51 protein-coding genes and 1 pseudogene (1 of these 52 cut by a window edge) are annotated in these 56,868 nt (G+C 62.6%); 17 read left to right on the top strand and 35 right to left on the bottom strand.

What is annotated here, in order from left to right; translation table 11 throughout:
- Together KIP88_RS24210 and KIP88_RS24205 are read left to right on the top strand one after the other, a co-directional pair.
- Nucleotides 1-1,225 carry the 3' portion of a homospermidine synthase gene (locus KIP88_RS24210; RefSeq protein ID WP_214490504.1) on the top strand. It extends 218 nt beyond the left edge of the window, so the window shows 1,225 of its 1,443 coding nt (coding positions 219-1,443); its start codon lies off the left edge, out of view; the stop codon is at nt 1,223-1,225.
- 205 nt (nt 1,226-1,430) lie between these two features.
- Nucleotides 1,431-1,652 carry a hypothetical protein gene (locus tag KIP88_RS24205; RefSeq protein ID WP_214490503.1) on the top strand — a complete coding sequence of 74 codons (222 nt, stop codon included), beginning with the start codon at nt 1,431-1,433 and terminating at the stop codon, nt 1,650-1,652.
- A gap of 41 nt (nt 1,653-1,693) precedes the next feature.
- Here the strand turns inward: KIP88_RS24205 and KIP88_RS24200 are convergent, their stop codons facing one another.
- The 17 genes from KIP88_RS24200 to KIP88_RS24120 form a co-directional block, all read right to left on the bottom strand.
- A complete protein-coding gene (locus tag KIP88_RS24200; RefSeq protein WP_249790983.1) occupies nt 1,694-2,278 on the bottom strand; it encodes a hypothetical protein in 585 nt (194 codons plus the stop codon).
- Nucleotides 2,279-2,344: 66 nt separating this feature from the next.
- Nucleotides 2,345-3,085 (bottom strand): acetoacetate decarboxylase, encoded by a 741-nt coding sequence (locus KIP88_RS24195; RefSeq protein WP_214490501.1) that lies wholly within the window; start codon nt 3,083-3,085, stop codon nt 2,345-2,347.
- A gap of 370 nt (nt 3,086-3,455) precedes the next feature.
- Entirely contained in the window at nt 3,456-3,674 is a 219-nt protein-coding gene (locus tag KIP88_RS24190) for a hypothetical protein (RefSeq protein WP_214490499.1), read from the bottom strand.
- Nucleotides 3,675-3,882: 208 nt separating this feature from the next.
- Nucleotides 3,883-5,379, bottom strand: coding sequence for an adenylate/guanylate cyclase domain-containing protein (locus KIP88_RS24185; protein WP_214490497.1), 1,497 nt, complete (start codon nt 5,377-5,379; stop codon nt 3,883-3,885).
- 299 nt (nt 5,380-5,678) lie between these two features.
- Nucleotides 5,679-6,416: an ABC transporter ATP-binding protein gene (locus tag KIP88_RS24180; protein WP_214490496.1), complete on the bottom strand. Its 738-nt coding sequence runs from the start codon at nt 6,414-6,416 to the stop codon at nt 5,679-5,681.
- Entirely contained in the window at nt 6,406-7,143 is a 738-nt protein-coding gene (locus KIP88_RS24175) for an ABC transporter ATP-binding protein (RefSeq protein ID WP_214490494.1), read from the bottom strand. Before KIP88_RS24175 ends, KIP88_RS24180 begins: the two co-directional genes overlap by 11 nt.
- Nucleotides 7,140-8,105, bottom strand: a complete 966-nt coding sequence (locus tag KIP88_RS24170) for a branched-chain amino acid ABC transporter permease (protein WP_249790982.1) — start codon at nt 8,103-8,105, stop codon at nt 7,140-7,142. The genes KIP88_RS24175 and KIP88_RS24170 overlap by 4 nt, the downstream gene beginning before the upstream one ends.
- Nucleotides 8,102-8,968 carry a branched-chain amino acid ABC transporter permease gene (locus tag KIP88_RS24165; protein ID WP_249790990.1) on the bottom strand — a complete coding sequence of 289 codons (867 nt, stop codon included), beginning with the start codon at nt 8,966-8,968 and terminating at the stop codon, nt 8,102-8,104. The genes KIP88_RS24170 and KIP88_RS24165 overlap by 4 nt, the downstream gene beginning before the upstream one ends.
- A gap of 51 nt (nt 8,969-9,019) precedes the next feature.
- Nucleotides 9,020-10,264: an amino acid ABC transporter substrate-binding protein gene (locus KIP88_RS24160; RefSeq protein ID WP_214490491.1), complete on the bottom strand. Its 1,245-nt coding sequence runs from the start codon at nt 10,262-10,264 to the stop codon at nt 9,020-9,022.
- An 89-nt stretch (nt 10,265-10,353) separates the two neighbouring features.
- Nucleotides 10,354-11,295, bottom strand: coding sequence for a dioxygenase (locus tag KIP88_RS24155; RefSeq protein WP_214490489.1), 942 nt, complete (start codon nt 11,293-11,295; stop codon nt 10,354-10,356).
- A 224-nt stretch (nt 11,296-11,519) separates the two neighbouring features.
- Nucleotides 11,520-11,855, bottom strand: coding sequence for a hypothetical protein (locus KIP88_RS24150; protein WP_214490487.1), 336 nt, complete (start codon nt 11,853-11,855; stop codon nt 11,520-11,522).
- Nucleotides 11,856-11,938: 83 nt separating this feature from the next.
- Nucleotides 11,939-12,955: a WD40 repeat domain-containing protein gene (locus KIP88_RS24145; RefSeq protein ID WP_214490486.1), complete on the bottom strand. Its 1,017-nt coding sequence runs from the start codon at nt 12,953-12,955 to the stop codon at nt 11,939-11,941.
- Nucleotides 12,955-14,007, bottom strand: coding sequence for a GTP-binding protein (locus KIP88_RS24140; protein ID WP_214490485.1), 1,053 nt, complete (start codon nt 14,005-14,007; stop codon nt 12,955-12,957). The genes KIP88_RS24145 and KIP88_RS24140 overlap by 1 nt, the downstream gene beginning before the upstream one ends.
- A gap of 50 nt (nt 14,008-14,057) precedes the next feature.
- A complete protein-coding gene (locus tag KIP88_RS24135) occupies nt 14,058-14,927 on the bottom strand; it encodes a metal ABC transporter solute-binding protein, Zn/Mn family (protein WP_214490484.1) in 870 nt (289 codons plus the stop codon).
- Between the two features lie 2 nt (nt 14,928-14,929).
- Nucleotides 14,930-15,799 (bottom strand): metal ABC transporter permease, encoded by an 870-nt coding sequence (locus KIP88_RS24130; protein ID WP_214490575.1) that lies wholly within the window; start codon nt 15,797-15,799, stop codon nt 14,930-14,932.
- Entirely contained in the window at nt 15,799-16,554 is a 756-nt protein-coding gene (locus tag KIP88_RS24125) for a metal ABC transporter ATP-binding protein (RefSeq protein WP_214490483.1), read from the bottom strand. The genes KIP88_RS24130 and KIP88_RS24125 overlap by 1 nt, the downstream gene beginning before the upstream one ends.
- Nucleotides 16,555-16,556: 2 nt before the next feature.
- Complete coding sequence (locus tag KIP88_RS24120; protein WP_214490482.1) at nt 16,557-16,754, bottom strand: hypothetical protein; 198 nt, start codon at nt 16,752-16,754, stop codon at nt 16,557-16,559.
- 780 nt (nt 16,755-17,534) lie between these two features.
- Between KIP88_RS24120 and KIP88_RS24115 the strand changes: the two genes are divergently transcribed.
- On the top strand, nt 17,535-18,059 hold the full coding sequence (locus KIP88_RS24115; RefSeq protein WP_214490481.1) for a hypothetical protein: 525 nt from the start codon (nt 17,535-17,537) through the stop codon (nt 18,057-18,059).
- An 846-nt stretch (nt 18,060-18,905) separates the two neighbouring features.
- Here the strand turns inward: KIP88_RS24115 and KIP88_RS24110 are convergent.
- From KIP88_RS24110 to KIP88_RS24095, 4 genes are all read right to left on the bottom strand, one after another.
- Nucleotides 18,906-19,346, bottom strand: coding sequence for a permease (locus tag KIP88_RS24110; RefSeq protein WP_214490574.1), 441 nt, complete (start codon nt 19,344-19,346; stop codon nt 18,906-18,908).
- Between the two features lie 59 nt (nt 19,347-19,405).
- Nucleotides 19,406-19,999, bottom strand: a complete 594-nt coding sequence (locus KIP88_RS24105) for a permease (protein WP_214490480.1) — start codon at nt 19,997-19,999, stop codon at nt 19,406-19,408.
- Between the two features lie 149 nt (nt 20,000-20,148).
- Nucleotides 20,149-20,523 (bottom strand): fluoride efflux transporter CrcB, encoded by a 375-nt coding sequence (crcB, locus tag KIP88_RS24100; protein ID WP_214490479.1) that lies wholly within the window; start codon nt 20,521-20,523, stop codon nt 20,149-20,151.
- A gap of 154 nt (nt 20,524-20,677) precedes the next feature.
- The gene (locus tag KIP88_RS24095; RefSeq protein WP_214490478.1) at nt 20,678-21,274 is read right to left on the bottom strand and encodes a superoxide dismutase; all 597 of its coding nucleotides are present in this window, start codon (nt 21,272-21,274) and stop codon (nt 20,678-20,680) included.
- Nucleotides 21,275-21,437: 163 nt separating this feature from the next.
- Here KIP88_RS24095 and KIP88_RS24090 point away from each other — a divergent pair, with 163 nt between their 5' ends.
- From KIP88_RS24090 to KIP88_RS24075, 4 genes are all read left to right on the top strand, one after another.
- Complete coding sequence (locus KIP88_RS24090; protein ID WP_214490477.1) at nt 21,438-21,977, top strand: GNAT family N-acetyltransferase; 540 nt, start codon at nt 21,438-21,440, stop codon at nt 21,975-21,977.
- A gap of 85 nt (nt 21,978-22,062) precedes the next feature.
- On the top strand, nt 22,063-23,445 hold the full coding sequence (locus KIP88_RS24085) for an MATE family efflux transporter (RefSeq protein WP_214490476.1): 1,383 nt from the start codon (nt 22,063-22,065) through the stop codon (nt 23,443-23,445).
- A gap of 87 nt (nt 23,446-23,532) precedes the next feature.
- A complete protein-coding gene (locus KIP88_RS24080) occupies nt 23,533-23,976 on the top strand; it encodes a DUF2147 domain-containing protein (protein WP_214490475.1) in 444 nt (147 codons plus the stop codon).
- A gap of 217 nt (nt 23,977-24,193) precedes the next feature.
- Complete coding sequence (locus KIP88_RS24075) at nt 24,194-25,870, top strand: hypothetical protein (protein ID WP_214490474.1); 1,677 nt, start codon at nt 24,194-24,196, stop codon at nt 25,868-25,870.
- A 93-nt stretch (nt 25,871-25,963) separates the two neighbouring features.
- On the opposite strand, the gene KIP88_RS24070 is transcribed toward KIP88_RS24075, so the two are convergent.
- The 4 genes from KIP88_RS24070 to KIP88_RS24055 all read right to left on the bottom strand — a co-directional run bounded on the left by KIP88_RS24070 (nt 25,964) and on the right by KIP88_RS24055 (nt 32,884).
- Nucleotides 25,964-27,118 (bottom strand): DUF3095 domain-containing protein, encoded by a 1,155-nt coding sequence (locus KIP88_RS24070; protein ID WP_214490473.1) that lies wholly within the window; start codon nt 27,116-27,118, stop codon nt 25,964-25,966.
- A gap of 85 nt (nt 27,119-27,203) precedes the next feature.
- The gene (gene htpG / locus KIP88_RS24065) at nt 27,204-29,087 is read right to left on the bottom strand and encodes a molecular chaperone HtpG (RefSeq protein ID WP_214490572.1); all 1,884 of its coding nucleotides are present in this window, start codon (nt 29,085-29,087) and stop codon (nt 27,204-27,206) included.
- A gap of 96 nt (nt 29,088-29,183) precedes the next feature.
- On the bottom strand, nt 29,184-31,172 hold the full coding sequence (locus KIP88_RS24060) for an HlyD family type I secretion periplasmic adaptor subunit (RefSeq protein WP_214490472.1): 1,989 nt from the start codon (nt 31,170-31,172) through the stop codon (nt 29,184-29,186).
- On the bottom strand, nt 31,169-32,884 hold the full coding sequence (locus KIP88_RS24055) for a type I secretion system permease/ATPase (protein WP_214490570.1): 1,716 nt from the start codon (nt 32,882-32,884) through the stop codon (nt 31,169-31,171). Before KIP88_RS24055 ends, KIP88_RS24060 begins: the two co-directional genes overlap by 4 nt.
- 595 nt (nt 32,885-33,479) lie before the next feature.
- On the opposite strand from KIP88_RS24055, the gene KIP88_RS24050 reads away from it, so the two are divergent.
- The 3 genes from KIP88_RS24050 to KIP88_RS24040 all read left to right on the top strand — a co-directional run bounded on the left by KIP88_RS24050 (nt 33,480) and on the right by KIP88_RS24040 (nt 37,769).
- Nucleotides 33,480-34,547 carry a hypothetical protein gene (locus KIP88_RS24050; RefSeq protein ID WP_214490471.1) on the top strand — a complete coding sequence of 356 codons (1,068 nt, stop codon included), beginning with the start codon at nt 33,480-33,482 and terminating at the stop codon, nt 34,545-34,547.
- Between the two features lie 261 nt (nt 34,548-34,808).
- Complete coding sequence (locus KIP88_RS24045) at nt 34,809-36,692, top strand: ethylbenzene dehydrogenase-related protein (protein WP_214490470.1); 1,884 nt, start codon at nt 34,809-34,811, stop codon at nt 36,690-36,692.
- Nucleotides 36,693-37,769, top strand: a complete 1,077-nt coding sequence (locus KIP88_RS24040) for a 2Fe-2S iron-sulfur cluster-binding protein (protein WP_214490469.1) — start codon at nt 36,693-36,695, stop codon at nt 37,767-37,769. It abuts the gene before it with no gap.
- 21 nt (nt 37,770-37,790) lie between these two features.
- Here KIP88_RS24040 and KIP88_RS24035 read toward each other — a convergent pair whose 3' ends face one another.
- Together KIP88_RS24035 and KIP88_RS24030 are read right to left on the bottom strand one after the other, a co-directional pair.
- Complete coding sequence (locus KIP88_RS24035) at nt 37,791-38,825, bottom strand: glutathione S-transferase family protein (RefSeq protein ID WP_249790981.1); 1,035 nt, start codon at nt 38,823-38,825, stop codon at nt 37,791-37,793.
- 177 nt (nt 38,826-39,002) lie between these two features.
- Nucleotides 39,003-39,812, bottom strand: a complete 810-nt coding sequence (locus KIP88_RS24030) for an MBL fold metallo-hydrolase (protein WP_214490468.1) — start codon at nt 39,810-39,812, stop codon at nt 39,003-39,005.
- Between the two features lie 204 nt (nt 39,813-40,016).
- On the opposite strand from KIP88_RS24030, the pseudogene KIP88_RS24025 reads away from it, so the two are divergent.
- Nucleotides 40,017-40,518: pseudogene (locus KIP88_RS24025) on the top strand (adenylate/guanylate cyclase domain-containing protein); the annotation flags it as partial.
- A 513-nt stretch (nt 40,519-41,031) separates the two neighbouring features.
- Here KIP88_RS24025 and ggt read toward each other — a convergent pair.
- Nucleotides 41,032-42,654: a gamma-glutamyltransferase gene (gene ggt / locus KIP88_RS24020; protein ID WP_214490467.1), complete on the bottom strand. Its 1,623-nt coding sequence runs from the start codon at nt 42,652-42,654 to the stop codon at nt 41,032-41,034.
- 167 nt (nt 42,655-42,821) lie between these two features.
- Nucleotides 42,822-44,798 carry a primary-amine oxidase gene (locus KIP88_RS24015; protein ID WP_214490466.1) on the bottom strand — a complete coding sequence of 659 codons (1,977 nt, stop codon included), beginning with the start codon at nt 44,796-44,798 and terminating at the stop codon, nt 42,822-42,824.
- Between the two features lie 145 nt (nt 44,799-44,943).
- On the opposite strand from KIP88_RS24015, the gene KIP88_RS24010 reads away from it, so the two are divergent.
- Nucleotides 44,944-45,888 (top strand): helix-turn-helix domain-containing protein, encoded by a 945-nt coding sequence (locus KIP88_RS24010; protein WP_214490465.1) that lies wholly within the window; start codon nt 44,944-44,946, stop codon nt 45,886-45,888.
- A 13-nt stretch (nt 45,889-45,901) separates the two neighbouring features.
- On the opposite strand, the gene KIP88_RS24005 is transcribed toward KIP88_RS24010, so the two are convergent.
- Nucleotides 45,902-46,783, bottom strand: coding sequence for a dihydrodipicolinate synthase family protein (locus KIP88_RS24005; protein ID WP_214490464.1), 882 nt, complete (start codon nt 46,781-46,783; stop codon nt 45,902-45,904).
- Between the two features lie 148 nt (nt 46,784-46,931).
- Between KIP88_RS24005 and KIP88_RS24000 the strand changes: the two genes are divergently transcribed.
- A complete protein-coding gene (locus KIP88_RS24000) occupies nt 46,932-48,341 on the top strand; it encodes an FAD-binding oxidoreductase (RefSeq protein ID WP_214490463.1) in 1,410 nt (469 codons plus the stop codon).
- A gap of 51 nt (nt 48,342-48,392) precedes the next feature.
- Entirely contained in the window at nt 48,393-49,058 is a 666-nt protein-coding gene (locus tag KIP88_RS23995; protein WP_214490462.1) for a GntR family transcriptional regulator, read from the top strand.
- On the opposite strand, the gene KIP88_RS23990 is transcribed toward KIP88_RS23995, so the two are convergent.
- From KIP88_RS23990 to KIP88_RS23970, 5 genes are all read right to left on the bottom strand, one after another.
- The gene (locus KIP88_RS23990) at nt 49,031-50,095 is read right to left on the bottom strand and encodes an NAD-dependent epimerase (RefSeq protein ID WP_214490461.1); all 1,065 of its coding nucleotides are present in this window, start codon (nt 50,093-50,095) and stop codon (nt 49,031-49,033) included. The genes KIP88_RS23995 and KIP88_RS23990 overlap by 28 nt on opposite strands.
- A gap of 19 nt (nt 50,096-50,114) precedes the next feature.
- Nucleotides 50,115-51,434 (bottom strand): UDP-glucose/GDP-mannose dehydrogenase family protein, encoded by a 1,320-nt coding sequence (locus tag KIP88_RS23985; protein ID WP_214490460.1) that lies wholly within the window; start codon nt 51,432-51,434, stop codon nt 50,115-50,117.
- A 70-nt stretch (nt 51,435-51,504) separates the two neighbouring features.
- Nucleotides 51,505-52,293, bottom strand: a complete 789-nt coding sequence (locus tag KIP88_RS23980) for an FkbM family methyltransferase (RefSeq protein ID WP_214490459.1) — start codon at nt 52,291-52,293, stop codon at nt 51,505-51,507.
- An 84-nt stretch (nt 52,294-52,377) separates the two neighbouring features.
- Nucleotides 52,378-53,811, bottom strand: coding sequence for a mannose-1-phosphate guanylyltransferase/mannose-6-phosphate isomerase (locus tag KIP88_RS23975; protein ID WP_214490566.1), 1,434 nt, complete (start codon nt 53,809-53,811; stop codon nt 52,378-52,380).
- A gap of 38 nt (nt 53,812-53,849) precedes the next feature.
- Complete coding sequence (locus KIP88_RS23970) at nt 53,850-54,614, bottom strand: sugar transferase (protein WP_214490458.1); 765 nt, start codon at nt 54,612-54,614, stop codon at nt 53,850-53,852.
- A gap of 552 nt (nt 54,615-55,166) precedes the next feature.
- Between KIP88_RS23970 and KIP88_RS23965 the strand changes: the two genes are divergently transcribed.
- From KIP88_RS23965 to KIP88_RS23955, 3 genes are all read left to right on the top strand, one after another.
- On the top strand, nt 55,167-55,307 hold the full coding sequence (locus KIP88_RS23965) for a hypothetical protein (RefSeq protein ID WP_214490457.1): 141 nt from the start codon (nt 55,167-55,169) through the stop codon (nt 55,305-55,307).
- Nucleotides 55,308-55,375: 68 nt separating this feature from the next.
- Complete coding sequence (locus tag KIP88_RS23960) at nt 55,376-56,110, top strand: metallophosphoesterase family protein (RefSeq protein WP_214490456.1); 735 nt, start codon at nt 55,376-55,378, stop codon at nt 56,108-56,110.
- Nucleotides 56,107-56,832: a polysaccharide biosynthesis/export family protein gene (locus KIP88_RS23955; protein ID WP_249790979.1), complete on the top strand. Its 726-nt coding sequence runs from the start codon at nt 56,107-56,109 to the stop codon at nt 56,830-56,832. Before KIP88_RS23960 ends, KIP88_RS23955 begins: the two co-directional genes overlap by 4 nt.
- Nucleotides 56,833-56,868: the final 36 nt, after the last annotated feature.

Raw genomic sequence — 56,868 nt, 5'->3', positions numbered from 1 at the left:
TCGCGACTTGCTTAGCCCGCTGCTCACTGAAGGCGGCGGCCAGGGTTTTTGCGTCAATCTCTCGGTCGATACCGGCTCTACCGACATCATGGAGCTCTGCAACGAACTTGGCGCTCTTTATATCGACACTGTCAACGAGCCCTGGCTCGGCTTCTATTTCGATTCTTCGAAGGGCCCGGAAGCGCGCTCCAACTACGCCCTTCGCGAAGTGACGCTGGCCGCCAAGAAGGCACGGCCCGCGGGCTCGACGACGGCCGTCTCCTGCTGTGGCGCCAATCCCGGCATGGTCTCCTTTTTCGTCAAGCAGGCGCTGCTCAATGTCGCCGCTGATCTGAAGCTCAATGCCCCGAAGCCGAAGACCAAGGCAGAATGGGCGGACTTGATGCGGCAGGCTGGTGTCAAGGGCATCCACATCGCCGAACGCGACACCCAGCGCTCCAAGTCGCCGAAAGAGCCTGATGTCTTCGTCAACACCTGGTCGGTGGAAGGTTTCCTGTCGGAAGGCGTGCAGCCGTCCGAACTCGGTTGGGGCACCCATGAAAAATGGATGCCCGAGAATGCGCGTACCCACGAAGCTGGCTGCGGCGCCGCCATCTATCTGATGCAGCCCGGCGCCAACACGCGCGTGCGCACCTGGTGCCCCACCCGCGGCGCGCAGTATGGCTTCCTCGTCACCCACAACGAGTCGATCTCGATCGCCGATTACTTCACGGTGCATGACGCATCGGGCACGGCGATCTATCGGCCGACCTGCCACTATGCCTATCATCCGGCTGACGATGCCGTGCTGTCGCTGCATGAAATGTTCGGCCGTGCAGCGAAGATGCAGGAAAAGCACCACATCCTCGATGAGAATGAAATCGTCGATGGCATCGACGAACTCGGCGTGCTGCTGTTCGGCCATGACAACAATGCCTACTGGTACGGCTCGCAGCTCTCCATCGAAGAGACCCGCAAACTCGCGCCCTATCAGAACGCCACCGGCCTGCAAGTGACTTCCGCCGTGCTCGGCGGCATGGTGTGGGCGCTGGAAAACCCGAACGAAGGCATCGTCGAAGCCGACGAGATGGATTTCGATCGTCTGCTGGAAATCCAGATGCCGTATCTCGGCCCGGTGAAAGGCTATTACACCGACTGGACGCCGCTCACCGACCGGCCGGGCCTGTTCCCGGAAGACATCGACACGTCGGACCCCTGGCAGTTCAGGAACGTGCTGGTGCGCTGACACCGCGACCCCGTGCGCTGCAGTTCCCGCTGCAGCGCACGTCCACCTGCCCGGCCTCGCCCGGCGTAGAACTACCCACAGGAACTCCAATTCCCCGTAACACTCGATTAATTCAATCGCGCAATCCTGAAGGGTAAATTCCTGCGAGGGCCGATGGCCGTCGCCGCTTTTATCCGAGCGAGGGCTCCCGGTTGGAGCGACCAACATGCGCGTCATTCTTGCCATCGTCCTGTCGGCCGCGGCACTGGCTGCGTGCACGCCTGAGAGCAACAACGACGTCACGGGCTCGGTCGGAGACTGTGCCCGCAAGCTTTACAGCCAGTACAATCCCAAGGACAAAAAACAGTGCGTCGCGGTGTGCATCGCCTGCGAGCGCGGCGTGACCACGACCTGCTCGACCGCCTGTACGCTCAAGGGCGCGATTTGATCGCGGGCAAAAAGCTCGCGTGTCACTTCGACATGTACCCGTTAATGAACCGCACGGAATTGAAATTGACGGAGGATTCCGCGCGGATCTTCGACTGAGAGCGTAGCGGTCGTCCCATCTTCAACGATGGTGATTTGCGGCACGGGCTCCTTGTACCAGTTGATCCAGTTTGTGACGCTCTCCCACTCTCCCGGCCAGATCGTCCCAACCATGTTGCGCTTAAGCAAAAGGTCACCCGTTTTACTGAAGACAACAAGTTGATACGGGTTTCGAAGCTTAACGTTAGAAATGCCGACGATATATTTTGAATTGGGAGAAATCCAGATGTGCGTTAGTGCCGGCACGGGACGGCAAAGCAATTCAGCACCTGTCCGATTGTCGCGCAGCCGCAGATAGGAATAATCATTGTCCGCACTAAAGGGATCTTTTGTCGAGAAAATCATCCACCATCGCGCGTCGCGGGTTGAATTCCTCCAATCGTGGTGATGTTCAGCGCGTAAGGTGCCAGCCTCGGCCCAGAGGTCAACTACCTTGTTATAGCCGACGAAATCAGCATGCGCCGAGGTGCTCATGGCAACAAGCAGCCATAGCGCAATGCGCGTGCTCGTTGCGTACAAAGTGCTCAAGCCGGATTCCTCAAGCGTTCAGTTAGTATAGGTGTCCAAGCCGCGTCTGACGGGTTGGGACGAAGCTCACTTCGCCATGTAGTCGAACGCCACCGTCCCGAGGCCCAGCGTCAGATCGGACTTGAAATGCAGCGCGGAGACCACTTCGCGCACCGGCAGCCGCGCCACGTCGGCGAGCGCGTGCGGGAACAGGCCGAGCGCCGCGGGGCCGGTCCATGCTTCCTTCAGCGTGATGTCTTCCAGATAATAGCGCACCAGTTCGCAAATCCGCGGGGTGCCGTCGACATGCGGGATGATCTTGAGCATGAAGTTCGGCGCCTTCATCGACTTCAGCACCGCGTCGTGATCGACCGGGCGATGCTTGTAGCCCATGGTGGCAGAGGCGCACAGCACCGAACCGTAGTGCAACGATCCGACCAGCACGTCGCTCTCGACGGCGATTTTCGGTGAAGCCAGTTTTTTGGGAAAGCCCCAGAGCTCGCGGCCGCCGGCGATAGGCCCCTCGTCGTCCAGATACATCGAATGAACGTAGACGCCCTCCTCGCCCTTGAAACGGACCGGGATCACCTGGCCTGTCTCGGTGTAATCGCCAAACCCGGTTGAATCGGGCATGCGGATGAATTCGTATTTGACGACGGCCTCCGCGACTTCGAGCGGCTCCGGCACCACGGCGGCAAGCGCATCGGGGTCGGTGCGATAGGTGATGATGAAATATTCACGGTTGAAGAAGCGATAGGGTCCCGGCGGGAACGACGGGTTGGTCAGCGGCATCGAATAGGCGGTTCGCCTGACGTCATCGATCTTCATGACTGCCCTCATGTGTCGTTGGCGCGCATTGCGCGGGTGCGATTATGAAGCAGCCGATAGCAACATGCGAGACTGCAAAATCGGCAGACGGTCACAACATTGCCAAGTCACCGGGGCTGAACTCATGGGCGGGTAGCAACGTCGCTCAATTCGTAGCGCAAGATTTGAGGCGCCAACTGGGACCTTGAGTTTCACCCCCGCGGCTTCCCACAACTTGGACGAATGAGCTGGAGATCAGGCAGGTTCGAGAGGGTATCGGCGCTACCGGGATGTCGCGATTGCGAGCAAACCGGACATAGCTGAACCGGATCAACGACGCGAATGACCCGACTGAGACATCGGCGCCGGGCTCCTGTCCCACGTTTTGCGTTTAGGACCACGGCGGCTCTTCGCTCGCCCCGGCTGCCTCGTGGTGGATCGTGACACCCGTTGAACGCAGGCCGGTCAGCAATACAGTTCTTACAGATGCGGGATCGAATCCAATATCCTTGGCGTTTGGTGGATGTGCCTCGCTGCCCTTCAATCGGAGCGCCAAGTGCAATTGCTCGCAAAGGTGCTGAACGACGAGATTGACCTGATCGTCAGTCATGATCTGCTTTTCCTGCTACCATTTTGCTACCCAACTAGATAGCACACATGAAAATTGGGCGGTACGCGATTGGACCGCCCAAGGATCAACCCCACGCGATTGCTCATGGGCGGGCGCCAAAATCGTCCGCCTATCGGGGTAGACCAGAAGTAACTAGCGGGCGACTAGAACGACGCTTTTGACCCACATCAGAAAAGCTCAACCCGTACTAGGGATCCGTCAGCGTGCGATGCGACCGCCCGACTGGACGCGCGACGCTCCGATAACCTCGTTCAGCCGACCCGTCAGGGATCTCATAGATCATGATCTCTCCGGTAATGCCCTTCAGCGTCGCCCGCTTGACCACCGGCCTAAGGTTATTAGCTTCCAGCAGCTTTGATGTCTGCAGGTTCTCGACCACGGACTCGGTGGCGATAATCCTCCGCGGAACGGCAAGATCTTGCACACGCGCAGCGACGTTGACTGTTCGGCCGAAATAGTCCTGGCGACCGTTCTCCATAACGGCGAGGCACGGCCCTTCATGAATGCCGATTTTGAGCACCAGATCGTCGGTTTCGTGCTCTTGATTCAGTTTGTCCATCGCCTCGCGCATGCGAAGGGCCGCGGCGACCGCCCGATCGGGCGTTGGGAACGTCGCCATCACCGCATCGCCGATCGTCCTCACTATTGCGCCGCCCTCGGAAGCAACAACGCGAGCGAGGGCATGAAAGTGCGAGCGTACTAGGTCGTGCGCAGCCAAGTCGCCAACGCGTTCGTAGAGCGCTACGGAGTCCTTGAGATCGGTGAACAGAAATGTGAGACTGGTGATATTCAGGCGTTGGTCCATATCGAGCGTTTCGGCCCCGTAGACCTCGCGGAAAGTTTGGTTACTGAGGAGACGCTTTGCAGTTAAGAAGGGTTTGCGTCTGCTCAGGAGGCGGTGGACCGCACTGCCCGTTATCCACGCCGCGGGCAATACTCGTTTATTGGTGCGATTTTCGAACAGAAGGCGCACTGGACCGGGATGCAACTGCGTGGAGCCGTTCGGAGCATGTACGTTGTTGATGACAACCGAGACGCTCTGGCGCTCGCGCGTGGGCTCTCCTCGTACGTCGAGAAATTGCGCCGCATGCGTCACCGGCTCGAACACTACGACTTTCGCCGCAGGGAGCGACAGCGATAAGATAGCTTTCTCACCGGGCGGCAACTCGACTGAATCAAGGATGGCTTCCTCCATCGCTCGCTCAAAGGCGTCGCCTTCGGGAAGATCAAGCCCAGAACCCCAAAGAATCTGCCGGTAATATTCCCAGATGGACAGCGTTTCCGGGCTGTGCGCCGCGATCTTCCGCACGCGCGGGGCCACTGTGAACGTAACTTCGATGACCTCGTCGAGCGTGACTTTGTGTCCTGCTGCACAAAGTTCACATTCGCACCTCTCCCGACGGACAGTCTTCAGCGTGGCGTTGGGGTCGAGGACGCTGCCACATGCAGGGCAGAGCACATTCCAAGACAGTTCGAACAACCCGATTCGCGCCGCCTGAAGGAAGGCTGCAATCACCTTCTCTTCATTGAGGCCAACTTTCGACGCGAAATCTAGGACATTGATACGACAGAGTTTGTGGTCTGGAGCGTCCCGGACCCACGCCTCAATGGCGTCCGCGACCTCGGCGTTTGTCGATTCCCGGAGGATTTTGAACATAGGGTGGGTTTCGGCCTCAGGCTGCATGAGACCCTCCTTTGGGGTTGCTCCACGGCACTCCCGTTACTGAATCGATACCCCACACTGACCGGGCTTATGCGCATCCCGTCGCATTAGAGAATCTAGATCCACGAGCATGCTGTTAGTGTGAGATAGATCACTGATATCAAACATATTAGGAGCGTCGATGTCGGCTTCTGGCCCATCGCGTCGATTTTTGGATGCTCGCATAGCGGTCGCTCTTGGAGAGAAGCGGATATTCGGCCCGCCGCACTCAACCAATCACGCTCATGACTACAGTTCCTAGGCAAGCGCCGTCATTTCCGTCAAACGACGCCACCGAGATAGAGCCGCTTGACGATATCATTGGCCTTCAACTCGTCGACCGACTGCGCCGCCACCGCGATCTCGCCGTGCACGATGATGTAGCCGCGGTCGGCGATCCGGATCGCCTGATTGAAATTCTGCTCCGCCATCAGCACCGTAAGTCCGACGCGCTGCTTGAGTTCGCCGATCTTGCTAATCGTCTGCGACACCAATAGCGGCGACAACCCGACCGACGGCTCGTCGATCAATAGCAGCCGCGGCGAGGACATCAGCGCGCGCGCAATCGCCAGCATCTGCTGCTGTCCGCCGGACATGGTGCCGGCGAGCTGGTTGCGGCACTCCTTCAGGGCCGGAAAGGTCTCGAACGCCAGCGTGAGATTTTGCCGGATGGCGCTGCGGGCCGATTTCCGGAATGCGCCGAGCATCAGGTTTTCCGTCACCGTCAGCTTGGGAAACAGCCGCCGTCCCTCCGGCACCAGCGCCACGCCGAGATCGACGATCATCTCGGGCGAGAGTTTGGTCAGATCGTGCGCCTGCCCGTCGATCGTCAGCGACAGACGGCCGCGGTCCGGGCGGACCAGGCCCATGATGCACTTCATCAGCGTGCTCTTGCCGTTGCCGTTGGTGCCCAGCAAGGCGACGGTCTCGCCGGCCTCGACGTGGAGCGTCACGCCGCGTAGCGCCTTGACGGCGCCGTAGCCGGCATCGAGGCCCTCGATGGCAAGGCTAAGTGCCAAGATAGGCCTCCTGCACCCGCTTGTTGGCCATCACCTCGGCCGGTGCACCGATCGCGATGATTTTTCCGGCATCGAGGCACATCACCCGCTCCGAAAAGCGCATCACGGCCTGCATGATGTGCTCGATCATGATGATGGTGATGTCCTCCTCACCGAGACTGATCAGGAGATCCAGCACCTCGTCGACTTCGGAAGAGGAAAGTCCGGCCATGGCCTCGTCCGAAATCAACAGCTTCGGCCGCACCGCCAGCGCGCGCGCAAGCTCCATCTTGCGCAGTTCCACCTGGCTCAACGTATCGGTCGGCGCGCCGGCCTTCGACGCGAGCCCCATCCGCGTCAGGATCGACATCGCGATGTCTTCCTCCGGCAGGCTCGAACCGACGGTAGCAAAGTCGAGCCCGACCATCAGGTTTTCGAGCACCGTCATGCTCTTGAACGGCCGCGGAATCTGGAAGCTACGGGCGATGCCGCGGCGTGCGCGCTGATGCGGCGGCAATTGGGTAATGTCCTCGCCGCAGAACACCACGCTGCCGACCTGCGGACGCAGCGCGCCGGAAATGCAGTTGATCAGCGTGGTCTTGCCGGAGCCGTTCGGGCCGATCAGGCCGAAGCGTTCGCCTTTCCTGATATCGACGCTGATATTGTCGAGCGCGGTGAAGCCGCCAAAAGTCTTGGTAAGGGTTCCGACTTGCAGCAGGGGCGCGTCGGGCGCGGCTGTTACCGTCATGGCTTGCCTCCCGCGCGCAGACGATAGCGCGGCCGTAGCAACCCGATGATGCCCTTCGGCGCGCCGACCACGAACAGCACCAGCATGATGCCGAGCACCAGCACGTTGATTTCCGAGGATATGGTCACGGCAAGGAACTGCTGCGTCGAGCCTAGCAGGATGGCGCCGAGCACAGGGCCGATCCAGTGCGCGGTGCCGCCGATCAGCGACATAGCAAGCGCCGAGACGGAATAAGTGAGATTGAATGCGGAGGACGGGTCGGCGTACTGCAGATACATTGCAGCCGGCGCTCCGACGGCCGACATCAGTGCGCCCGAGATCATGCAGGCCACCAGCTTGAGCTTCAATGTCGGCACACCCGTGCATTCGGCAGCGAGTTCATCATCCCGAAGTGCCTGCAGGCCGCGGCCCATCCGGGAATTCTGGATGTAGCGCGCGATCCCGACGGCAATCACCACCAGGATCGCCTGCACGAAAAACAGCATCTTCACGTAACTGTCGAACGGCGCCGTCACCGGCGGCCGCTGTAGCTGGATGCCGGCCGCACCGCCGACGAACCGCCAATTCATTACAAAGGTCTCAATGATGATCGCCAGTGCAATCGTCGCGATCGAGAAAAAGATGCCGCGCATCCGCAGGGTCAACAGGCCAACGCCAAAGCCGAGCAGCATGCCGATGACAGCGGCTGCTGCGATCTGCACCACGAGCGGCGCCCCTGTCGCCTTGAACAGGGCTACCGCGGTGTAGACGCCGACGCCGAAGAAGGCGTTGGTGCCGAAATTGACGTAACCGGCATAGCCGCCGAGGATGCTCCAGGCGACCGCGAGGGCGATGAACTGCAGGATGACGTAGCCCGCAAAGAACGGATACTCGTTGCGGACGATCTGGGTCATCGACAGGACGGCGACGAGGAAGATGGCCACGCCGGCCCAGAATGCGATGCTGTTGCGATGCTTCATCATCGGCCGAGCAGTCCTTGCGGGCGCACGGCAAGCACGGCGAGCAGCATCGCGAACGAGATCGCCGGCGCCCAGGACGCGCCGAACATGGTCAGCACGATGGTTTCGGCGACGCCGAGGATGATGGCAGCAATCAGCGTGCCGCTGATGCTGCCGAGCCCAGCCATGACGACGACGCAGAACGTCCGGCCGATATAGGCCCGGTCGAGCGTCGGTTCGATCGGAGCCACGATGATCAGGAGCGCGCCGGCGATTCCGAGCACGGCGGTGGCGATGCCGAAGGCAAACTGCTTGATGCGGACCGGATTGGCGCCCATCAGCCGCAGCGCCTCCTCGTCCTGCGCGACCGCGCGGATCGCGCGACCCATGAAGGTTTTCGACAGATACACCGCCAGCAGCACCGTCAGCGCCAGCGCCACCGCGAACGCGACGAGCTGCCGGATCGGTATCCGAAACTCGCCGAACCGCCAGGACTTGCCGATATAGGTCGCTGAAACCGAGCGCTGGTCGACGCCGAATTGCAGGATGATCAGCACCTCGATGATGAAGGCGATGCCGAAGAAAAACGCGATGCCGCGCACGCCGGCGTCGCTGCCGCGCCGCTCGAAGGTCTCGTAATAAACGCGGTAGGCCAGCAGGCCGAACACGAAAAACAGCGGCGTGATCGCGAGACCGGCCAGCAACGGGTCGATGTCGTAGCTTTCGTTGAGCTGGTACACGCCGTAGGCGGCGAGCACCAGGAACGCCGGATGCGCGACATGGGGAACGTCGAGCAATCCGAACGAGACGGATAGCCCGACGCTGACGGCTGCATAGAAGCAGCCGAGCAGCACCCCAAGCACCACTGCGCCAAGCAGCAGGTCCATCGAAAACACGTCAGGTTCCCCCTTGGCTCCGAGCCGGAAAAGCCACGAGGCCTACTTTCGAGCAGCCTCGAAGGGACTGATGAGACTTCCAGTCTTCAGCTTCTCGGGGAACAGGATCACCTGCTTGCCGGAGGACCGGAACTGTTCGATGTCCTTGTCCTTCACGCCCCGGAACTGTGCCTGTAGCGTCGCCGTTTCCTTGCGCTCGCCATCTGCCGAAAACGCGATCGGCCCGACGATGGTCTTGTGCTCGTTATCGCGCAGATATTTGGCGATGCCCTTCTGGTCGAGCGACTTGGTCGCACCGACCGCCGCATCGATCATCTGTCCCATCGCATAACCGAACGGCGCCAGATAGTAACCGAGTGGATCGACCTTGGCCTCGATGGCGCGCTTGGTATAGGTGTCGAAAAACGCCTTGGTGCCGTCGAAATACATGCTCGATTCAGGCAGCCAGGTATTGTAGTTCACGACGCCATTGAGCAGCGAACCCAGATTGGACATCACGGCCGCGAACTGCAGGCCGACCATGCCGCCGCCGAAGATCTTGACGTCGTCGCCGATCCCGATCTCGTTCACGGCGCGCAGGATGCCGGCCGAGTCGGGCGGATACGACGCGACATAGACGATGTCGGGCTTGGCGGCCTTGAGCGCGCGGATGATGGAAGCGAATTCCACCGTGTTCGGCGGATAGGACTGGTCGAAGACAACCGGTATGTTGCGCTTCTTGGCGACGTCGCGTGCGGTCAGCGCGAGGTTTTGCGCGAATTCCTGGTCCGCCGTGAGCAGCGCCATGCTCTTGCCGCCGGCCTTCTGCGCCAGATCGAGGAACGAGGCCGCCCAGCTGTCGGCCGGGCCCCAGGGCGCATTGTTGAACCACATGTCGTGGCCGACCTTGCTGTTTACCTGGAACGAGAAATTCCCCATCAGCAGCAGGCCGCGCTGCTTGACGAACGGCATGATCGGCGCGGTCGGCACGGTCGCGTAAGGCGCGAACAGGAGATCGACCTTGTCGACGTCGACAAGCTTGGCGTAGATCGCCGGCGTCTCTGATGCGCTCGACTTGTCGTCATAGACGACCAGTTCGACCTTGCGGCCGAGCAGGCCGCCCTTGGCATTGATGTCGTCGCGCCAGATTTCGATGCCGAGCAGCGAAGCCTTGCCGCCGCCGGCAAGACCGCCGGTTTGCGGCATCGACATGCCGATCTTGATCGGCGGCTGCTGCGCCAGCGCGCGCGAGCCCTGCCCAACCACTGCGACGGCCATCGCACCGCCAAGGAATGTCCTGCGTTTCATTGCGTCCCCCTCATTTGTCGTTGTTATCAGTCATTTCGATTCCGCCGGATCTCCGTCCGGTCGCTGCGAATGGTTAGTTCAGACCGAGATTATTTGGCTCCCACCGGCGCGGCTTCGTTTCTGGCCGATTTTTTCATGATCGCCGACGGATCGGCGCCGACGCGCCCGCTGGTCTTGTCGGCCTCGCTTTCACGCGAAACCCGCATGTCGAAGCGGATGCTCGGCATGCCCTTGATCGGACAGTCCGGGTCGTTTGCCGCCACGTCGACGGCGAGATCGCCGGACGAGCCGAATACGACATCGTCAGCCAGATGCGGATCGTCGCGCAGATAGAGCGCCGTGACCAGTTCGCGATAGCCCGGCGCGCCGACCAGGAAGTGAATATGCGCCGGCCGCATGCCATGCCGCGCCTGCGCCTTCACCATGGCACCGACCGGCCCATCCATCGGGATCGAGTATCCGAGTGGTTTCACAGTGCGCAGCACATAGACGCCATCAGCATCGGTTGCGAACACGCCGCGATAGTCGACCGACGTCGCGCTCGCCTGAATGTCATAGAGGCCGTCAGCGCCGGTTTGCCAGATCGAGATGGTGGCGTTGGCGACCGGCTTGCCGGTGGCATCGGTGACACGGCCATAAAGCACGCACTCGCTGCCCGGCTTCGGGTTCTTGGCGATCGAACTGCCGGCGGCGAGCGTCGGCGTGGCCTCGCGGTAAAATGGACCGAGCAGGCTGGTATGGGTGGCTTCCTCGAGGGCGGTGGCGTCGTGCAGGCCGTTGACGAGCGCAGAGAGGCCGAGCGTGTCGGACAGCAGGATGAATTCCTGCCGTTCCGGCGAACACATCTTGCCGGCGGCGGTCATGAATTCGATGCCCTTGATCCATTCCGCCGGCGTCAGATTGACCTCGCGGGCGAAGGCATGGAGGTGCTTGACCGCCGACGCCATGATCGTCTTCAGGCGCGGGTCCGGCGTCGTCGCCATCTGGTCGAGCACGGCGTCCGTGATCGTTTCAGGCGTTAACTCACGCATGCGTCACTCCCTGACCGGCTGTTATTTGGGTTGCCGGCTGTTATTGCAGCAAGCCTAACCGCTTGTTGGGGATCAACACAAGGCGTTCGAAGGCGGCGCCCCTCATACAAATTGATACGAGCGGATGAGGTCACATTCCTGCACATTGATGCGTCAGGACGCGTACCGCCGGTTTCGCCAGCCCACGATTTTGCGATTGCACAATTGGCGTGACGGAAGTGGGATCACTTCTCGCGAATCGGCGGCGCAACCTTCTCGGCCGGCGCCGGCGGCAGCGCGGGCTGAGCGCCCGCCTTCTGCGCGTCTGCGTCGGGACGGGCCGGTTGCGGCGGAATGTCCGATGGCCGTTGGCCGGTCGTGGCCGGTTCGGATGGCGCGGACGGCTTCGTTTCCGCGCCCGGCGTCGATTGCGTAGGCGGCGTCGCCTGCGCGATTTGCTGGGGATCGCGCGCGGTGAGAGCGGTCAGCGCAAGCGCCGATATGACCAGCCCGGCCGCGATCAGCGCGGACGCGAGCAGCATTTCCCGTCGGTATTCGCGTTGGCGGTCATCGGCAGGCATTGTTCAACCCCACGAAATTGTTCGTGAAGTCAACGGCCGGCAAGGCGCATGGTTCCGTGGGGAACTGGACCTGTCCGAGGCGCCTAGAATTCCAGGATCCCGGCGTCGCCGTCCTCGGTGCCGAAGGCCAGCAGCGTGCCCTTGGCGTTCCAGGCCAGCGCCGAGACCGGCTCGCTGCCATTGCGGCGCACCAGAATTTCCGCGCCGTCCTCGAGCCGCACGATCAATACGGTGCCATCGCTATAGCCCGTCGCCATGATGTCCTGCTTCGGATGACAGGCGACCATGGAGACGCGTGCCTGCAATGGCGCCAGCATCGCCGGCTCCTTGCCCATCGGACCGTCCTTGCTGGTGAACGGCCAGATGATCACGGTGTCGGCGCCGGAGGTGGCGAGCCCCTTGCCACCCACGCTCCACGACATCGAGCGGACGCGGCCGGGATAGCCGCTCATTCGCATGTGCCGGTTATCGGCAAGCCGCCAGCCGTGCAGCGCCGGCTCATGCATGGTGGTGACCAGGAATTTGTTGTCGGGGCTGAAGGTAACGCCGAGATGCGAGCCGGCCCATTCCAAAAATTCCGGCTTCGCCGCCATGTTGGGAAACCACAGCGTCACGCCATTGTAATGGGCGATCGCTACGCGCAGGCCCTTCGGCGCGAAGGCCAGTCCGCCGACGGTCGAGGGAGCATCAAAGCTCTTCTCCTCACCCTTGCCGCTGCGGACAAACGCGGTCTTGCCCGCCGACCACGCCACGGCGCCATCGGGATGCAGCGCGACATTGTCGATCCAGCGCCGTTTTGTATCGGTCGCCAGTGCCGACGTCTCGCCCTTCGCATTCAGCGCAACGAGCTTGCCGTCGTCGCCGCCGGTGACGATGCGCTTGCCGTCGGACGCCGCGCACAGCACGGCGCCGCCATGAACGGCGACGGTCGAGACTTCACCCGCCTCATTGGCCATCGCGGCGTTTTCCTCGGCGCCGATGAACACCGCGGTGTCACCGAGGAAATGAATCGACGTGACGGGCATGCCGACAGGCAACGCCCGTACCTTGTCGGTGAGGGAAGCGATGGAGGGCATTTCGCCCGGATCAAACTCTTTCATCACGTCGTGATACAGCTTTCGAAACCGTCGCGGATCTTCTGCTCCGGCAATTCGCGGCCGATGAAGACGACGCGGCTTTCGCGCGGCTCGCCGTCCTTCCACTTCCGCTGGTGATCGCCCTCCAGCATCATATGCACGCCCTGGAATACATAGCGATCGTCGTCGTCGGTGAAGGCGAGGATGCCCTTCGAGCGCAAAATCTTCTGGCCCTCGGTGGCGACGAGGTTTTGCAGCCACGGCATGAATAGGGTGGGGTCGAGCGGCTTGTCCGACCGCAGCGACAGCGATTGCATGTCCTCGTCGTGATAATGCTTCAGCCCGCCATGGCTATGGCTGTGATCGTGGTGGTGGTCATGGCCATGATGGTGATCGTGGTGATGATCGTGGCCGTCGCCGGCGTCGAGGAATTCCGGCTCGATCTCCAGGATGCGATCCAGATCGAACGCGCCGCGCTCCAGCACGTCCGACAGCGCGACCTTGCAGCGCTCGGTGCGGTGCAGCTTTGCATACGGATTGATGCCGCGGATGCGGGCCTCGACTTCGGCCAGCTCGGCCTTGGAAACGAGATCGGTCTTGTTCAGCACGATTACGTCTGCGAACGCGATCTGGTTCTTGGCCTCGGGAGCGTCCTTGAGACGGTCGCTCAGCCACTTTGCATCAGCCACCGTCACGACCGCGTCGAGCCGGGCGTTCTTCTGCACGTCCTCGTCGACGAAGAAGGTCTGCGCCACCGGGGCCGGGTCCGCCAATCCCGTGGTCTCGACGATGATGGCGTCGAACTTGCCCTTGCGCTTCATCAGGCCGTCCATGATGCGCACGAGGTCGCCGCGCACGGTGCAGCAGACGCAGCCATTGTTCATTTCGAACACCTCTTCGTCGGCGCCGATGATGAGGTCGTTGTCGATGCCGATCTCGCCGAATTCGTTGACGATGACGGCGTACTTCTTGCCGTGGTTTTCCGACAGGATGCGGTTGAGCAGCGTGGTCTTGCCGGCGCCGAGATAGCCCGTCAGCACGGTCACTGGAATTTTTTGGGATGAAAGTTCAGACATAATAACTCCGGAGCGGAATGATCGCACGAGCAAGCAGGGAGGCCCCTGCCCTATGGGCTCAGCGCGCTGGTCAAGGCCTTTATATTGTGCCTGACCATTGCAATGTAAGTGGGAGAATCGCCCTTTTCGGCCGTCAGGCTGTCCGAATAGAGCGTTCCGCCGACCCTGGCGCCGGTCTCGGCCGAGATCCGGCCCATCAGGCGGGGATCGCTGATATTTTCGAGGAACACCGCCGGTATTCTGGCGGTCCTGACCTGGGTGATGATCCTTGCGATATCGCGGGCGCTGGCCTCGGATTCGGTCGAGACGCCGAGCGGCGCGATGAATTCGACGCCATAGGCGGTGGCGAAATAGCCGAAGGCATTGTGGGTCGAGATCACCTTGCGGCGGTTCTCCGGAATTTTCGCGATCCCCTCGCGCACCTCGCGCTCCAGCGCATCGAGCTCGGCCAGATAGGCACTCGCCCCGGATTTGAACGCTTCGGCGTCCGAAGGAGCAGCCGCAGCCAGCGCATCGCGGATATTGGCGACATAGATCTTCGCGTTCGCAACCGATTGCCAGGCGTGCGGATCGGCCTCCGAACCGAGCTTGAGCGGCGCAATGCCAGATGTCGAGGTCACGACAGAAGCCTTGCCGCCGGCGGATTTCACCAGCCGCGACAACCAGCCCTCAAAGCCGAGACCGTTGACGAAGACGAGCTTCGCATCCGCCACTTTTTTTGTATCCGAAGGCGTCGGCACATAGACATGTGCATCGCTGTTGGGACCGACCAGCGTTGTCACGTTGACACGATCGCCGCCGACATTGCGGACGAAGTCGCCGATGATCGAGAAGCTGGCGACGACGTTGAGGCGATCCGCGGCGCGGGCCGGACCAACAGCCGCGATCAGAGTGAGAGCGATGAGCCAGAGCCGGATCATGACTACGCCTCGAGGTGACGGCCGGGGAACATCTGCCGGACCAGGCCGCTGACGGGGCCAAACAATAGCGAGACCACGTAAATCCCCGCAGCAATCAGAATAATTGCAGGTCCCGAAGGAATCTTGGTCTGAAACGACAGCACCAGCCCGGCATAGCCGGAGACGATCGCGCTGGCGACCGCGATGCAGATCATGCCGGTGATGTCGCGCGACCAGAAGCGCGCGATGCCGGCGGGCAGGATCATCAGGCCGACGCCGAGCAGCGTGCCGAGCGCGTGAAAGCCGTTGACGAGATTGATCACGACCAGCGCCAGGAACGCCAGATGCGCGGGCGCACCGGCGCGAGAGACGGTGCGCAGGAATATCGGGTCGACACATTCGATCACCAGCGGCCGGAAGATCACGGCCATGACCAGCAGCGTAATCGTGGCGTTGAAGGCGATCACCAGCAGCGTCTGGTCGTCCATCGCCAGGATGTTGCCGAACAGCACATGCAGCAGGTCGATATTGGTGCCCTTGACCGAGACGATGGTGACGCCGAGCGCGAGCGACACCAGATAGAAGGTCGCGAGCGAGGCGTCTTCCTTGAGCTCGGTGGTGCGTGCCACCACGCCGGCAAGGATCGCGACGGTGAAGCCTGCGATCAGCCCGCCCGTCGTCATCGCAAACAGGTTGATACCGGAGACCAGGAAGCCGATCGCCGCGCCCGGCAGGATCGCATGCGCCATCGCGTCGCCGACGAGGCTCATCCGCCGCAGCATCAAAAATACGCCAATCGGCGCAGCGCCCAGCGCGAGCGCGATCACGGCGGCGAGCGCGCGGCGCATGAACTCGAATTCGGTGAAGGGCGCGATCAGCGCGTCGTAGAGCATCACGCGGCCTGCGAGGGCATATCGTCGACGCAGGCGGCGGCGCTGTCGTCGAACGCCTCGCACATCCGCAGCGCGACCATCAGGTTTTCCGCGGTCAGCACCTCGGCGGTCGCGCCCCACGCCACCGGCCCGCGCGCGAGCAGCAAGGTTTCCGGGAAATGATCGCGCACCAGCTCCATGTCGTGCAGCGCCGCCAGCACGGTGCGGCCTTCGCCGTGCCAGCGCTTCACCAGCCCGAGCAGATCGGCCGAGGTCTTCGTGTCGATGGCATTGAACGGCTCGTCCAGCACGATCAGGCGCGCATCCTGCAGCAGCACGCGCGCGAACAGCATGCGCTGCATCTGGCCGCCGGAGAGCGTGCCGATCGAGCGGTTCTCAAATCCGTTGAGGCCGACGGCGGCGAGCGCCTTGGTGATCTTCTCCCGCTCCGCCTTGCCCATGCCGCCGAAAAATCCGGTGGAGCGCCACAGGCCAGTGCCGACCAGATCGAACACCGAAATCGGAAAGCTGCGGTCGATGTCGACGCTCTGCGGCAGATAGGCGATGTCGCGAATATCGAGGCCGCCGAGATCGATCGACCCCGAGAGCGGTTTCAAAATGCCGGCGAGCCCGCGAAACAACGTCGACTTGCCGGCGCCGTTCGGCCCGATCACCGCCACCAGCGCGCCCGCGGCCACCTCGCCGTTGAGGTGATGCACCGCCGGATGCCGGTCGTAGCCCAGCGTGACGTTGTGGAATTTGAGCTGCGCGGCCATGCTCACCTCATCGCGACAAGCACAACGGCCCACAGAGCGGCGCTGACCGCGAGCGCCGCGGCAAGGCGGGCTGCCACGGTCATGCGCAGGATCGACCAGGGAGCCGGTTGCGCCGGATGTGGCGTCGCCGGGCCATGGGAATGGGCGTGGCTGTGGTGATGATGCGCGTGGTCGTGGGAATGGGCGTGAGGCATGGACATACGTTATATTATAACATTACGGGAGTCCACGCACCCCTGCCTGTCATGCCCCGCGAAGGCGGGGCATCCAGTACGCCGCGGCTTCTCGATTCAATCACTGGCGCCTCTGGAATACTGGATCGTCCGCCCCAGTGCGCAATTGCGCACAAGGCGGACGATGACAACTGAATATGAGGCGGCGTTCTCGCGACGAAATTCGCCCGAGCTTTGCTTCGATTTCACCCTCTCGAAAGAGAGAGGGCGCAGGGAAGACCGGGTGCACGCTGCACCCGCGGTCTCGTGTGCAAATGCGCACAAAAGAAACGCACACGAGCATACAGGTACAGGCGGAGCATCCCGGCCTTCCCTGCGCAGTGGCTTTACGGCTTACTTCGTGCTCTCCCCGGTGAACGGCTTTCTTGCCACCGTCGTCGGCGGGACACCGCGCTCGATCCGATAGGATCGATGCGCAACCGCCAACTTGACGCCAGCACCGCGGCGTCAGAACCACACGACTTCGCCGTACGCGTCATGCCAGCCTCGTCAGTCATGGCTTCCGCGTCCAGCGCATCCCACCGCGCGTTTCGTGACGATCGCGAGCCGCCCCTCTTGCCGGGTGGGACGGCGCATAGATGAACTGATTTGCACGAGAACAAAAGGGGAATATTTTTACGCCGGATACTGGACCAAGCGGTGGCGTGATTTGCCTGGCAGGCAACACAGGCATTGGTAGGTCGCCCGGAAGAAGCCGGACCCGCGCCGCTCGAACGCGGTCGTCGACCGCGGCGACCAATCCCCGTGATGACCGAGAATCCCAATCCCGCTAAACGTCCTGCCGATCCCGAGCGCGACAGCAAGCTGCGCGAGTGGTTGATCGACACGCTAGCTATGGCCATGGGTGGGTTTGCCGTTTTCTATTTCAAGCCAGACGGCTTCGTCGGCACCGTCGTCATTTTCGTCGGCGCTTACACCCTCACGCATTCTCTGCAGAGCCTGAACTGGGTATTGCTCGCCGGAATTTGCGAAGTCCTGCTCGTCTGGCTCGCCCCGGTGATCCATCTGGGCACCCTTATGATGGTTCCCGTCGGCACCAGCGCCACGGGGCTGGTCTTCACATTCTTGCTGCCCGGGATCGCTCAAGCCTATTGGATGTGGGAGTTGTGGCCAGCGACGGGCACCTTGTCTCATCCGCTGGCCCTGCTATGCGCGGCGTGGCTGGCGCTGCTCGGGATCAGGATTTTGGCGCAGGTCATACTCGTCGGCTGGCGTGCGCCGCGACACCACCGCGTCCAGCTGAAACCACTCCCAAAACTGAGGCGGCCTTAATTTCGAACACCAATCGATGAGGCTGCAGATCGGATCATCCGCATGGCAGCGTCGGTGTAACGGGCGCCGTTGAAGTTGACGTCAACGACCCACAAAACGAACAGCGCAACAAAGGTGGCGGCAATGGTTTTCATAAGTTGTTAACGATGAAGATAGGGCGCCGGTTCCCGGGCCGCGATTCCTACCGGAGGTACGAAGACACGGCAGCGAGACCACCGCGCGAAACCAGACGAACCGGCCGGCATGAAAGGAACTTCCCAGAGGATCGTGCGCTGGAAGGCGAACGCCGCCGACGCCGCTGAGATTTCAAACTGAGACACCACCGGACAAGTGGAATTAATTGGGCAGGCGCCTGCAAGGAGGCCGCCAACCGGGGCGGCCCCTGTCATAAGACTTTTAAATAGGTTTGCTTGTGTTTCGTTGGCTGGCTATGGCCGCTGCCCGTGGGGCAGGACAATTAATGTGGCTGGCAGGGGCCGTCTGAATTTCAGAGCAAGGCAGGCGGCTCCGCTAGGCCCTCAAGGCCCGAGTGGAAGGCTGGATCGTGAGGCGATAGGCAACGAGCTTGCTTCCGTCCATGACCTCCAGCGCCATATCGCAGGCAGGGCAGTGATATTCGCCCTTGGCCCCAACCTGTGACGAAAGCTCAAGCCGTCTGAAACCGGCTCCGCAGTTTGGGCACGTTACGTCACCCTTCTTCATATGCACCCCTTTAAGGCTGGCCCACCCGGCGGGGATTCATATCCGAGGTTCAAGGGCGGAACAACGCGCTTCATCCGGAGAACTACGGGGTACTAGCAGCCTCTGGTGTTAAGAACCCGTCGGGCACACCCTGTGCGCGCGGCTTCACGGCTTCCCGATCACCATCGCGATCGCCGCCGCCAGGAACGGAAACGGCACTGACACTGCCGCGCGAAACCAGACGAAGCGGGCCGGCATGAACGGGATTTCCCACAAGATCATGCGCTGGAAGGCGAACAGCGCCCAGGCGACGACGTAGGCGATCACCTGCGGCGAGCCGCCGCCGACTTTCAACGCGACAGCGCCGATCGAGAAACCGACCACCGGTCCTCCAGGGGTTGCCGCGCCGGCGATCACCGCGGTCAAGACGCCGAACCAGCCGCTGTCAGGGCCGAGCCAGCCGGTGATGACTTCCGCCGGAATGACGGCGGCGATGTAGCCCGAGCCGATCACGCCGAGCGCAATGCGCGGCACGATGTTGATGAAGTCCATGCTGCCTTCGCGCACCGACGACACCAGCACGACGCGCCCGCGCTGCCAGGCCATGAAGCCGAGGATCAAGACCGAGCCCCACAGGGTGATGTCGATGATCAGCGCCGACGCCGTCACGAGGGCTCGCCCTTCGGATACATCCGCACGAAGACAAAGCGGCCGAGCCAGCCTGCCAGCACCGGGATCGGCAGCGAGATCACGATCCGCCACAGCGTGAACTCGGTGCCGAGGATCGGCAGCTCCCAGGCGACCGCGCGGCCGTAGCCGATCAGCGTCCAGCTCACCACCATCGCGATGGTGGCGCCGAAATCGGCGCCGACGGTGAGCAGCGCCGCCGCCACCGGATAGGCAGTGAAGGGACCGCCGGGCAGGATTGCGCCGAACGCCGTTCCGATCAGCAATCCCTTCAGGCCCGAGTTCGGCCCCAGCGCCCGCGAGACTTTCTCGTGCGGCAGAATTTCCGCGATGAAGCCGCCGAGCAGGCAGCCGGCCAGCACGCGCGGCATGATTTCCCCGAACAGCCAGAGATCATGCGTGAGGATCTTGAGCACGCCATCGATGCCGTCGCGCCGCCAGACCAGGCCTGCACAAACCGCGACCAGCGCACCGATCACGATCATCGACCAGCCCACCGGCTTGCGGGCGCGCTTTGGACGCGTCTCGCCGTCATCGGCAGGCGCCGGGTCTTTTATCGGAGATTCTGACAAGGGCGATGAGTCGGAGGAGTGATGCTATTCCGTCCCTGCTTAGTCCCGCCATGCTGGCGACGCAAACGGAAGCTGGCCGATACCCATGCGCATCCCGGGGCATGCCCATGCGACGACGTCACGCGGCTCTACCCGCACGGACCATTCGTTCAGGTGAACTGGCGGACCAGCGCAAGGCCGGCAAACAGTCCGGCAATCGAGAGCACGACCGAGCCTATGACGTAAAGCGCCGCTGATGTGAGTTCGCCGCGCTCGTAGAGCAGCGCCGCATCGAGCGAGTACGCCGAAAACGTGGTGTAGCCGCCGAGGATGCCGGTCATCAAAAACAGCCGCCAGGGCTGCGATGCCTCGCCCTTGAAGGCGAGATAGCCTGCGATCAGCCCCATCACGGTCGAGCCCGTGATGTTGATGATGAAGGTGCCCCAGGGAAATCCCGTACCGGGGCAGCGGGCGCAGATGACGTTGATGAGATGGCGCAACGTCGAGCCGAGACCGCCACCGATAAAGACCAGCAAATAGCTCATCGCAGCATTTTCCCAGATCGGCGAAGTCGCCCCGGCAAACCGCTTGTGCCTGTTAGCAGCGATCCCTGCAAGGATCAGGCCTACGCCCAACGAAAAAGGGGCGGCAGCCGCAGCCACCGCCCCTCGAAATCGCAGGCTTTGATCCTGCCTGGAATCAGACCTTGCCGTACAGTTCGTCGACGTATTCCCAGTTGATCAGGTGATCGCAGAACGCCTTCAGATAGTCGGGACGGCGGTTGCGATAGTCGATGTAGTAGGAATGCTCCCAGACGTCACAGCCAAGGATCGGCGTCGCGCCATGGACCAGCGGGCTTTCGCCGTTCGCGGTCTTGGAGATTTCGAGCTTGCCGTTCTTGACCGACAGCCAGCACCAGCCGGAGCCGAACTGACCGACGCCGGCGGCGGCGAAATCGGCCTTGAACTTGTCGAGACCGCCGAGGTCCTCGGTGATCTTCTTTTCCAGACGGCCCGGCAGCTTGCTGCCGCCGCCATTCGGCTTCATCCAGTTCCAGAAGTGCAGATGGTTGTAGTGCTGGCCGGCATTGTTGAATACGGCCGGATTCTTGCCGAACGAACCCTTGACGATCTCCTCCAGGGACTTGCCTTCGAATTCGGTCCCCTTGATCGCGTTGTTTCCGTTGGTCACGTAAGCCTGGTGATGCTTGTCGTGGTGGTATTCCAGCGTTTCCTTGGACATGTGGGGCGCAAGGGCGTCGTGGGAATAGGGAAGATTGGGCAGCGTGAAGGTCATGGGGTGATGTCCGAACTGATGGGAGACGAAGTCTAACGGGAACCCTTATAGAAGGTTCCATCGGTCTTAAACACCGCATTTTGGAAAAACGGGAGGGCTCTTGCGTAACGGCCCTCCGCCCCCAGCGTATGACGGACAGGGGCGCTGCGACGAGGGAATGAACATGAGTATCGAGATCGACGTCCTGAACGGGGACGCATCACGGCCGCGGGCCGAACCGCTGATGCAGGCGGTCTGGCCCGCTCATGTGGTCGAAAAGCTCTCGTGGGGTCACGTCAAATGGGCGCATGCCGACCTGCGCGTGCTGATTGACGCCCCCGAGGACGCGGCCCAGCCGGGGCTTGCCTGCCATGTCGGCATCTACTTCCGTGACGCCATCTGGGACGGACGCAAGGTTCATATCGGCGGCATCGGCGGCGTTTCGACGCGGGCGGATTGCCGGGGACGGGGCTACGCCTCGCTGGCGCTGAACGCCGCCATCAGGACCATGCGCGATCACGAAGCTGTCAGGTTTGCGATGCTGTTCTGCGAGCCGCACAACGAAGCGTTCTACCAGGCGCGCGGCTGGCATCGCTTCCAGGGCGAGGTCTATGCCGAACAGCCGCAGGGACGGATACGTTTCGAGGCGATGGCGCCGTTCGTGTTCGATTTTACCCGCAAGCCGCGCGACGGCGTCATCGACCTATGCGGCCTGCCGTGGTAACCCCTGCATTCGCAGCGGGTAGCTTGCGTTGCTTCGGCCCGATAATATGTCAGCCATAATCTATTCGATTTGGATGACGTGACGCATGACCATGGACGCCCCGCTCGACATGCGCTCCGCCGCAGTTCCGTCAACGCCGACCAATGCGCTCCTGACCTCGCCGATCCTGCCGACGCTGTTGAAGCTCACGCTGCCCAATGCGATCGCCATGACCGGCACGACGCTGGTTGCCATCGCCGAGACCTCCTATATCGGCCGGCTCGGCACCGAGCCGCTCGCCGGCATCGCGCTGGTGTTTCCCTTCGTCATGCTGACGCAGATGATGTCGGCGGGCGCGATGGGCGGCGGCGTTTCCTCCGCCATCAGCCGGGCGATCGGCGCGGGGAATCGCGACCGCGCGGCGACGCTGGCGCTGCATGCCGCGATGATCGGCGCCTGCGCCGGAATCATCTTCACCGCGATGATGCTGATTTTTGGCCGCGCATTCTACACGCTGCTCGGCGGGCGCGGCGGCGTGCTCGAGCAGGCCATGCAATATTCGCACGTGCTGTTCTCCGGCGCGATCGCGATCTGGCTGGTCAACACGCTGGCCTCGGTGGTGCGCGGCACCGGCGACATGCGGATTCCATCGGTGACCCTGATCGGCACCGCGCTGGTGCAGATCACGGTTGGCGGCGCGCTGGGCCTCGGGCTGTTCGGCCTGCCGAAATTCGGCATGAGCGGCGTCGCCGCGGGCCAGCTTGCAGCTTTTACGCTGGGGGCGGTGTTCCTGGCCTGGTACCTCGTCAGCGGCCGCAGCCGGCTGACGCTGAGCTTCAAGGGCTTCAGATTCCAGCGCGACATGTTCTTCGACATCCTCAAGGTCGGCGCGGTGGCCTGCCTGTCGCCGCTGCAGACCGTGCTGACGGTGCTGATCTTCACCAAAATCCTCGCCGGCTACGGCACCGAGACCTTGGCCGGCTATGGCATGGGCTCGCGGCTGGAATTCCTGCTGACGCCGATCGCATTCGCCTTCGGCGTCGCCTCGGTGCCGATGGTCGGCATGGCGATGGGCGCTGGGCTCGTGACGCGCGCGCGGCAGGTGGCGTGGATAGCGGGCACTGCTTCCGCCATCACCGTGGGCGCCATCGGACTGATCGTCGCAGTGATGCCGACGCTCTGGGTTTCGCTGTTCACCAGCGATCCCGGCGTCACCGCCGCGGCTTCTTCCTATCTGGTCTGGGCGGGCCCGGCGTTCGCCTTTTTCGGGATGGGCGTCTGCCTCTATTTCTCTTCGCAGGGGGCAGCAAAGGTCGGCGGCCCCGTGATAGCCGGCACCGCGAGATTGCTGATCGTCGGGGGCGGCGGCTGGTGGCTGGCCTCAGGGGGCGCGCCGGCATGGACACTGTTCGCGCTGGCAGGCCTCGCGATGGTCGTTTACGGCCTCGGCACGGCGCTGTCCATCCGACTCAGCCGCTGGGGTCAATGATCGCCCAGGTAGTGGATCGCACTTAATGCCACATTGCACGAATCTGATTTGTTGCTATGCAAGCCTGCTTTTTCGAAGGAATGATTCATGGCTTGCAGAACGGCTTTCATCATCGCGATCTCAGCGGCCTTGCTGGCCGCACCATCCGTCTGGGCACAAGGCGCCGGCGAGCCGACCGGCGTCTGGCTGACCCAGGCCGGCGACGCGCGGGTGAAAATCAGCAAATGCGGCGGCGGCATCTGCGGCGTGATCGTCGGGTTGAAAGACCCGGTCGATCCGGCCACCGGCAAGCCGCAGGTCGATGACAAGAATCCCAATCCGGCCTTGAAGAAGCGGCCGATGATCGGCCTGCCGCTGTTCAGCGGCATGCAGCCGATAGCGCCCAACAAATGGTCGGGCCAGATCTACAACGCCGATGACGGCGGCACCTATGCCAGCAGTGTCTCGGTGGCGGGCCCGGATACGCTCAAGGTCGAGGGGTGCGTCGGTGCGCTCTGCGGCGGCGAAAACTGGACGCGGGTGGGGCGGTAGGGCGTGTACGCCGCCGCATACCCATCGGAAGCCCGGGAAATCAACACGGTGATCTTGGGGTAGCTACGTTTGTCTTTGGATTGGAAGTGGGGCGTTCAGCCGGTCCAATGCCTTCCAAGACTCGTTGTCTTGTTTCCGTCGCTTGTATCTTGCGTCGCTGAGCCAATATGATGGCAGCCGTAGTGATCCAGCATGCGGATGCAGGGCTGATTTTCATATGCGGTTGAAGTTTGCGGTCGTCAGTACGGTCGTTTTGGCGGTGACGGCCTTATGGCTGCTCGTGCTGCGAACCCGCTTTCCATATCTGGACCAGATTCCGGTATACGACGCCGACGTCACGACTTCCAGCGCCAGGATGTGGGCGCACAATTGGTGGGCCAACGGCCCGCTCAATATGTGGTTTGCGACCCCCTACTCGCCATTGTCGGTGGAAACGCCGACCCTGGCAGATGTGACGCTGTATCAATCATGGCCACCGGGCGCGTTCGTGCCGATTTATCTGCTCGCCCAGATATTGAACATCGAACCAAATGTGCCGTTGATCAACTGGTTCAATGTGGTGACCCACGGCATGATCGCGCTGGCGGTGGCGTTCACCGCCTTCAACATCGCCCGACTCAATACGTTGCACGTTGCAGCTTGCGGATTCATCGCCGTAGGCGTCGCATTTCCGGTCTTGTATCCTCACGGGCTGGTGTTCTTCTTCTCGCAAATCTACTGCGTTACGATTGCGATCTTGTTGTACGCGGCAGCGTTCATTTTGCTCGAATCTCTTTCGTATGTAGTGGAATCGCCACGTCAGCGGAATATCCTGCTCGCGATTCAGCTGCTCGTGATCTATCTGGCGTTTTTCGTCGACTGGCTGTCCTACACGCTTTTCGCGTCATGGCTGCTGATCCGCATGGCCGGCGCGCGCCTCGGCTTCATAGAAGGCTTTTCGCGACGACAGCTTGCGGGTCTGGCGCTGTTGCCGGCCAGCGCCTTCGGCATCTATCTGTTTTGGCGATTTTTCACGCCGGGCTCAATCGCCAGAACCCAGGGATTGGCATCATCCCTTTACGAGCTCGCTTGGAAGATCGCCTATCGGATGAACCTGACCGACGCTCATCCGATTACGAATTTCACTGCGAAATTCATAGAGATGCATTCGGAATGGTACTTTCCACATGTTCTCCCGTTAATCGTTGGCGCCACATTGGTGACGGCGACATTGCTTGCACTGTCGCTTCGTCTCGCGATCGATCCCGTTGAACGCCGCTCGATTTTCGCGATAGCCTCGATGCTGGTTCTGGTGACGGTCCCGTTTTACGTACATATGCTCCTGCTCTATCAGCACACCGTCATTCATAGATGGGCTATCGCAAAAGTGATGTTTGCCTACGCCCTCGTCCCGTTTGCACTTCTTCCCATTAGCGCCGTCGTCTTCTTGCGGCTGTACCGAGATCCCGGCGGAAAATTCCGCCTTCAGACCCGCGCGGCGATGGTGGGCACATTGCTTGCGATCGGCAGTTGTTTTTGCGCGGCAGTTTCCGCACGGGCCTTCGTCGGCCCAGCCTTGATAGGAAAAATCGACCCTGATCGCTACCACCTGTGGAACGACATCAGGCGGAACACCGAGTACCGTGACGTGGTCTTTTCTCCTGTCCTTCAGGCTGCTCCGATTGGTGTCGAAATTGGAGTAGCCAACAAAGTCGTCTTTCCCGCAAGAAACTTCGGGGAGACTGAACAAAGGACCGGTCGCATTTGCGGCACGTTCAACGTGGTTGTCGCATTGCCGCCGGGAGCGGACATCGGAGAATTCATGTCGCGCGGACCTACCAACGTGATCGAAACCAGAAATATCCGGTTGCTCCGATTTGCGGATTACCCCGGCAAGAAAACTGGTTGTAATTGACGATTTCGCTGAACCGGGCTCGTAAAATCTACTCCGCCGGCACCTTACGGGAATCCGGTACCACTTCGCTCGAGAACACCATGGGACCTGAAACTACGCCGCCATCGCCTTCAGCGCTGTCGCCGCCGAGGCATACCCGCCGCGGGCGCCGTCGATGAAGTGGACGTGATCGCTGCGCATCACCGACGGCGTGAAGCAGGTCATCATCGCCGCGTCCTGCCGGTGCAGGCCGTAGCGCACGACCCTCGCTGAGGCCGCGTTGACCAGAAGCTCCGCCAGCGCGCGCTCCAGCTCCTGCGTGCAATCGAGGATCATCCGCAGGCCGTCGTCATATTTGCGGAAGTCGGAATTTTCCACCACCTGCTGCACGTAATTCTTCGGCACGAAATTGCCGACCTTGATGCCGAAGCGCATCACGACATAGGCCCACAGCGTCACCGCGAGCACGATCGAGCGCCGCTTCAACAGCGGCCCGCCGCGCGCGGCGCGCGCTTCATACTCCACGCCGGCCGGCGGCCAGCGCAGCGGCGGCCCGCCCGGCGGCACCGGCCGCCCGGCATCCGGAGACTGTTCGACCAGCCTGATGATGTCTTCGATCACCTTGCGGAAGGCGAGTGGATCGGCGCCCTTGGTAGGCACCACGAGTACGGACAGAATGATCCCGCGCGTGGAAGGCATTTCCTCGAACCGGCACGACAGGCCGGACAGATCGGGCTGCGTGCCGGGCGCTGCCGCCGGCACCGCAAACTCGCCCCGCTTCATCGCGGCATCCGCCCACCCCAACCCGCCGCCGGAAAACATCGCGTAGGACAGATTGGCCGACGGGCCGAAGCGGGCTACCTTGATGTCGAGGCCCTGCGCGCGGATATCCCTGACCGGCACCAGCGCCACCCGCATCACCAGATCGAGATCTTCGCGGACCCATGCCGCGGTCGCCGCCAGCGCATCGCGGGCGCGCGCGAGGTCGCCGGGCGACACCGCAAAGCTCGCGCCATCGCCGCCGAACACGAACGGAAATTCGCGCCCGTCGAGCGCGTTGGTGACGGCCGCGATGACGGCCGCACCCGCCATGTTGACTGCCTTGTAGCGCTGGTTCGCGATCGCCTTGGTCGATTCCACGATATCGGCGACGCCGACGGTCCAGTCATCAGGCAACGGCGAATACATCGCCGGGTCCATCAGGCTGCCAAAGCCGCGAAAGACCGGGATCGAGCCGTAGAAAATATCGGTGCCGTCAGGCGTCGTCATGGCGATCTGGGCTACCCCGGGGTTCGCACCTTCCTAGCAGATACGACCGATATTGGAATCTGGTTCAGCCGTGCGGCTGAACGTCCTACCCCTTCGCTATCCCCCGCAGCACCAGCTGATTGAGCCGGTTGGCAAAGGCCGCCGGATCTTCCGGCAACTCGCCGTCGAGGATCTGAGCCTGCTCCAGCAGCAGGAACGACAGATCCTTTGACAGTTCCTTGGCCGCATCCTTGTCGCCGGCGATCGCCGCGACCAGGGGATGGCGCATGTTGATCTCCAGGATCGGCTTGGTGGTGGGAGCCTTGTTCTGCATCGCCAAGAGCCGCTCGAGCATACGATCATGCGCGTCACCGCCGGCAACCAGGCATGACGCACTCGAGGTCAGCCGCTGCGAGGCGCGCACGTCGGAGACGCGCTCGCCGAGCGCGTCCTTGATCAGCGCAATCGTCATGGCTTCGTCGGCGCCGGCCTCGTCCTTCTTGTCCTCGGCCTTGTCATCCAGCAGCGGGATCAGGGCGAAATCGATATCGCCCTGGCTCAGCGACTTCAGCGGCTTGCCGCCGAAATCGAGCGGCGCCGAGGTCCAGAACGCATCGACCGGATCGGTCAGCAGCAGCACCTCAATGCCGCGCGCGGTCGCGGATTCCAGCTTCGGATTCGCCTTCAGCCGTTCGATGCTGTCGCCGGTCAGGTAATAGATGTCGGTCTGATTCGGCTTGAGGTCCTCGACATATTGCTTGAGCGCGCGCTTCTCGCCCTTGGTCGTGGTGAAGCGCGACAAGCCTAACAGTTTCTCGCGGCGCTCAAAGTCCTCCCAGATGCCTTCCTTGATCACGGGGCCGAACGCGTCCCAGATTTTTTCGAACGCTTCCGGCTCCTTCTCGCCGAGGCTTTCCAGCTCCGATATCACGCGGCCGGTCACGGCTTTGCGGATCTGCGTGAGCTGCGGATTGTTCTGCAGCATCTCTCTGGAGATGTTGAGCGGCAAATCCTCGCTGTCGATCACGCCGCGGATGAAGCGCAAGTAAGCCGGCAAGAGATCGGCGTCGTCGGCGATGAAGACGCGGCGGACATAAAGCTTGACCTTGCCCTTGCGCGACTGATCGAACAGGTCGAACGGCTTGGTCGACGGCGCAAACAGCAGCACCGCATAGGACTGCCGGCCCTCGGCGCGATAATGCAGCGTCATCGCGGGATCGTCGAACGCGCCGGCGATCTGCTGGTAGGCCTGCTTGTAGTCCTCTGCCGAGAGCTCCGATTTCGGCCGCTGCCACAGCGCGCTGGCCGAATTGATCTGGCGCGGCTCGCCCTCCTCCGGCACCAGTTCGATCGGAAACTGGATGTTGTCGGACCAGGCGCGGACGATGCGCTCGATCTCGAACGTCTCCAGATACTTCGCCGCATCCTTTTTCAGGTGCAGGACGATCTCGGTGCCGCGCGTGACACGCGCGGCGTCCTCCTCGCTGGCAGGCGCGATTTCAAACCCGCTGCCACCCGAGGACGACCAGACAAAAGCCTCATCCGAACCGGCGCGGCGGCTGGTGACGACGATGCGATCGGCAACCATGAACGCGGCATAGAAGCCGACCCCGAACTGGCCGATCAGATTGGTGCCGTCCTTGGCCTCGGTCAGGCGGGAGAGAAAGGATTTCGTGCCGGAGCGTGCGATGGTGCCGAGATTGTCGATCAGCTCCTGCCGGTCCATGCCGATGCCGCTGTCGACGACGGAAAGCGTATCGGCCGCCTTGTTCGGCGCGATGCGGATCCTGGGCGGCGCGCCGTCGGCAATCAGCTCGGGCGCTGATATCGCCTCATAGCGCAGCTTGTCGCAGGCATCCGATGCGTTCGAAATCAGCTCGCGCAGGAAGATGTCGGTCTCCGAATAGACCGAGTGCACCATCAGGTTCAGAAGTTCGGCAACCTCGGCCTGGAACGGCTGGGATTCGGGGGCAGTGGTGGTGGTCATCAGGGGGCTCGCAGGGAACAGGGCAAAAGCAAAGCCCTGATATAGCGATACCATCTGGAGTGGCAAGTTTTAGCCTCGCAGCAACCCGATATCGCCCCCTCACCGCTCGACAAAGGCGCGCTGGAACTGGTCCAGGATCGGCTTGAACAGATAACTGAGCATGGTCCGGCTGCCGGTCTGCATGAACACTTCCGCGGGCATGCCCGAGGAGAGCTGCAGCCCAGCCAGCCGCCGGCGCTCTTCTTCCGGCAGCATGATCCGGACCGTGAAATAGGACATGTTGGTCTGTTTGTCGCTGGTGGTGTCGGGCGAGACATACGACACCTGACCGATCAACTGCGGCGTCACACGCTGGTTGAAGGCCGAGAATCGGACAAAAGCCTGCTGGCCCTTCCGCACCTGGTCGATGTCATTCGGCTGCAACTTGGCCTCGATCTGCAGATCGTCGGAATCCGGCACCACCTCCATGACGGTGTCGCCGGCGCGAATGACGCCGCCGATGGTGTGGGCGTTCAGCTGGTGGATCACGCCCGACGTCGGTGCGCGCATCTCGATGCGGTTGAGCACGTCGCGCGCCGCGATGCTCCGCTCGCTAAGTTCGGCCTCCTTGCCCTGCGCCTCGCCGAGATCCTTGACGACTTCCGTCCGTACATCCTGGTCGAGCCTGACCATCTGAAGCTTCGCCTCGTCGACCTTGGTTTTGGTCTCGGCGATGGTTGACATCAACTGGCCGCGTTCACCTTCGATTCTGGCGCTCTCGCGCTGCAAGGCCGTGAGCCGCGCGATCGGCACGAGACGCTTGTCGAAGAGCTCCTGCACGCCCGTGAGCTCGCCGGTGATCAGCTCCAGTTGCTTGGCCTTGGACGCGACCTGCGCTTCGAGACCTATGATCTCCTCGCCAAGCTGCGACACCTTGCTCTGCAACAGCTCCTTCTGGCTCTCGCGCGCGGTCACCCGCGCCCTGAACAGCGAGGCTTCGGAGGCGAGCAGCGTCTTGACATTGCCGTCGTCCAGCCGGGCCGACATTTCGGCCGGTATCGCCGGCCGGGGCAGACCGTCGCGCTCGGCGACCAGCCGCGAGATCTTCGCCCGTACTTCGTCGAGTTGCTTGCTCACCACCTGAAGGCTGGCCTGCGCCTGCGTCGCGTCCAGCCGCAGCAGCAGATCGCCGGCGTTGACCCGCATGCCATTATTGACCGCGATCTGCGCGACCACGCCGCCGGTCGGATGCTGAATGGCCTTGACGTTGGACTGCACCACCAGATTGCCCGGCACCACGACGGCGCCCGACAACGGGACCAGCGCCATCCAGCCGCCTGCCAACCCGCCGACGACCAGCAGCGCCCGCAACCCGGTGCGCAATTCGCCCTCATAGGCGCGCGCCGCCCGCAGCACGATGCTCTCGCCGGGCGCGCCCGCCACATCCGCCGATCCATCGCGATTGGCAAGGAATGCGACGCCAGCGGTCAGGCCGTTGCGGACGACCCCGGTCACGGAACGTTCGCGCGGCACCGGGCCCGCGGGGCTCGGCGGCGCCAATTGGGGCGCCTCGATGCGAGGCGGTTCCCGCCTGTCGTCGATCTGCAAAGCCTCCGGCCGCGGCTTCGGAATGTACATGAGCGACGGATCGTCGGGCGCGATCATCGGACCGCGCGCCTGCCGTTCGTTCGGCCACGAATTGCCTGCCGGGGCATGGCCCGCCGGGCCGCGCGCACTGCCCGCCGGTGGCGGGGTCATGAACTCCGGCTGACGCGTGCTGCGTCCGCCGCGCGGCGCCGGAGGCTCGGGATCGAGAACCTCGGACTGGGATCCGAAGGGGCCGAGCCAATCCAGCACCCGTCCCATCTTGCCTTTCTTTTTCGTCCGCTTCGGCCGGGCCTGGCGCGAACGCCGGGAGCCCGGACGTGATTCGTCATTCGCCGGGCGGCGAAGCGGCGGCCGCTGGTCCTGCAGATTGTCGTGCTCGAAAGCCTGCCGCAATCGCTGCAGTTCGAGGATCAGCGCCTGGCCCTGCGGCGCCGCGACGTCCTCATCTGTCCCCCCGATCCGGCGTCGCGCACCTCTTTCATCGTGATCAAAACTCTTCATGATGAAACACTCTCGGCAAGTGATGGGCGCTGCTCTGCCTTGGCCTGCGGTGGGGGCTGCGGCGATCCCGGCGCGCCCTTGCCGCCAGCGTTGCGGACGCGCGCGAACACTTCTGCGCTCGGGCCGAACGCGATCGCCTTGCCTTCGTAGAGCACCATCGTCATATCCAGCGCGGAGAGCGCGCTCGGACGATGCGAGATGACGACGACGATGGATTTGTTCTGACGCATGATCCCGATGGCGCGCGTCAAGGCGTTCTCGCCGTCGGCATCCAGATTGGCGTTGGGCTCATCGAGCACCAGCAGGAACGGGTCACCGAACACCGCCCGCGCCAGGCCCACCCGCTGCTTCTGGCCAGCCGACAGCGACATGCCGCCCTGCCCTATTCGCGTCGCGTAGCCTTCCGGCAGGCGCAGGATGATGTCGTGGACACCTGCGATCTGCGCAGCCTTCAGGATGGCGTCGGAGGTCGCGTGTTCGTCAAAGCGGCAGATGTTCTCCGCCACGGTGCCATCGAACAGGCCGGCATCCTGTGGCAGATAGCCGACATGCCGGCCGAGATCCTCGTTGCGCCATTGATCGAGCGACGCGCCGTCGAGCCGCACGGCGCCCCGATGCGCCGGCCAGATTCCAACCAGCGCCTTCGAGAGCGAGGTCTTGCCCGAGGCGCTCGCGCCCAGCAGCGCCAGCCCCGCGCCGGCCTTGAGCGAAAACGTGACACCGGACACGATAGGCATGTCGAAGCCGGGTGCTGCCACCGCGAGATTCTGCACGGACAATTCGCGGCAGGGACGCGGCAACATGACCGGCGGCGCCGGAGGCGGCGCGGTCGCCTTGCAGATGTCGCGCAGGCGCGCGAGGCCCTGGCGGGCGGCGGCCAGTTGCTTCCAGGTGCCGAGCGCGATTTCGACGGGCGCGAGCGCGCGCCCCATCAGGATCGAGGACGCGATCATGATGCCGCCCGACGCCTTGTCGGCGATGACGAGATAGGCGCCTATGCCCAGCATTCCCGATTGCAGGATATAGCGCAGCACCTTCGCGGCCGAACCGAGATTGGCATAGACGTCGGTCGCGCGGATGTTTTCCTGCAGGTACCGCTCGTTGGCCTGCGACCAGCGCGCCGTCAACCGATCCGTCATGCCGAGCGCCCGAACGATTTCCGCGTTGCGCTGCGTCGCATCCGCCAGCACCTGCCGCTGCGCGTTCAAGTCCATCGCCGCCTTGGTCGCGCCGCGCGAGATACGCTCGGTCACCAATGTCATGGCAATGATCGCCGCGGTGCCGAGCAGCGCCGTGAAGCCGATCAGCGGGTGAAACAGAAACAGCCCGATCAGAAAGACCGGAATCCACGGCATGTCCAGGAACGCCGTCGGTCCCATGCCCGACATGAAGGTGCGCACCTGATCGAGATCGCGCAGCGGCTGCTGCATCAGGACCGGCTTCACCCCGCGCAGCGGCAACGTGGCGAGCGCCGAATGAATCGACCCCTGCAGCGCGCCATCGAACAGCGTTGCGATCCGGCAAAGCATCCGCGACCGCATCGCATCGAAGTATCCCTGCACCAGATAGGCGATCAGCACCATCAAGGACAGGCCGAACAGGGTCGCGAGGTTACGGCTCGGAATCACCCGATCGTACACCTGCAACATATAGAGGGAGCCCGACAGCATCAGGATGTTGATGACGCCGCTGAACACGGCGACGCCGATCATGCGGCGCCCGCTCGCGCGCATCGCATTGGCGACGGGATCGTCGGCGGCCAGCGTCGAAAGCAGCCCCGAAATTGCGCGGGGCGTCGGCGCTGCCCGCGCTCGGTTCTGTGCCTGCCCCTGAGCGATACCCATTGAACTGCCCTTCGACCCGCTCGAGCGCGGGTCTCCCTATCAAGTCTCCTTGACGCGCGATGCAGACCATTTTTCGGCAGGAATGCGACGAATGCCGATTGTTCAAGTTCGCTCGTGGGTAGAACGATGGCAAAGGCCTTGTTGTCGCTGATCCCATGTGCACGCGGCCCGCGTAAAATTTCGGCACAAGAGCGACAGCGCCGCGGACTCCCGCAACGGACACAGACAAGGGCTGCGATATCCTTCTCTATCCTTGCTTTCGAACGCGCTTTCTTCGCCGTTTTTCGGCGCGGCGGGCGTCACGGATTCGTCCGTCTATCACCTTGCTTCGGCGCTCAATAGTCGCTGTGTGGGCCGAATGACGCCACGAAGCTAACTGATCCTTCACCGTGCGCCCATCCTGCTCCCCGGCGGGGGCATGCGCACATGTCATGAATTCCAGGAATAACAGGGGCGAATAATAATGGCTCGCTTTGCTCACGGACATCAGCCCGACGTCGATCCCGATCTCCCGACCGATGAAGCCGCCGGTCCGTCGGTCGCTCCGGATTCGTCGTCCACGCTGCCATCAGAGGAAACGCTGCCGGCCAGCCAAACGATGACACGACCGATCGGTTCGAATTTCTCCGACCTCGGCGCCACCTTCAACGGCATGGCTCGGCCGCCGATGGATGCTTTGTCGCAAAGCGCCCTCGACCAAGGCGGCCAGCGAACTGGCAGCATGGCAAACCACACCAACGATCTCACGACGGTGCAGAACAATGTGCTGGCCGAACTCAATACAGGCCAGTTTTCCGGCGCCGCGCTCGGCCATGTTCAGGCGATGTTGTCCGACATCACCGCCGCCATCTCGGCAGCCAACACCTCGGTGAGTGGTGGAGGCAGCACGCCCGGCGCAGAACAAGCGCTGCGCGCCAGCCATCTCAGTATCCTCAACGCCGTCAATACCGATCCCGTGCTGGCGAATCCGACGGCGCCAGTAACCGAACCAGTCGCGGCGCCCGATTCTGCCCCCGCTGACAAGACGGCGGACACCGCGCCGGACGCCAGTTCGGAGGAGACCACCAATCTGGCGGAGGCCGGCGACACCGAGAACATGGCGCAGACCGACGAGAACCTCGATGCTGCGATAGCAGAGATGGAAGCGTTGATTGCTGCAAACCCTGACCTGTTCGTTGGGTTGACCGTCGAGGATGCCGACGAGATCGTGCACCAGATCCAGCTCGAACTCAGCCAGATCAACAAGGGGGACGTCCCTCCTGGTGCGGCACAGAACAGCAGTGGCGATATCACCGATATCGTTACGGGCGATATCAATCTGGCAAGCATGATTGCGCAAGGTCAGTCTGGACAGCAGGCCGTCAACATCATCGGCGCCAGCGAAACCCAGGCCGCACCGCAAGTTGCCACCATCGCGGTCGGCGATGTGCCGGCCACGATTGTAACAACGGAAGCCCCCACGATCGTCGTCGATCACAGCCAGTCGGGCGCACCCGAATTGGCACATCATTTACATCACACGTGGGGCTAGCGGCGCGCGGCGCGGCCTCCAGCGTCCCCGATGCTCTCGCGGCGCTGGAGGCCAATGCATCACATCAAGAAACGCGTTCGCCGATCAGGCTCACGCAGCGGGCGCACAGAAGACCTTTTCATTGGCCTGCCCCCGCAAAGGACGATCTAGACGATGGCCCCAACAACGGCTTTGGGGACCATCATTGGTACGGCAGCGACATCGGTGGTTGGAGGAATCGGCGCGGTTGCTGTTCGGTAAGTGAAGTAGCGGGGCGTATGCGTGAGGCAGCGTAAGACGGATTATGGGACCATCATTCTACACTGGACGTTCGTGGCAGCCTTCGCCGTTGCGCTCGTTACCGGTTTACGCATTGCGACTGAAACACCCGACCGAACCTGGATCAACTGGTTCGATGCCGTGCTGCCGCGTGACAGCGTATGGATCGCCCATATGCAGGCCGCGATCGTCCTGGTCGCCGTCGCGATCGGCTACATCGTCTATATGCTCCGCTCCGGGCTCGGCCGCCGCGTCCAGCTCGACAAGGTTCGCCTGCGCGGGCTGTTCGGCCGCGGGCAGGCGAGGTTGAGCGCCATGATCGCGCTGATGTACTGGATTTTCTTTGTCACGATGTCGGTGCTGCTGGTCAGCGGCGGCGCGCTCTATTTCGGCTTCTACTCCGGCTACGACGTCGCGATGCTGCACTGGGTGGGGACCTGGGTGATCCTCGCCTTTGTCGTCCTGCATGTCCTGACCCAGTTCAAGAGCGGCGGCGCCGCGCAACTGCTGCGCATCTTTCGTCCAGCCCCGCTGCCTGCGCCGCCGCCGCGGCTCGATGCCGCCGAACTACTGGGCATGCTGGCCGAGCAGTCGGCGCGTTCGCAGCAATCCGAAAACCAGGATGCGCCGCCCGACGCCTCGTCCCACCCGCTGCAGCCGCGCGCAGAGGCGCGCCGCGATCGAACGCCTGAGCCGGATCAAGCGCCGCGACCCCAGGCCGGGCCTGCGCGCTCGCGAAACCCGACCCTGCAGGCCAATGCGTTCGTGGTCGCGGCCGCCGCCGCGATCACCGGCGCCTCGCTCATCGTGGCGACCGATCGGCTGGCGGTGGACAGCGTGCAGATTCGCCGCATCAACGCCGCCGACGCGCCGGTCCTCGACGGCGACACGTCCGATCGGGCCTGGCGTGGCGTCAAGCCGTTTTCGCTGCTGACCGGAGAAGGCGGAAATTTCGACGGCAAGGGAGAAACCCGAATCGAGGTCCGCGCAGTGCATGACGGCACGCATGCGTATTTCCTCTTCACCTGGCAAGATTCGACGCGCTCGCTGAAGCACCTGCCGCTCGTCAAGGAAGCCGATGGATGGCACCTGCTTCATTCCGGCTTTCAGCTCGGCGACGAGCATCGCTACAACGAAGACAAGTTTTCGGTGCTGCTGACCACCTCGGATGTCACGCTGGCCGGCGGCCGAACCTTTCATCCAGGGCCGCAGCCGGTCGCCGGCGCGCCGGCAACCATGAGCGGCCGCGGGCTGCATTACACGGAAACCGGCTATGCCGATGTCTGGCAGTGGAAGGCGACGAGCGGTGCTGCCGGATGGATGGACGACGCCCATTTCGGACCTCCGTTGAATCCGACCCCGATGCAGGCGGCAAACGTCGTTCCGTACAAGGGCGGCTTCGCGCCCGATCCGGGCACGGCAAACTACCGGGACAATTTCACCGTCGAGGCCGACACGTCAGGCGGTCCGCGTCGCAGCCGCCTGGTCGCCCCGCTGCGCCTGCCCAAAGTCGTCGCCGCCACGACGGACGCGCTGGGGGATGTCGACCTCGATCCCAACCACGGCGAAAGCGACGGCGCGCGCTGGTTCATGACCGAGAAGGATTCAGTGCCCTATTCGACCGACGTCGACGCCCGCGTCCCGACGGGGACCGTGATCCCGGGCGTCATCCTGAACGGCGAATTTTCAGGCGACCGCGCCGACGTTCGAAGTGCAGCCCGCTGGGCCTCCGGCCTTTGGGCGCTCGAGGTGAAACGCCGGCTCGACACAACAAGTCAGTTTGACGTGCCGATCAAGACCGGCGTCTTCATGCGGGTCGCCGCTTTCGACCACAGCCAGATCAGACATACGCGGCACGTCCGGCCCATTCGTATCGAGGTGGAATGAATGTCAAAAATTTGCAAAGTCACGATCAACGACGAGCCGTTTCTGGCGAATCGCGGCGAGCTGCTGCTCGATTGGGCGTTGATGAACGGCGTCGATCTTCCGCATGATTGCCGCTCCGGAATCTGCGGCGCCTGCCGCGTGCGCCTGGTCGACGGCCAGGTGTTCGGCGGCCACAGCCGGGGCGACGACATGATCCATGCCTGCCAGGCCCGAATCGTCTCCGATCTGGAGATTGCGATCGAGGCCGCTCCCGAGCCGGTGGCGCTGTCGGCGGAAGTGGCGCAGACCGTTCAGCTCGCGCCCGACGTGGTGGGTGTCGACATCGAGCTGCCGAAGCCGCTCGACTACCTTCCCGGCCAATATTGCAAGCTGCAGTTTCAGGGATTCCCGGCACGGCCCTACAGCCCGACCTTTCCGCTGGAAGGCGCTCCGCACGATCATCTACTGCACTTTCACATCCGGAACGTCGCGGGTGGGCAGGTCACCTCGGCGCTCGGCCAGGAAATCCGCGCCGGGCACCGCGTCAAGCTGACGGGACCGTACGGGCGCGCCTTTTTCAGGAAAGGCCATGCCGGCCGTATCGTTCTCGTCGCCAGCGGTACCGGCTTCGCCCCGATGTGGTCGGTCGCGGTCGCCGCGATCATGGAGCAGCCGCAGCGCGAAATGGTCTTCATCGTGCAGGCCCGCAGCATCCGCTCGCTCTACATGCATGCCGCGCTGTGCCGGCTGGCGCTGTTTCCCAACGTCACGCTGATCCCGATGGTGTCGGAGCCGCAACAAATCTCGCACGCCATTCAGAGCGGCCGGCCGACCGATCATCTGCCAACGCTGTCGCCGGACGACGTGGTCTATACCGCGGGCGCACCGGCGATGACCGATGCGGTGGCGCGGATGGCAAAAGCCGCAGGCGCCAGGTGCTACACCGACCCGTTCGTGCAGGAGCCGAGGACGGCTGAACAGGCGGGCCTGATGTCGCGCCTCACCGGCTGGCTCAACGAGCCCAAAAGCGGCGCCATCCCGTCGCAGCCGGCGCCGATGAATCGCGGCGTGGCTGCGGTGGGAGCCGGCAACCGCTAGCCGGCCGCGGGTTAGCCACCGTCACGCTGCGGGAGCCAGCAGCCTCTCGCATCCGGTACCAGCGATGATCGACGACACAACCTGCCGCGCGGCGTCGTCGAGCCTGGCGTATTCCTCGCCGATCCACTTGACGCATTTGGCCTGATACGGGAATGGCTCCTGCACCCAAGGCAGGCCGTCCACTTCGGTCTCGACTTTCTTTGCGCCCTGCATGACCGCTTTGGCGTTTGCCAGCATGACAGGAACATAGACCCGGCCCATTTCCACGAACAGGTCTCGCAGCGTCGCCGGAATGGCATCGCGTGAAATCCAGTCGGCCTCGGTGGGTTCGACGCCGGAGAGATCTTCCAGCACCTCGGTCCAGGCGAACAGCCGCGGCGCCTCGGCGAGCGTGATCGCGGTCGGCGTCGGATCGAATCGCGCCAGTTGGGTCAACTGGCCATAGGCCGCAAAATCCGATGTGCCGGGACGCGCGCCCATCAGGAACGGGTGATATTCCAGGTGGCGTTTCATGGCGCCGAGGGTGCGGCGATAGCTCGCCTCGATGACGGATGCGGTGATGTCGTTCGAGCCGACGACATAGAGACGGGAGATCTGCCGCTCCTTGATGAAGGCCTTGACCGGCGCGAGCGCGGCGTCGGTCATTGGTTTCACCGACCAGCGTGGCAGGATTTCCGCGGCCTGCTCCGCATCGCCAGGAAAATGCCAGCGATAGTGAAACATCGCCTTGGTGAGCCATTCGTCGGCAAAGTCCTCGAGGAGATAATCGAGGAAGGCGATCGCCGGGTCTGACGGGACGAGCTTGCGGTCGGGATAGTCACGCTCGAAGCGGCGCAGCAGCGGCGTCGAATCGACGACCGCCTCGATCGAGCCGTCGTCCTTGGTGAAATAGAACGTCGGAAGCAGTTGCGGTTTTGGTTTGGGCAGATCGGTCGGCGTGCGGTGCGAGCCGACCAGGAGACGATAGGGAATGCGGCGGTAGCGCAGCGCTGCCAGCATCTTGCGCGTATAGGGCGAACCCGGCGCGCCCAATAGGATCAAAGGTGACGACGACATGATGCTTCCCCCGTTTCTTGTTGGCGTTCATCCTGCCCACAATGCAACGGAGGGAGAAGCCCCATAAAGATGGGAGCGCTTAGAGCTTCGGTTCTGATTCAAGCAGAACCGAAGCTCTAGATTATTGTTTTGACGCGTTTTCCTCACGCGAACCGGTACCCACTTCGCTCGAAAACGCTATTGTGTGGAGATTGCCGCGATATACCGCCGGACGGACATCTCGAACGCCGCCTTGGCATTGTCGGCGATGTTGCGGCTCCACCACGCGCCATAGATGCGGTCGAACGCCAGCGGCTCGACCGCGGCCCAGATCCGGCGCACCGCCGCGGCGTTGAGCGGAATGTAGTTCGGAAAACTGTACATGAAGCTGAGCGAACGGCGATCCATTGCCACCATCGCGACGTCGCCGGTGAGCAGCGCGCCACGCCCCTCCGCGCCCGCGCGCCAGTGCAGGATCGTGCCGCCGGCGAAATGTCCGCCCGTTCTCACCAGAAGGATATCGTCCGATATCCGATGGCTGTCGCCGGTCCATGGCACGATAGCGGGATGCGGCCGCGTGACAAGAGCGCGATCGTCGCCATGCAGATACACCGGCACGCCGCCGAACGCTTCGCTCCAATCGGCAACCGCGCCATAATAATGCGGATGCGAAACGGCGATCGCCTTCAGGCCGCCGAGCGAGCGGACGTAGTCGATGGCCTCCGGGGTGGCCAACGACACACAGTCCCACATCACGCAGCCATCGGCCTCGGGCACCAACAGCGCGCGCTGCCCGATCGCAAAACCCGGCTCGACGGCGATGCCGGGAATGCCGAGATCGTCGCGCCAGACGAGCTTGTGATTTTTCGCCAGTTCCTCACGTGTGAGCCATGCCTGGCCCTTCCAGTTCACATATTGCCGCTCGTCCTCACACACCGGGCAAGCGCGCGGCGGCTCAGCGCTTTCGGGAAACTGGGCCCCACATTGTTCGCAGGTCCACAGCGGCATAGCGGTGCTCCTATTCAGGGCGTGGTTAACGCAAAACAAAAGAACCAAGCAATTCTGGCACGTTACGGGACGTTTTGGTATTGCGGCCTGGATAGACGACCGATAGGCTTCGTTTGACGCTGACCGGCGGCCTCGCCGTGATCGCCCCAGTTGTCCTAACCTGGGAGCATTTGCTGCGACCGTCTTGTACGGGATGCCATCTTCATGAGGCGCAAGATCGCCGCAATTCTGGTAGCTCACATCGCCGACTACGGCAGGTTGGTCGCTGACGACGAAGAAGAGACGCTGCGGCGAATGGCGTCCTATCGATCCACCACCGACGATCTCATTGCGATAGCTGGCGGCCGCATCTTCAATGCCGCGGGCGATGCCTTTCTTGCAGAATTCCCCAGCGCAGTCGAAGCGGTGCGCTGCGCCATCGATATCCAGGAAAGCCTGCGCACGCGGAACCTCGCTTATCCGGACAGCCGGCAGATGAGCTACCGGATCGGCATTGGCATCGGCGACGTTGTTGAGCGCGAGGGCGATCTGCTCGGCGATGGCGTCAATATCGCCGCGCGCCTGGAAGGCCTGGCTGAAGCTGGCGGCATCTGTATTTCGCGCGCGGTGCATGAGCAGGTGACCAACAAGCTGTCCGCGCGATTTGTCGACATCGGCGCGCGGAAAGTGAAGAATATTCCGGAGCCGGTTCATGCCTACCTTGTAGTGACGTGGGACGATGGCCGTACTCATGCGAAGCCGCAGGTGACCGCCACTCCAGCAAGCGCAAGATCGGCCAAGAAGTGGCTTTCGGTCGCAGTCATCGGCGCCATCGTGCTATGCACTGCGGCTTTTGCTCTCTTTCATGCAGCTCAGAGAATCGACAGCAAGACTTTATCAAGTTCAACTGCCGCCGTAACACTGCCGCCGGCGCCGACACCCCCAGCGCCGGCGCTCACGACGGCACCGCCGACGACCCCACCTCCGGCATCGTCAACGCCCGCCCCGGTCATCCGTCGCACCAATTCAGCGATAAACGCATCGGACGCTACAAAGCGTTCCCTTCAATCCTGCGAGGTTTTAGCGACTCAACGAGGTTGGACGATCTCCGTCAATGACGTGAACGGAAAGCGAGCCTTTATCACCGCATGTATGAGAGGTGATCTTGATTGAGATCGGCACCTGCCTTCGCATTCCCGTCCAACGGTTGTCCCGACTGAGCGAGCGTTGATCCAATGACCTAATACCCGATCGCCGCGCCATCGCTGCGCGGATCGGAACCGCCGCTCAACATGCCGTTCCGCCGATCGATCGTGATGCCGTGCGCGTGACCGGCCATTTCGTTCCAGGCGTCCCAACGATTGATGGTGTGGCCGCGTTGCGCGAGCGCATCGATCGTCGCTTCGGGAAAGCGGCTCTCGATATGCAGCGTGTCGCGCGCTTCGCCGAGCGCGAAGCGGCCGGACAGGAACCGCGGCATCTCGATCGCTTCCTGGATATCGAGACCGAAATCGATCATCGCCGAGTAGAGCTGCATCTGGATCTGCGGCTGGCCATCCGCGCCCATGCAGCCGAGCACGCTCCAGAGCTTGCCGTCGCGTTTGGCCATCGAGGCAATCAGCGTATGCAGCGGGACCTTGCCCGGCTCGAGGCGATTGGGGTGATTGCGATCCAGCGAGAAATAGGCGCCGCGGTTTTGCAGGATGACGCCGGTGTTTCCCGCAACCACGCAGGAACCGAATGCGCCATACAGGCTTTGAATCAGCGACGCCGCATTGCCACAGCTATCGACGGCGGCGATGTAGACCGTATCGCCGGACAGGCTGCCGAAGGACGGCACCATGTCCCATTTCAATGCCGATCTTGCGTCGATCAGCCGGCCGCGCTCGGCCGCGTATTGCTTCGATATCAGCCGCTCGACCGGCACATCGGTAAACGCGGGATCGGCGAGCACCTGATCGCGGTCGTGATAGGCGATCTGCTTGGCCTGTACCAGGAGATGGACATGGTCGGGCCCGAGGAAATCCTTTCTGTGCAGTTCGTAGGGCTCGACGAGGTTTAGCATTTCGAGCACGGTAAATCCCTGCGTCGGCGGCGGCGTGTTGAAGACCGTGACGTCGCGATAGCGGCCAACAAGAGGCTCGCCCCAGACGGCCTTTTGCCGGCCGAAATCGGCAAGCCGGAACAGGCCACCGTTTTCCTCGGAGAAGCGCGCCATCTCGGCGGCGACCGGCCCCTGGTAGAAACCCTGCCACCCGTCATCGCCGATCGATTGAAGCGTGCGCGCCAGATTTGCGTTGGTGAGCCTGGCGCCGGGCGGCGCAGCCGCGCCTTGCGGGAAAAACAACGCGGCGGCTTCGTGATCCCTCAAGAGATCATCGCGCACCATCTCGATGAAGCTTGCAAGGCGGCCGGTGACCGGAAAGCCGTCGCGCGCATAACGAATAGCGCTTTCCAGCACACGGCGGAGCGGCAGCCGCCCATGGACGCTGTGCGCCTCGATCCAGCTTGCCACCGCACCCGGCACCGTCAGCGTCGCCGGCACAATGCCCCGAAGCAGAATTTCAGTCAGCCCGCGCCCTTCGAGCGCGGACAGCGTGGCGCCGGCGGCGGCCTTGCCACCGCCATTGAGGGTGCGGATCTCACCGCTCGCGCCGTCATGAATGAGCCAGAACGCATCGCCGCCGAGGCCGGTCATATGCGGATAAACGACAGCGAGCACCGCGCTGGTCGCAATCGCCGCATCGATGGCAGAGCCCCCGGCGCGGAGCACATCCACGCCGGCCGCGGAGGCGAGCGAATGCGGCGACGTCACCATGCCGTTTGAGGCAAGCGTGACGGGCCGGCCGGTACGAATGTCCAATTCAAGCCCCCGATTTGCAAGCCGTCAGGCGCGGATCCGCCTGATCATGTAATTGTCGTAGGTGGCGGCGCTTGACAGCGGCCGCGTTACGCGCAGCCTTGAGGAGCTTCCTGCGATTCATGGTCAGTCTCCTTGCCTGGTGAAACAAAAAGCACCCGCGCGGACCGTCAGCCGCAGCATGACCCCGTGTCGCGGTTGTCCCGGCTGGCGCTGTTGCGGTCGGGCGGCAGGTCCATCGCCGGGTTCTCGGCAAAGAAGCCGTTCGGCTTCAGCGTGAAGCCGACATATTCGACCGGCATCACCGGAAAATCTTCGGGACGGCAGACATGGGTCGCCCCGAAACTGTGCCAGACTACGATATCCTCATTTTCGATCGCGCGGTTTTTGGCAGCATATTTCGGCAGGCCGTCGCCGCCGGCATGCTGGTTCGGGAACTCACCGCTGGCGTAGCGCTCGTCGGGGGCGTAGCGCGTCACCCAGATATGCTTGGTCGCAAACCCGCCGCGCGAGGTCATGTAACAGCCCTCCTGCGCCAACATGACCGGCGCGCTATGCGCCAAGAGCTTGTAGGCCGTCGGACCGCCGACGCTGTTCTTCTTGTTGGGATTGGTGATCTTCCAGTATCGCCCCGTCCGCCCGTCGGCCTCGCGGACCGCGTCGCGCTCGCGCGCGAGAACCCGCGTCGTGGTGTCGAACACGTTGCCGTACGGATTGTCCGTTCCCCACGGCCGTGGCCGGAACTCGTGCTCGGTCACCGTATTGCCCTCGCCGTCCAGCATCATGTGGAGGCGGGCATTGAAGAAATGCTGGTGAGTGGGACCGCCGAGATTCTCAGCCACCATGCCGCCCCACGGATAGGGCTTGCCCGTTGCGATTGCCGCCGTCTGGATGATGCCGGTGAGCTTGACTTCGAGCTGGATCGTTCCGTCCTGATAGAAGTACCAGAAGAACCCGTAGTCGTAGTTTCCAACCGTCGTGAAGAACGAGATGACGAGCCGCCGTGAACGCCGCACCTCGAAGGTCTCGTTGCGGAATTCATAATGCTTCCAGAGGATGCCGTAATCCTCCTCGTGCAGGCAGATCGCATTCTTCATGATGCCCGGCTTGCCGTAATCGTCGGCGACCGGCACGTCGAAATAGTGGATATGGCCGAGGCAGTCGCAGCCGAGCTCAAGCGCGTTGGCGAGCTTGCCGAGCCCGTACTCGCCGGCATCGAACGCGCATTTCCAGAAATGGTTGGCAGTCGGATCGGCATAGGGAACGATCATGTCGGTGACGCTGGCCCGATAGATGATCGGCCGCTCGCGCGCACCGTCGCGAAACGATATCTGGTGCAGCACGAGACCCTCGCGCGCGGTCCAGCCGACGCGGAACGACCAGTTCTGCCAGTCGACCTTCCATCCATCGACCGTAAAGCTCGGCCCGTCCTTCTGCACGACATCCAGCGGCTTCACGTCGTTGCGCGTCTGCGGGATCGAGGCGCGGTCGTAGTTGCGCGATTTCTTCGGGATCGGAATGACGTCCGGTTCGTCGACGAGGTCGACCACCCTGTTCTCGATCAGGTCAACGAGCGCGACCACACCTTCGATGGGATGCGCATAGCCATTGTCCTTGAGGTCCTTGCGCCAATAGGAAACGGCGCTGACGAGCCGGCGGCCTTTCTCGGCCTCCCGGTCGAAGTACCCGGCCGAGAACGGATCGACCTGGACCAGCTCGATGTCCTTGTCATCAAGTCCACGGCGCTTCATCGCGCGAAGCCAGCCTGCATCGGCCTTGACGATGTCGCCGACCTTGAAGACCTCCTCGATCGTGATCGGCGGCTGGCCGTACGGATGGTCTCTGGTCGGCTGCTCACGCCACGCCGTCACCGTCTTCGATCCGATGTCGACGGTGGCGACATGCACGACGCCGGTCTTGCTGTCGAACAGGGTTGCGGCCGCGCACCGGGGAACCCTGGAGTTCGGCTGCCATCCAAGCACAGCGGACTTGGCCGGCTCCTCCAATTGCACATGGGTAAATCGCGTATCCGGCCCGAGATTCTTCGCGGCTCTCAATATCTCGGACGCCAGCGCGACCTCGGCTTCACTGAGCGGATCGAGCGGATGACCGGCATCTATGCCGGCGGAAGGTTTTGTGCGTACCATGTCGGACCAAATTCCGGAGCTATGGCCGCAGGCTACGGCAGCGCCGGGCACTGCGTCTTGAATGAGCCTGCCATGTCGTGGCCCTTGCCAGTGCTACCGGTACTGGGCGACGCTATGGCGTCACAAACCGGACCTTGTCTGCACTATGCCGATCAGCGTCTCCACCGACCCGATCCGTCCGACCGAGCGGCGGGCCTATTGGACCGAGGCCATCTGCCGGTCATTCGCCAATATTGAGACCAAGCCGCTCGGCTCCACCATCGTCAGCGGCCACTTCGAGTTCGTCGAGATCGGCGATGCCAAGCTCGTTCGCTTCGACAGCAGTCCACAATGCTACACCCGCGACGCCAGGCTCGTGAGCCGGGCCGGCTCCGACGAATTCATGTTCGATTTCCAGCGCCGCGGGCACAGCGCGATGGTGCAAGCCGGCAACGAAGGCACGATCAATCCGGGATATGGCGTGCTCTATGACGCGCGGCGTCCATTCGAGGATCGGCTGTTCGGCCCCGAGCAGCGCGCGGAGGTGTTGATCGCGACCGTGCCCGCTGCTTCCCTGTTGCGATCCGTCCCCGAGGCGGAGCGGTTATGCGCGAAGCCCGTCCCCTTGTCCGGGACGGTTGCGCGCTCGATTGCGGCGTTGGTTCGCGAGGCGATCTCGTTGCCGGACGCGCCCGCACGACAAGACGAGCCAGACATTGTCGCCTACCTGTCGGCCCTGCTGCGTCTTGCCGCAGGCAGCAGCCATCAACTCGCCCGCCCAGACTTGTTCGGCCTGATCGACACCTATCTGAGGGCAAATATCGCCAGTGCCCGGTCTGCGCCGGCGCTTGCCGCCGAATTCGGCGTCTCCGAGCGGACGTTTCATCGCATCTTTGCCGACCGAGAGACCACGTTCGAACGGCATCTACTTCATCTGCGTGCCGAGTTGTTCCGAAATCTGCTGCGGCAGGATTCGCTGGCCAACATTCCGATCGCGAGACTTGCGCATCAGTGCGGGTTTTCCGATGCCGCCCACGCCACACGCACATTCAAGAACAGATTTGGCGTCACGCCGCGGGATTTTCGCGAAGGCGCACCGACAGGGCCTTAGTCCACTGCTTCGCTCAGGCGGCAACGGCCCGCGACAGCGAATCCAGCTTTGCCGTGAGCGCGGCACCGTCGGATACTGCACGGAGCGGCGCGCGGACCCGCAGCCAGCCGGCATCGCCGGTCTGCGCGGCGAGGATCGCCTTGAGCGCAGGCGTAAACGGCAGGTCACCGATGACCGAGAGCACTGCGCGTAGCTGCGGCTCCGCGTCACCGCCATCGAGCATGGCCCGGACGAGATGGGGGACGATGTTGCCCAAGCCACAGATCGTGCCGGCGCCGCCCTGCGCCACCGCGCGCGCGATATCGACCTCGTTGCCCACGGTGATCGCCAGATCCGGCGCAGCGGCGCGAAACGCCTGAAACTGTGTGAAGTCGGCGCTGCTGTCCTTGAGGCCGGCGACGATCTCTCCGTAATGCGCACGAAGACTGGCCGCCACTGACGCCGGCACGCCAACGCCCGAGGTCTGCGGAATATGATAGAGCGTGGCCCGCAGCCGATCGTCGGCGACGTCGTCCAGTATGGCGGCGAATGCGTCCTCGATGCCTTCCGCGCTCGCGTCGCGATAGAAGTAAGGCGGCAATATCAACACGTGCCGCAGTCCCAGCGCCAACGCCGAGCGGGTCAGCGCGACGCTGTCGGTCAAGGCCGGAAAGCCGCTGCCCAAACCCATGCGTGACGCCGGGATGCCTGCCTTCAAAAGCGCTTCGACGGTCGCGAGCCGCTCGGCCGCGCTGAACGACGTCCCCTCGCCGGTGGTACCAAACAGCACCACGCCGTCGACCTTCTTCGCGAACAATTGGAACACATGACGTGCCAGCCGGACATGATCCACTGAGTCGTCGGCCGACAGCGGCGTCGGCGTCGCTACCCAAAAGCCGCGGATGGCGTCGGTCATTGTTCGCTCCCTTGTCGCCGGAACGGGCGCCCCCGATCCCTGGTGTTGACAGCTCTTGTATCTTACATACAAGATAGAGATTTCGGGCCGGAAACACCGCTTTTCGGGCCCCCAGCGCGGTACATATCGCGAAGAAACGGGCAACCGCATGCACGCCATGAAACGCGACGAAGTCCAGGAAGCGCTCAGCCAGTTGCAGCGGAAGCTCGGCGCCCAAGCCGTTCTGCTCGGCGCCGACGTGCCGGCACGCAATGCCAACGACTGGAGCGCAAGCCTGCCGCAGAGCCCGCTCGCCGTCGTGCGGCCGGTCGATACCGCCGGCGTATCTGACGCGGTTCTCGCCTGCCGAAAGGCCGGGCTGTGTTACGTGCCACAGGGTGGACTGACCGGCCTGTGCCGCGGCGCTTCCCCGGAGGCCGGCTGGGTTGCGATCTCGCTGGAGCGTATGGTTGGCATCGAGGAAATCGATCCGGCGAGCGCGACCATGACGGTGCGCGCCGGGACGTCGCTCGAGACCATTCAGAAGGCGGCTGACGAACGCGGCATGTTTTTTCCGCTCGATCTGGGTTCGCGCGGTTCGTGTGCGATCGGCGGCAATCTCTCCACCAATGCCGGCGGTAATCGCGTCATTCGCTACGGCATGACACGTGAACTCGTGCTCGGTCTCGAAGTGGTATTGCCCGACGGCACCATCATGACCAGCCTCAACAAGCTCATCAAGAACAACGCCGGCTACGACCTGAAGCATCTCTTCATCGGATCGGAAGGCACGCTCGGCATCATCACCCGCGTGGTGCTCAAGCTGTTTCCAAAGCCGCGCTCGACGATGGCCGCGCTCTGCGCCGTTCCGGATTATGCCGCGGTGCTTGCGCTCCTGAGCGAAGCGCGCAGCGGGCTGGGTCCGCTGCTGTCGGCGTTCGAAGTGATGTGGCCCGACTATTGGGACGTGATCACCAATCGTGCCGGCGTTCGCTCGCCGGTCGGCACCAGTCATGGCCTCTATGTGCTGGTCGAGGCACAGGGCACCGACGAGGCAACCGATGCGCCGCGGTTCGAAGCCTGGCTTGCGGAGCTGATGGAACGCGGGATGCTGAGCGATGCGGCGGTATCGCAATCGGTCGCACAGACCCAGGCTTTCTGGGCGGTGCGTGACATCTGTTCGGAATTCGGCCAGGTGCTCGGTCCGCACATCCCCTACGACATCGGCCTTGAGGTCGCCGGCATGGACCAGTTCGTCCGGCGGTGCAAAGCTGCGCTGGCAACCGGCATTCCCGGTTGCGACAGCGTCTATTACGGGCATATCGGCGACGGCAATCTACACCTGGTTTCGTGGGTGCCGGGCTTGCGCGTCGATCAACAGCCGAAAGAAGAAATGGACCAGATCGTTTACGGCCTGGTCCGCGAGATGGGCGGCAGCGTCTCGGCCGAGCACGGCATCGGAACACTGAAGAAGAAGTGGCTCGGGCATGCCCGCAGTGAAGCCGAGATTGCGCTGATGCGCACGCTGAAGGCGGCCCTTGACCCCGACGGCCTTCTCAATCCAGGGAAGGTGATCTGATCGATCCGCAGATCGCAGGCGGTGCAGCAAAAGGAAACGAGCGATCACGCCATGAAATCATTCAAGCTCGATACGCCAAAATCGCTGTCGCAGAAGGTGATGCTGCGGTTGCGCCAGGCGATCATCGAAGGCGAACTGAAACTCGGCGCCGTCATCGCCGAGGAAATGCTGGCGCAGTCCTTTGGCGTCAGCCGCACGCCTGTTCGCGAGGCCATGAGCCTGCTGCAAGCGCAGGGGCTCGTCGTCGTGAAGCCCCAGGTCGGCAGCTTCGTCTTCACACCCAGTGCCGCCGACATTGTCGAACTCTGCAACTTCCGTATCCTGATCGAGCCCAACGCAGCCGAACTCGCTTATGGCCATGACCGCGACGGCGCGCTGAAAGCACTGACGGCGGCGGTCGCGGACATGAAGCAGGCAGTGGCGGCAAAGGACACGCTCGCCTACGGATCGGCGGACACCGCGTTCCATGACGCGCTGTTTGCCCATTGCGGCAATCATTATTTGATGCAGTCCTACCAGCTGATCGCTGGACGGATCGCCGCGCTGCGCACCAATTTGAGTTCGCCGATCGACGTCCAGACGCCGGCGTCATTCGATCAGCACCGCGAGTTGCTTGATCTGTTCGAGCGCGGGAAGTTCGAAGGCTTTACGAAACTGATGACCCTGCACATCAGCAATTCCGGCCACGCCTATGCGCGCGCGCTGGAAGTGGCTTGAATGGCGCCGCTCCTGCCGGACCGATTCTCGCAATAAGAACGGTACCACGCAGCGAACCTGCGAATGCCTTCTTCGATGGAAGTGGCGGGACGGAAATCCACGTCGCGCGAGAGGTCATCGACATCGGCATAGGTGGCCGGCACATCGCCCGGCTGCATCGGCAGCAGTTCCTTCGTCGCCGTGCGTCCCAATTCCTGCTCCAGCAGCGCAACGACACGCAGCAACTCCTCCGGCTTGCTGTTGCCGATATTGTAGATGCGCCATGGCGCGGTGCTTGATCCCGGATCCGGGGCTTCGCCCAGCCGCTGCGGTTTTCCCTGTGGCGCACGATCGATCAGTCGGACCAGCGCCTCCGTCACGTCGTCGACGTAGGTAAAGTCGCGGAGCATCCGGCCGCCGTTGAACAATCTGATGGGATCGCCGCGGACGATCGCTTCGGCGAACACGAACAAGGCCATATCGGGCCGGTACCACGGCCCATACACCGTAAAGAACCGCAGGCCGGTGCAGGGAATCCCGTAGAGATGGCTGTACGAATGGGCCATCAACTCGTTGGCCTTCTTGCTTGCGGCGTAAAGGCTGATCGGATGATCGACATTGTCGTGCACCGAAAACGGCAGTTTCCTGTTGGCCCCGTAGACCGCCGACGAAGACGCAAACAAAAGGTGACGGCAGCCATTGTGCCGGCATCCCTCCAGAATGTTGGTAAAACCGACCAGGTTCGCATCCACATAGGCATGGGGATCTCTGAGCGAATACCGCACGCCGGCTTGCGCAGCGAGGTGGATGACGACGGGAAACCGATGCCGCGCAAACAACTCCGGAACCGCAACACGATCCGCGAGATCCAGTCGCTCGAACTGAAAGCGCGAATCGTTGCGGAGAATATCAAGCCGCGCCGCCTTCAGCTGCGGATCGTAATACGCATTCAGATTATCGACCCCAATGACGCGATGACCGGACTGAAGCAATCGCTGCGCCACGTGGAATCCGATAAAGCCCGCGGCTCCCGTTAGCAAAATTGGCTGATCGGACATTGTGCCTGCATCCTCCGTGTCAGTACGCCACCGATTTCGGCCGACCAACGCCGCAGTACAGAAAGCCGTTCCGCTCCACCTCCTCCGGAGCGTAGATGTTGCGCAGATCGACGATGACGGGGCATGCCATGATGGCGGACAATTCCTTCAGATCCAGCGCGCGAAACTGCTCCCATTCGGTGACGATGACGAGCGCGTGGCATCCCTTGGCGCAACGGTAGGCGTTGTCGCAGAAGGTGACGTTCTCGAATACCTTCTTGGCCTGCTCCATGCCGACGGGATCGAAGATGCGAACCTCGGCGCCCATGTCCTGCAGTGCGGTTATCAGCGGGATGGAAGGCGCGTCGCGCATGTCGTCGGTATCGGGCTTGAAGGTCACGCCGAGCACCGCAATCGATTTTCCCCGAAGATTGCCGCCGAACGCGTTCGCGACCTTGCGCGCCATCGCCCGCTTGCGCTGGTCGTTGACGGCGACCACCGTTTCCACGATCCGCACCGGCGATTCATTGTCCTGGCCCGTCTTGATCAGCGCCATCGCATCCTTCGGAAAACAGGAGCCGCCGAAGCCCGGGCCGGCGTGCAGGAATTTCTGGCCGATCCGGTTGTCGAGGCCGATGCCGCGCGCGACTTCCTGCACATTGGCGCCGACCTTTTCGGCAAGGTCCGCGATCTCGTTGATGAAGGCGATCTTGGTGGCAAGGAAGGAGTTGGCGGCATATTTCGTCAGTTCGGCGGTGCGGCGATCAGTATAGAGGATCGGCGACGCGTTGAGGTGAAGCGGCCGGTACACCTCGGCCATCACGCCGCGGGCGCGCGCATCATCCGTTCCGATCACGATCCGGTCCGGATGCTTGAAGTCGCGGATCGCTGCCCCCTCGCGCAGGAACTCGGGATTCGAGACGACGGCAACCGTGGCATCCGGATTCTCTTCGCGGATGATGCGCTCAACCTCGTCGCCGGTTCCGACCGGAACCGTCGACTTGGTCACCACCACCGCCCGTTCCGGAAGCACGGTAGCGATCTCGCGCGCCGCCGCGTAGACATAGGACAGATCGGCATGGCCATCGCCGCGGCGCGACGGCGTCCCGACCGCGATGAACACCACTTCCGCTTCGCTGACGGCCGATTTCAGATCGCTCGCAAATGACAGGCGGCCTTGGCCAACATTTCGCGCCACCAGCTCGGCCAATCCGGGCTCGTGAATCGGCATCTCCCCATCGTTGAGACTGGCGACCTTCTCCGCATTGCTGTCGATACAGACGACCTGATGTCCGAAATCGGAAAAACACGCCCCTGACACCAGCCCGACATAGCCGGCGCCAATCATCGCTATATGCATTACGGTTCCTGTCTGAAACGCCGCGCGCGGCCGCGAGGCGCGCCGACGGGGGTGGGGATGAAGCGACGAGCTAGCTGCTCAATATCGATTCACCGTCGAGATGACGGGGGAAGAAAAAGAAATTGTTGACGTAGAACTGCCCGTCCTTGCGTCCGCCGTCTGGTCGCAGCGCACCGGCATCCTGGAGCCTGTCGGAATCGAACTGATCCACGCCGATCACCTCATTGCCTTTCAGGAAGAAGCCGCGATAGGACTTGCTCCGGAAGAATTCGAACACCAGGCGCGTCGCCTCGGCGCGATGACGGTCCTCCGCCTCCACCAGGAACACCGGCTGGCAACGTTCCAGAAGCCCGACGGCGCCGTTCAGGACGTTCAACTCGTGGCCTTCGACGTCGATCTTCACGAACGCCACGTCCTGATCGATCACCGCATCAAGCCGCGCGATCGGCACATGGGCAGAGACTGTTCTGGCCGACGGATCGGCTCGTGCTTCCAGCGAGGCCAGGCCATAGACCGGGCCGTCATCGCCTTGCGGGATGAACAGTTCGGCATCGCCGTCATGATCCGACAGCGCGATCTCGTGAACGCTGACATTCCGCGCCGAGGTTCGGCGCAGCAGCCTGGCCATCTGCTGCGAGGGCTCGAAAGCATGGACCTGCCGGGAAAGGCGCGCCAGCCGCCGCGTGTACAGGCCGCAATTGGCCCCGACGTCCACCGTCACCGCGTCATCGGGAATCACCTTGTCGAGATAGGACAGTTCCCGCTCGGCCGATTTGGGGCGCTTCATGAAATGCCATTGCAGCCAGACCGAAGGAAACGCGTCCTTCACCAGCTCCTTGACCTGTTGCTTTGCGTTCATCGTCGCCTCCCTTGGTGACGCACGCACAGCCTTCGCTGTGGGACACGTCGTCCTCGATGCGGGTGTTGCCCACCCAGCCGCACCTCAGACGCGGTCATAGATGTCCTGCACACGAACGATGTCGTCTTCCCCGAGATAGGAGCCAGACTGGACCTCGATCAGATTGAGCGGAACCTTTCCGGGATTCTCCAGGCGATGCATGCATCCCAACGGGACAAAGATCGACTCGTTCTCGCGCAGCAGGATTTCTTCGTCGTCGCGCGTCACGATTGCGGTGCCGTTCACCACGACCCAATGTTCGGCGCGGTGATAATGTTTCTGCAGCGACAGCTTGGCGCCGGGATTGACGGTGATACGCTTGACCTGGAACCGGTCGCCGGCATGGATCGACTGATAGTAGCCCCACGGACGATGCACGCTGTGGGTCTGGGTCGCCGACCGATGGCCGGTCGCCTTCAGGCGCTCGACCAGTTTTCCGACATCCTGGTCGCGCTTTCGGCTGGTCACCAGCACCACATCAGGCGAAGTCGCAATGACGAGATCCTCGACCCCGAGCGCCGCGACCAGTTGCCCGTCGCCGCGGACATAGCAGCCCGAGGTGTCTTCCATCACCGCATCGCCAATCACCACATTGCCCGACGGATCCTTTTCCGCCATCGACCACAAGGCCGACCAGCTTCCGACATCGCTCCAGTCGAATGTGGCGGGAACGACCACGGCATTGTCGGTCTTTTCCATGATCGCATAGTCCATCGAGATGCTCGGGCAGGCCTCGAACGCGCGCTCCTCGAGCCGAAGAAAATCGAGATCGCGGGTTGCGCCCGTCAATGCCTTGCGGCAGGCGGAGAGAACCTCCGGCGCCCGCTGCGCCAGTTCGTCGATGAACTGGCGCGCCGGCAGCAGAAATATCCCGCTGTTCCAGACATGCTCGTCACACGCCAGCAGGCGCTCGACCGTCACCAGATCCGGCTTCTCGACGAAGCCGGCCACGTTGCGAATCGGCGAGGCGGCGTCCAGTTCGTCGCCCATCCGGATATAGCCGAAGCCTGTCGCCGCCGACGAAGGCCGAACGCCGAACAGGACGAATCGACCGTATCGCGCGGCCGTGACGCCCGTCGCTATCGCGGCGCGAAATGCGACGTGATCGCGCACCCAGTGATCGACCGGCATCGCCAGTATCACGGCGTCGGGATCGGCCTCGCTGGCGAGCAGCGCTGCAACCGCGACCGCAGGCGCGGTGTTTCTTCCGAACGGTTCGAGTACGATGGTCGGCCGATCGACGCCGACCGCGCGCAACTGCTCGCCGATCGCAAAACGATGCTCGGCGTTTGCGATCACCATCGGCTCGGTAAACAGCGAACGATCGTCGACGCGCAGCGCCGTCTGCTGCAGCAGGGTGTTTTCGCCAAGCAGCGAGAGCAATTGCTTGGGATAAGTCTCGCGCGACAGCGGCCACAGCCGCGAGCCGGCGCCGCCTGACAGGAGAACGGGTACGATTCGGCCGCGCGGCTCGATCATCGCCATGGCATGGTCCTTCAATGTCTTGATGACGTTGGTCAGAATCCGCTTCCCGACAGGAATTCCTTGCGGATCGTGCGGATGATGATCATGACGTCCATGCGCAGCGACCATCTCTCGATGTAATCGAGATCGTAATCGATCCGCGAGATCGCAGGCCCGGACTGGGCCGTGCTTCCTCTGCAACCGCTGACCTGCGCAAGCCCGGTAATGCCCGGCCGCGCCGTATGGCGTTGAAAATAATATGGCACCAGGTCTTCATAGGGCAAATCCGCCGCCAGCATTCCCGGAACGTGCGGCCGCGGCCCAACCAGCGACATGTCGCCCTTGATCACGTTGAACAGCTGCGGAATTTCGTCGAGGCTGGTCTTGCGCAGAATTCGCCCCACCGGCGTCACGCGGGCATCGCCCTGCACCGTCTGCCTTACGCCGCGCACATCACCGGCATCGTTACGCATCGTGCGGAACTTGTAGATCTTGAAGCGGCGGTTTCGATAACCGTAGCGGTACTGAAAGAACAGCACCGGGCCCGGTGACGTCGCCTTTATCGCGATTGCAATTGCGATCAGGAGAGGGGCGAAAAACAGCACGGCGCTGCTTGCCGCGGCGATATCGAAGATGCGCTTTGCAATCGACGACGACGGCTCAGTCCGCGCGACACGGCGCGAACGCCGGCGGCTTCGATACGCACCATGCATACCGCCGCCGGCAAACTCGACAGGACGGACCGATATCTCTGTCCGCTCTCTCCGAATCGGCGTGACGTTGTTCCGATCGAAGTTGGCTGTCACGATCGAGGCCATGAGTCTCCTCTCTGCTGGAACCGGACTGTGACCGAGCACGTCGAATTGCCCGGCACCGCGCGTGACGATTTCGCAGCAGCGAATGTCAGCACTTTCTCGGCCGCAAAGACTTTCCAAAATCTTGAGCGAAATTTGGCGCGAAAGTGAAATAGGTCTCGCGCAACGCCGGAACTGAATCGCGCACGCGATTGTGCGACGCGATATTCTGGTTTGTTCGGAGGCGCTTAGTTTCGATTTGCCCGGTTAACGGGTTGCGTGTGACTCGACACTGCTATGCATATTCGAGAATCGCGGAACAAAATCCATTGTTCGATTCTCGATGTTCACTTGAACACACTCCGCGTCGCTGCACGGGCAACAAATGCCTGTCACAGCGTTGTTTTGAACGAGAGATTGTTCATCGAATGCCCAGCGATACGCCACAGCGTGATGAAAGGCGGTAGTTGACGCGCACGAGTTGCTGCTGTCGTCGCACGGCTTCGGAAGAAAACAGAGACGGCAGCGATTCGCGAGCCGTCCACTTCACGGAACAATTCCGGGGAGGCGCCCATGATGGCCGAACGTCTGCACAGCCGCGCGCTGGTGCAACACGACAGATTGCTGCCTGACCGCAGGCTCAGAAACCGAATCATCATCGGAAACGCGATGGCGTGGGTGACGATCGTTATCCTGGTCCGCCTGCTCTTTTTCTAGACACATCACTTCCGCGTATTGCGTGATGTATTGACCGCCACCCGGTTCCATGATCGACATCGCGCACCATGCAACAAATGTCCCCGGCACCTTCGCGCTCCGTTAACGCTTCAGCGCCAGCGGATACACGCATCTATGCGGTCGGTGACATCCACGGCCGGGCCGACCTGTTGAGCGAGATCACAGCGCGCATCGACGACGACGTCAGGCGCAGGCCGATCGCGCATACGGTCGAAGTCTATCTCGGCGACTACGTCGATCGCGGACCGCACTCCAGGACGGTGCTCGATTTGCTCGCGGTACGTCTGGTCGCCAATCGTGCGGTGTGTCTGCGCGGCAACCACGAAGCTGTGATGGAAGGGTTCCTTCAGGATCCGGCCATCCTGCAGTACTGGGAGCCATTAGGCGGCATGCAGACGCTTGCATCCTACGGCATCGAGCTGCGCGACGAGAGCGAGACAGCGCTCGATCTGCAGCGCCGCTTTTTTGACGCGTTTCCGCGTGCACACGAATTGTTCATGCAGTGCTTGCGCAATCAGTTTACTTGCGGCGATTTCTTGTTCGTGCATGCCGGCATTCGCCCGAACATTCCGATCGAACATCAGGATGTTAACGATCTGATCTGGATTCGGAACGAGTTCCTCGACTCCACGCGGAAGCACGAACGATTCATCGTGCACGGTCATACGCCAGTGCCGCATCCGGACATCCATCACAACCGAATCAACATCGACACATGTGCGTGGCGAACGGGAACATTGACCTGCATCGCGATCGAAGGATCGACGATTCTCTTTCTATGACGCGTACACGACTTGTGAACTATGATGTCTTCACGTCTCGCTTCCAATCCGATGGAACTCTCGCTCTCACATTCTTTCGCCGTTTTTTCTTCTCTATGATCGGCAGCTGTACTTGCATTCACGGAGATGCAGCCATGCAGCAACGGTCGTCCAGCGCCGGCCCGACGCTTCACTTTCTTCTTTTCGTCCTTGCGATCGCCGGCATCAGTGCCAGTGTTTCGGTTCAAGCTTCAGCACAAACGCCTCCCTCCGCATCGTCTGCGGAAAGTTACATCCTTGGCCCGAACGACCGAATCAGGCTGAAGGTCTACGGCGAGTCCGACATCACCGGCGAGTATGAAATCGACAATGGCGGTCAGGTTTCGATTCCACTCGCGGGCCATATCAAGGCGGCCGGTGCCACGACGCGGCAGCTCGAGAAAGCGATCGCATCCGCGCTTGCAAAGGGAATCGTGCGCGATCCGCGCGTGAACGTCGAGATCGCGCAGTATCGTCCGTATTACATCCTTGGCGAAGTCAAGAAGAGCGGTGAGTACCCTTATCGCAACGGACTGACGGTCATGGACGCGGTCGCAAGCGCCGGCGGATTCACGTATCGCGCCAACGAAAGCAAGGTCCATCTACGCCGGGCGGGCGCCGGTAGAGAAGAGATCTTGCCTCTCGATGCGCCTGTTCCCGTTTTCCCGGGCGACAACATTCGGATTCCGGAGCGCTACTTCTAGCGTTGCGGAACCGCAGATGAGGTGAATGCCGCTCGC

Source organism: Bradyrhizobium sp. SRL28, assembly GCF_018596315.1.
Lineage (GTDB): Bacteria > Pseudomonadota > Alphaproteobacteria > Rhizobiales > Xanthobacteraceae > Bradyrhizobium.
This window is presented reverse-complemented; position numbering and strand designations above follow the sequence as displayed.

What these genes read in the sequence shown, in the direction of transcription:
- KIP88_RS24145 (WP_214490486.1), bottom strand. Translation starts at nt 12,955, where the DNA reads ATGAAAGAGTTTGATCCGGGCGAAATGCCCTCCATCGCTTCCCTCACC.
- KIP88_RS24185 (WP_214490497.1), bottom strand. Translation starts at nt 5,379, where the DNA reads ATGCAGCCTGAGGCCGAAACCCACCCTATGTTCAAAATCCTCCGGGAA.
- KIP88_RS24075 (WP_214490474.1), top strand. Translation starts at nt 24,194, where the DNA reads ATGCGGTTGAAGTTTGCGGTCGTCAGTACGGTCGTTTTGGCGGTGACG.
- KIP88_RS23955 (WP_249790979.1), top strand. Translation starts at nt 56,107, where the DNA reads ATGACGCGTACACGACTTGTGAACTATGATGTCTTCACGTCTCGCTTC.
- KIP88_RS24040 (WP_214490469.1), top strand. Translation starts at nt 36,693, where the DNA reads ATGTCAAAAATTTGCAAAGTCACGATCAACGACGAGCCGTTTCTGGCG.
- KIP88_RS24165 (WP_249790990.1), bottom strand. Translation starts at nt 8,968, where the DNA reads ATGGACCTGCTGCTTGGCGCAGTGGTGCTTGGGGTGCTGCTCGGCTGC.
- KIP88_RS24120 (WP_214490482.1), bottom strand. Translation starts at nt 16,754, where the DNA reads ATGTCCATGCCTCACGCCCATTCCCACGACCACGCGCATCATCACCAC.
- KIP88_RS24110 (WP_214490574.1), bottom strand. Translation starts at nt 19,346, where the DNA reads ATGGCCTGGCAGCGCGGGCGCGTCGTGCTGGTGTCGTCGGTGCGCGAA.
- KIP88_RS24150 (WP_214490487.1), bottom strand. Translation starts at nt 11,855, where the DNA reads ATGCCTGCCGATGACCGCCAACGCGAATACCGACGGGAAATGCTGCTC.
- KIP88_RS24195 (WP_214490501.1), bottom strand. Translation starts at nt 3,085, where the DNA reads ATGAAGATCGATGACGTCAGGCGAACCGCCTATTCGATGCCGCTGACC.
- KIP88_RS24205 (WP_214490503.1), top strand. Translation starts at nt 1,431, where the DNA reads ATGCGCGTCATTCTTGCCATCGTCCTGTCGGCCGCGGCACTGGCTGCG.
- KIP88_RS24005 (WP_214490464.1), bottom strand. Translation starts at nt 46,783, where the DNA reads ATGACCGACGCCATCCGCGGCTTTTGGGTAGCGACGCCGACGCCGCTG.
- KIP88_RS24050 (WP_214490471.1), top strand. Translation starts at nt 33,480, where the DNA reads ATGGCTCGCTTTGCTCACGGACATCAGCCCGACGTCGATCCCGATCTC.
- KIP88_RS23995 (WP_214490462.1), top strand. Translation starts at nt 48,393, where the DNA reads ATGAAATCATTCAAGCTCGATACGCCAAAATCGCTGTCGCAGAAGGTG.
- KIP88_RS23990 (WP_214490461.1), bottom strand. Translation starts at nt 50,095, where the DNA reads ATGTCCGATCAGCCAATTTTGCTAACGGGAGCCGCGGGCTTTATCGGA.
- KIP88_RS24015 (WP_214490466.1), bottom strand. Translation starts at nt 44,798, where the DNA reads ATGGTACGCACAAAACCTTCCGCCGGCATAGATGCCGGTCATCCGCTC.
- KIP88_RS24010 (WP_214490465.1), top strand. Translation starts at nt 44,944, where the DNA reads ATGCCGATCAGCGTCTCCACCGACCCGATCCGTCCGACCGAGCGGCGG.
- KIP88_RS24125 (WP_214490483.1), bottom strand. Translation starts at nt 16,554, where the DNA reads ATGGCCGCGCAGCTCAAATTCCACAACGTCACGCTGGGCTACGACCGG.
- KIP88_RS24085 (WP_214490476.1), top strand. Translation starts at nt 22,063, where the DNA reads ATGACCATGGACGCCCCGCTCGACATGCGCTCCGCCGCAGTTCCGTCA.
- crcB (WP_214490479.1), bottom strand. Translation starts at nt 20,523, where the DNA reads ATGAGCTATTTGCTGGTCTTTATCGGTGGCGGTCTCGGCTCGACGTTG.
- KIP88_RS24175 (WP_214490494.1), bottom strand. Translation starts at nt 7,143, where the DNA reads ATGACGGTAACAGCCGCGCCCGACGCGCCCCTGCTGCAAGTCGGAACC.
- KIP88_RS24060 (WP_214490472.1), bottom strand. Translation starts at nt 31,172, where the DNA reads ATGAAGAGTTTTGATCACGATGAAAGAGGTGCGCGACGCCGGATCGGG.
- KIP88_RS24095 (WP_214490478.1), bottom strand. Translation starts at nt 21,274, where the DNA reads ATGACCTTCACGCTGCCCAATCTTCCCTATTCCCACGACGCCCTTGCG.
- KIP88_RS24130 (WP_214490575.1), bottom strand. Translation starts at nt 15,799, where the DNA reads ATGCTCTACGACGCGCTGATCGCGCCCTTCACCGAATTCGAGTTCATG.
- KIP88_RS24135 (WP_214490484.1), bottom strand. Translation starts at nt 14,927, where the DNA reads ATGATCCGGCTCTGGCTCATCGCTCTCACTCTGATCGCGGCTGTTGGT.
- KIP88_RS23980 (WP_214490459.1), bottom strand. Translation starts at nt 52,293, where the DNA reads ATGAACGCAAAGCAACAGGTCAAGGAGCTGGTGAAGGACGCGTTTCCT.
- KIP88_RS23975 (WP_214490566.1), bottom strand. Translation starts at nt 53,811, where the DNA reads ATGATCGAGCCGCGCGGCCGAATCGTACCCGTTCTCCTGTCAGGCGGC.
- KIP88_RS24115 (WP_214490481.1), top strand. Translation starts at nt 17,535, where the DNA reads ATGACCGAGAATCCCAATCCCGCTAAACGTCCTGCCGATCCCGAGCGC.
- KIP88_RS24155 (WP_214490489.1), bottom strand. Translation starts at nt 11,295, where the DNA reads ATGCGTGAGTTAACGCCTGAAACGATCACGGACGCCGTGCTCGACCAG.
- KIP88_RS23970 (WP_214490458.1), bottom strand. Translation starts at nt 54,614, where the DNA reads ATGGCCTCGATCGTGACAGCCAACTTCGATCGGAACAACGTCACGCCG.
- KIP88_RS24035 (WP_249790981.1), bottom strand. Translation starts at nt 38,825, where the DNA reads ATGTCGTCGTCACCTTTGATCCTATTGGGCGCGCCGGGTTCGCCCTAT.
- KIP88_RS24090 (WP_214490477.1), top strand. Translation starts at nt 21,438, where the DNA reads ATGAGTATCGAGATCGACGTCCTGAACGGGGACGCATCACGGCCGCGG.
- KIP88_RS24055 (WP_214490570.1), bottom strand. Translation starts at nt 32,884, where the DNA reads ATGATCGGCGTCGCCGTGTTCAGCGGCGTCATCAACATCCTGATGCTG.
- KIP88_RS24080 (WP_214490475.1), top strand. Translation starts at nt 23,533, where the DNA reads ATGGCTTGCAGAACGGCTTTCATCATCGCGATCTCAGCGGCCTTGCTG.
- KIP88_RS24030 (WP_214490468.1), bottom strand. Translation starts at nt 39,812, where the DNA reads ATGCCGCTGTGGACCTGCGAACAATGTGGGGCCCAGTTTCCCGAAAGC.
- KIP88_RS24140 (WP_214490485.1), bottom strand. Translation starts at nt 14,007, where the DNA reads ATGTCTGAACTTTCATCCCAAAAAATTCCAGTGACCGTGCTGACGGGC.
- KIP88_RS23965 (WP_214490457.1), top strand. Translation starts at nt 55,167, where the DNA reads ATGGCCGAACGTCTGCACAGCCGCGCGCTGGTGCAACACGACAGATTG.
- KIP88_RS24070 (WP_214490473.1), bottom strand. Translation starts at nt 27,118, where the DNA reads ATGACGACGCCTGACGGCACCGATATTTTCTACGGCTCGATCCCGGTC.
- KIP88_RS24000 (WP_214490463.1), top strand. Translation starts at nt 46,932, where the DNA reads ATGCACGCCATGAAACGCGACGAAGTCCAGGAAGCGCTCAGCCAGTTG.
- KIP88_RS23960 (WP_214490456.1), top strand. Translation starts at nt 55,376, where the DNA reads ATGCAACAAATGTCCCCGGCACCTTCGCGCTCCGTTAACGCTTCAGCG.
- KIP88_RS24170 (WP_249790982.1), bottom strand. Translation starts at nt 8,105, where the DNA reads ATGATGAAGCATCGCAACAGCATCGCATTCTGGGCCGGCGTGGCCATC.
- KIP88_RS23985 (WP_214490460.1), bottom strand. Translation starts at nt 51,434, where the DNA reads ATGCATATAGCGATGATTGGCGCCGGCTATGTCGGGCTGGTGTCAGGG.
- KIP88_RS24190 (WP_214490499.1), bottom strand. Translation starts at nt 3,674, where the DNA reads ATGACTGACGATCAGGTCAATCTCGTCGTTCAGCACCTTTGCGAGCAA.
- KIP88_RS24160 (WP_214490491.1), bottom strand. Translation starts at nt 10,264, where the DNA reads ATGAAACGCAGGACATTCCTTGGCGGTGCGATGGCCGTCGCAGTGGTT.